At 70.7% G+C, this 53,994-nt stretch carries 63 protein-coding genes (1 of these 63 running past the window's edge); 26 read left to right on the plus strand and 37 right to left on the minus strand.

From position 1 onward, the window contains the following. The 3 genes from M8542_RS43580 to M8542_RS43590 form a co-directional block, all read left to right on the plus strand. Positions 1-381, plus strand: partial view of a hypothetical protein gene (locus M8542_RS43580; protein ID WP_257926270.1) — the 3' portion only. Its footprint begins 168 nt before the window's first position; the window shows 381 of its 549 coding nt (coding positions 169-549); its start codon lies off the left edge, out of view; the stop codon is at positions 379-381. 241 nt (positions 382-622) lie between these two features. Next, on the plus strand, positions 623-2,242 hold the full coding sequence (locus M8542_RS43585; protein ID WP_257926271.1) for a glycosyl hydrolase family 18 protein: 1,620 nt from the start codon (positions 623-625) through the stop codon (positions 2,240-2,242). Continuing rightward, the gene (locus M8542_RS43590; protein ID WP_257926272.1) at positions 2,239-3,588 is read left to right on the plus strand and encodes a cellulose binding domain-containing protein; all 1,350 of its coding nucleotides are present in this window, start codon (positions 2,239-2,241) and stop codon (positions 3,586-3,588) included. The genes M8542_RS43585 and M8542_RS43590 overlap by 4 nt, the downstream gene beginning before the upstream one ends. Positions 3,589-3,644: 56 nt before the next feature. On the opposite strand, the gene M8542_RS43595 is transcribed toward M8542_RS43590, so the two are convergent. Further along, a complete protein-coding gene (locus tag M8542_RS43595) occupies positions 3,645-4,946 on the minus strand; it encodes an aspartate aminotransferase family protein (protein ID WP_257926273.1) in 1,302 nt (433 codons plus the stop codon). An 87-nt stretch (positions 4,947-5,033) separates the two neighbouring features. Between M8542_RS43595 and M8542_RS43600 the strand changes: the two genes are divergently transcribed. Both M8542_RS43600 and hypF read left to right on the plus strand, forming a co-directional pair. Beyond that, positions 5,034-5,951, plus strand: a complete 918-nt coding sequence (locus tag M8542_RS43600; RefSeq protein WP_257926274.1) for a LysR family transcriptional regulator — start codon at positions 5,034-5,036, stop codon at positions 5,949-5,951. 4 nt (positions 5,952-5,955) lie between these two features. Further along, the gene (gene hypF, locus M8542_RS43605; RefSeq protein WP_257926275.1) at positions 5,956-8,115 is read left to right on the plus strand and encodes a carbamoyltransferase HypF; all 2,160 of its coding nucleotides are present in this window, start codon (positions 5,956-5,958) and stop codon (positions 8,113-8,115) included. Here hypF and hypB read toward each other — a convergent pair. From hypB to M8542_RS43685, 16 genes are all read right to left on the minus strand, one after another. Beyond that, on the minus strand, positions 8,054-8,749 hold the full coding sequence (gene hypB / locus M8542_RS43610) for a hydrogenase nickel incorporation protein HypB (protein WP_257926276.1): 696 nt from the start codon (positions 8,747-8,749) through the stop codon (positions 8,054-8,056). The genes hypF and hypB overlap by 62 nt on opposite strands. Continuing rightward, positions 8,742-9,077: a hydrogenase maturation nickel metallochaperone HypA/HybF gene (locus M8542_RS43615; RefSeq protein ID WP_257926277.1), complete on the minus strand. Its 336-nt coding sequence runs from the start codon at positions 9,075-9,077 to the stop codon at positions 8,742-8,744. Before M8542_RS43615 ends, hypB begins: the two co-directional genes overlap by 8 nt. A 57-nt stretch (positions 9,078-9,134) precedes the next feature. Next, entirely contained in the window at positions 9,135-10,211 is a 1,077-nt protein-coding gene (gene hypE / locus M8542_RS43620; RefSeq protein WP_257926278.1) for a hydrogenase expression/formation protein HypE, read from the minus strand. Then, a complete protein-coding gene (hypD, locus tag M8542_RS43625; protein ID WP_257926279.1) occupies positions 10,208-11,335 on the minus strand; it encodes a hydrogenase formation protein HypD in 1,128 nt (375 codons plus the stop codon). The genes hypE and hypD overlap by 4 nt, the downstream gene beginning before the upstream one ends. A gap of 8 nt (positions 11,336-11,343) precedes the next feature. Then, on the minus strand, positions 11,344-11,616 hold the full coding sequence (locus tag M8542_RS43630; RefSeq protein ID WP_257926280.1) for a HypC/HybG/HupF family hydrogenase formation chaperone: 273 nt from the start codon (positions 11,614-11,616) through the stop codon (positions 11,344-11,346). Between the two features lie 3 nt (positions 11,617-11,619). Continuing rightward, positions 11,620-12,105 carry a hydrogenase maturation protease gene (locus tag M8542_RS43635; RefSeq protein ID WP_257926281.1) on the minus strand — a complete coding sequence of 162 codons (486 nt, stop codon included), beginning with the start codon at positions 12,103-12,105 and terminating at the stop codon, positions 11,620-11,622. Continuing rightward, entirely contained in the window at positions 12,102-13,232 is a 1,131-nt protein-coding gene (locus M8542_RS43640; RefSeq protein ID WP_257926282.1) for a hypothetical protein, read from the minus strand. The genes M8542_RS43635 and M8542_RS43640 overlap by 4 nt, the downstream gene beginning before the upstream one ends. Further along, complete coding sequence (locus tag M8542_RS43645) at positions 13,229-13,858, minus strand: DUF6084 family protein (protein WP_257926283.1); 630 nt, start codon at positions 13,856-13,858, stop codon at positions 13,229-13,231. Before M8542_RS43645 ends, M8542_RS43640 begins: the two co-directional genes overlap by 4 nt. After that, positions 13,851-14,450, minus strand: a complete 600-nt coding sequence (locus tag M8542_RS43650) for a DUF5947 family protein (RefSeq protein WP_257926284.1) — start codon at positions 14,448-14,450, stop codon at positions 13,851-13,853. The genes M8542_RS43645 and M8542_RS43650 overlap by 8 nt, the downstream gene beginning before the upstream one ends. Further along, positions 14,447-14,956: a NifU family protein gene (locus M8542_RS43655; RefSeq protein WP_257926285.1), complete on the minus strand. Its 510-nt coding sequence runs from the start codon at positions 14,954-14,956 to the stop codon at positions 14,447-14,449. Before M8542_RS43655 ends, M8542_RS43650 begins: the two co-directional genes overlap by 4 nt. Further along, a complete protein-coding gene (locus M8542_RS43660; RefSeq protein ID WP_257926286.1) occupies positions 14,953-16,725 on the minus strand; it encodes a nickel-dependent hydrogenase large subunit in 1,773 nt (590 codons plus the stop codon). The genes M8542_RS43655 and M8542_RS43660 overlap by 4 nt, the downstream gene beginning before the upstream one ends. Then, entirely contained in the window at positions 16,722-17,780 is a 1,059-nt protein-coding gene (locus M8542_RS43665) for an NADH-quinone oxidoreductase subunit B family protein (RefSeq protein WP_257926287.1), read from the minus strand. Before M8542_RS43665 ends, M8542_RS43660 begins: the two co-directional genes overlap by 4 nt. After that, on the minus strand, positions 17,777-18,460 hold the full coding sequence (locus tag M8542_RS43670) for a D-sedoheptulose-7-phosphate isomerase (protein ID WP_257926288.1): 684 nt from the start codon (positions 18,458-18,460) through the stop codon (positions 17,777-17,779). The genes M8542_RS43665 and M8542_RS43670 overlap by 4 nt, the downstream gene beginning before the upstream one ends. A gap of 18 nt (positions 18,461-18,478) precedes the next feature. Further along, entirely contained in the window at positions 18,479-18,715 is a 237-nt protein-coding gene (locus M8542_RS43675; RefSeq protein ID WP_257926289.1) for a HypC/HybG/HupF family hydrogenase formation chaperone, read from the minus strand. After that, on the minus strand, positions 18,712-19,332 hold the full coding sequence (locus M8542_RS43680) for a D-sedoheptulose-7-phosphate isomerase (RefSeq protein WP_257926290.1): 621 nt from the start codon (positions 19,330-19,332) through the stop codon (positions 18,712-18,714). Before M8542_RS43680 ends, M8542_RS43675 begins: the two co-directional genes overlap by 4 nt. A 79-nt stretch (positions 19,333-19,411) precedes the next feature. After that, on the minus strand, positions 19,412-20,455 hold the full coding sequence (locus tag M8542_RS43685) for a tetratricopeptide repeat protein (RefSeq protein WP_257926291.1): 1,044 nt from the start codon (positions 20,453-20,455) through the stop codon (positions 19,412-19,414). Between the two features lie 178 nt (positions 20,456-20,633). Between M8542_RS43685 and M8542_RS43690 the strand changes: the two genes are divergently transcribed. From M8542_RS43690 to M8542_RS43705, 4 genes are all read left to right on the plus strand, one after another. Beyond that, positions 20,634-21,314 carry an HNH endonuclease family protein gene (locus tag M8542_RS43690; protein ID WP_257926292.1) on the plus strand — a complete coding sequence of 227 codons (681 nt, stop codon included), beginning with the start codon at positions 20,634-20,636 and terminating at the stop codon, positions 21,312-21,314. A gap of 10 nt (positions 21,315-21,324) precedes the next feature. Further along, positions 21,325-21,963, plus strand: coding sequence for an alpha/beta fold hydrolase (locus M8542_RS43695; protein ID WP_257926293.1), 639 nt, complete (start codon positions 21,325-21,327; stop codon positions 21,961-21,963). 240 nt (positions 21,964-22,203) lie between these two features. Continuing rightward, positions 22,204-22,947, plus strand: a complete 744-nt coding sequence (locus M8542_RS43700; RefSeq protein WP_257926294.1) for a 3D domain-containing protein — start codon at positions 22,204-22,206, stop codon at positions 22,945-22,947. Between the two features lie 10 nt (positions 22,948-22,957). Further along, on the plus strand, positions 22,958-24,283 hold the full coding sequence (locus tag M8542_RS43705) for a cellulose binding domain-containing protein (protein ID WP_257926295.1): 1,326 nt from the start codon (positions 22,958-22,960) through the stop codon (positions 24,281-24,283). Between the two features lie 70 nt (positions 24,284-24,353). On the opposite strand, the gene M8542_RS43710 is transcribed toward M8542_RS43705, so the two are convergent. From M8542_RS43710 to M8542_RS43720, 3 genes are read right to left on the minus strand one after another with little or no spacing between them, the layout of a single operon-like run. Next, positions 24,354-24,905: an SMI1/KNR4 family protein gene (locus M8542_RS43710; protein WP_257926296.1), complete on the minus strand. Its 552-nt coding sequence runs from the start codon at positions 24,903-24,905 to the stop codon at positions 24,354-24,356. Next, positions 24,899-25,537, minus strand: coding sequence for a nitroreductase family protein (locus M8542_RS43715; protein WP_257926297.1), 639 nt, complete (start codon positions 25,535-25,537; stop codon positions 24,899-24,901). The genes M8542_RS43710 and M8542_RS43715 overlap by 7 nt, the downstream gene beginning before the upstream one ends. 18 nt (positions 25,538-25,555) lie before the next feature. Further along, positions 25,556-26,530, minus strand: a complete 975-nt coding sequence (locus tag M8542_RS43720) for an aldo/keto reductase (RefSeq protein ID WP_257926298.1) — start codon at positions 26,528-26,530, stop codon at positions 25,556-25,558. A 33-nt stretch (positions 26,531-26,563) separates the two neighbouring features. Between M8542_RS43720 and M8542_RS43725 the strand changes: the two genes are divergently transcribed. Next, positions 26,564-27,055, plus strand: a complete 492-nt coding sequence (locus M8542_RS43725) for a MarR family winged helix-turn-helix transcriptional regulator (protein WP_257926299.1) — start codon at positions 26,564-26,566, stop codon at positions 27,053-27,055. On the opposite strand, the gene M8542_RS43730 is transcribed toward M8542_RS43725, so the two are convergent. From M8542_RS43730 to M8542_RS43740, 3 genes are all read right to left on the minus strand, one after another. After that, complete coding sequence (locus M8542_RS43730; RefSeq protein WP_257926300.1) at positions 27,056-27,469, minus strand: ATP-binding protein; 414 nt, start codon at positions 27,467-27,469, stop codon at positions 27,056-27,058. Positions 27,470-27,530: 61 nt separating this feature from the next. Beyond that, positions 27,531-28,310 (minus strand): SigB/SigF/SigG family RNA polymerase sigma factor, encoded by a 780-nt coding sequence (locus M8542_RS43735; protein ID WP_257926301.1) that lies wholly within the window; start codon positions 28,308-28,310, stop codon positions 27,531-27,533. After that, entirely contained in the window at positions 28,307-28,723 is a 417-nt protein-coding gene (locus M8542_RS43740; RefSeq protein WP_257926302.1) for an ATP-binding protein, read from the minus strand. Before M8542_RS43740 ends, M8542_RS43735 begins: the two co-directional genes overlap by 4 nt. A 162-nt stretch (positions 28,724-28,885) precedes the next feature. Between M8542_RS43740 and M8542_RS43745 the strand changes: the two genes are divergently transcribed. The 3 genes from M8542_RS43745 (at position 28,886) to M8542_RS43755 (ending at position 30,598) form a co-directional block, all read left to right on the plus strand. After that, a complete protein-coding gene (locus M8542_RS43745; protein ID WP_257926303.1) occupies positions 28,886-29,194 on the plus strand; it encodes a WhiB family transcriptional regulator in 309 nt (102 codons plus the stop codon). Between the two features lie 206 nt (positions 29,195-29,400). Further along, positions 29,401-29,754: an STAS domain-containing protein gene (locus M8542_RS43750; RefSeq protein WP_086862300.1), complete on the plus strand. Its 354-nt coding sequence runs from the start codon at positions 29,401-29,403 to the stop codon at positions 29,752-29,754. Positions 29,755-29,809: 55 nt separating this feature from the next. Next, positions 29,810-30,598 (plus strand): metal-dependent hydrolase, encoded by a 789-nt coding sequence (locus M8542_RS43755; RefSeq protein WP_257926305.1) that lies wholly within the window; start codon positions 29,810-29,812, stop codon positions 30,596-30,598. Here M8542_RS43755 and M8542_RS43760 read toward each other — a convergent pair. Beyond that, positions 30,561-31,322, minus strand: a complete 762-nt coding sequence (locus tag M8542_RS43760) for a nuclear transport factor 2 family protein (protein ID WP_257926306.1) — start codon at positions 31,320-31,322, stop codon at positions 30,561-30,563. The two genes, M8542_RS43755 and M8542_RS43760, sit on opposite strands and share 38 nt — an antisense overlap. A 97-nt stretch (positions 31,323-31,419) precedes the next feature. Between M8542_RS43760 and M8542_RS43765 the strand changes: the two genes are divergently transcribed. After that, positions 31,420-31,968 (plus strand): TetR/AcrR family transcriptional regulator, encoded by a 549-nt coding sequence (locus M8542_RS43765; RefSeq protein ID WP_257926307.1) that lies wholly within the window; start codon positions 31,420-31,422, stop codon positions 31,966-31,968. Here M8542_RS43765 and M8542_RS43770 read toward each other — a convergent pair. After that, positions 31,946-33,157 (minus strand): MFS transporter, encoded by a 1,212-nt coding sequence (locus tag M8542_RS43770; protein WP_257926308.1) that lies wholly within the window; start codon positions 33,155-33,157, stop codon positions 31,946-31,948. The two genes, M8542_RS43765 and M8542_RS43770, sit on opposite strands and share 23 nt — an antisense overlap. Before the next feature lie 126 nt (positions 33,158-33,283). Here M8542_RS43770 and M8542_RS43775 point away from each other — a divergent pair, with 126 nt between their 5' ends. Beyond that, positions 33,284-33,607, plus strand: coding sequence for a hypothetical protein (locus tag M8542_RS43775; RefSeq protein ID WP_257926309.1), 324 nt, complete (start codon positions 33,284-33,286; stop codon positions 33,605-33,607). A 39-nt stretch (positions 33,608-33,646) separates the two neighbouring features. Then, positions 33,647-34,048, plus strand: coding sequence for a hypothetical protein (locus M8542_RS43780; protein WP_257926310.1), 402 nt, complete (start codon positions 33,647-33,649; stop codon positions 34,046-34,048). An 8-nt stretch (positions 34,049-34,056) separates the two neighbouring features. Here the strand turns inward: M8542_RS43780 and M8542_RS43785 are convergent, their stop codons facing one another. Together M8542_RS43785 and M8542_RS43790 are read right to left on the minus strand one after the other, a co-directional pair. Next, positions 34,057-35,694 (minus strand): ABC transporter permease, encoded by a 1,638-nt coding sequence (locus M8542_RS43785; RefSeq protein ID WP_257926311.1) that lies wholly within the window; start codon positions 35,692-35,694, stop codon positions 34,057-34,059. After that, on the minus strand, positions 35,691-36,587 hold the full coding sequence (locus tag M8542_RS43790) for an ABC transporter ATP-binding protein (RefSeq protein WP_257926312.1): 897 nt from the start codon (positions 36,585-36,587) through the stop codon (positions 35,691-35,693). The genes M8542_RS43785 and M8542_RS43790 overlap by 4 nt, the downstream gene beginning before the upstream one ends. Positions 36,588-36,681: 94 nt before the next feature. Between M8542_RS43790 and M8542_RS43795 the strand changes: the two genes are divergently transcribed. Continuing rightward, entirely contained in the window at positions 36,682-37,170 is a 489-nt protein-coding gene (locus tag M8542_RS43795) for a GbsR/MarR family transcriptional regulator (RefSeq protein WP_257926313.1), read from the plus strand. On the opposite strand, the gene M8542_RS43800 is transcribed toward M8542_RS43795, so the two are convergent. Then, positions 37,167-37,730 (minus strand): TetR/AcrR family transcriptional regulator, encoded by a 564-nt coding sequence (locus M8542_RS43800; protein ID WP_257926314.1) that lies wholly within the window; start codon positions 37,728-37,730, stop codon positions 37,167-37,169. The genes M8542_RS43795 and M8542_RS43800 overlap by 4 nt on opposite strands. An 84-nt stretch (positions 37,731-37,814) precedes the next feature. On the opposite strand from M8542_RS43800, the gene M8542_RS43805 reads away from it, so the two are divergent. From M8542_RS43805 to M8542_RS43820, 4 genes are all read left to right on the plus strand, one after another. Next, complete coding sequence (locus M8542_RS43805; RefSeq protein WP_257926315.1) at positions 37,815-38,423, plus strand: NAD(P)-dependent oxidoreductase; 609 nt, start codon at positions 37,815-37,817, stop codon at positions 38,421-38,423. A gap of 10 nt (positions 38,424-38,433) precedes the next feature. Then, positions 38,434-39,105, plus strand: coding sequence for an SGNH/GDSL hydrolase family protein (locus M8542_RS43810; RefSeq protein WP_257926316.1), 672 nt, complete (start codon positions 38,434-38,436; stop codon positions 39,103-39,105). Positions 39,106-39,528: 423 nt separating this feature from the next. Continuing rightward, complete coding sequence (locus M8542_RS43815) at positions 39,529-40,134, plus strand: RNA polymerase sigma factor (RefSeq protein WP_257926317.1); 606 nt, start codon at positions 39,529-39,531, stop codon at positions 40,132-40,134. Next, positions 40,131-40,604: a carboxypeptidase regulatory-like domain-containing protein gene (locus tag M8542_RS43820; protein WP_257926318.1), complete on the plus strand. Its 474-nt coding sequence runs from the start codon at positions 40,131-40,133 to the stop codon at positions 40,602-40,604. The genes M8542_RS43815 and M8542_RS43820 overlap by 4 nt, the downstream gene beginning before the upstream one ends. On the opposite strand, the gene M8542_RS43825 is transcribed toward M8542_RS43820, so the two are convergent. Together M8542_RS43825 and M8542_RS43830 are read right to left on the minus strand one after the other, a co-directional pair. Next, a complete protein-coding gene (locus M8542_RS43825; protein ID WP_257926319.1) occupies positions 40,601-41,365 on the minus strand; it encodes a polysaccharide deacetylase family protein in 765 nt (254 codons plus the stop codon). The two genes, M8542_RS43820 and M8542_RS43825, sit on opposite strands and share 4 nt — an antisense overlap. A 91-nt stretch (positions 41,366-41,456) precedes the next feature. Next, positions 41,457-41,906, minus strand: a complete 450-nt coding sequence (locus M8542_RS43830) for an SRPBCC family protein (RefSeq protein ID WP_257926320.1) — start codon at positions 41,904-41,906, stop codon at positions 41,457-41,459. A gap of 68 nt (positions 41,907-41,974) precedes the next feature. Here M8542_RS43830 and M8542_RS43835 point away from each other — a divergent pair, with 68 nt between their 5' ends. Both M8542_RS43835 and M8542_RS43840 read left to right on the plus strand, forming a co-directional pair. Continuing rightward, entirely contained in the window at positions 41,975-43,942 is a 1,968-nt protein-coding gene (locus M8542_RS43835) for an FUSC family protein (protein ID WP_257926321.1), read from the plus strand. 24 nt (positions 43,943-43,966) lie between these two features. Next, a complete protein-coding gene (locus M8542_RS43840) occupies positions 43,967-44,176 on the plus strand; it encodes an antitoxin (RefSeq protein ID WP_257926322.1) in 210 nt (69 codons plus the stop codon). Here the strand turns inward: M8542_RS43840 and M8542_RS43845 are convergent, their stop codons facing one another. The 3 genes from M8542_RS43845 to M8542_RS43855 are packed head-to-tail and all read right to left on the minus strand — an operon-like array spanning position 44,177 to position 47,732. After that, on the minus strand, positions 44,177-45,130 hold the full coding sequence (locus M8542_RS43845; RefSeq protein ID WP_257926337.1) for a prephenate dehydrogenase: 954 nt from the start codon (positions 45,128-45,130) through the stop codon (positions 44,177-44,179). 50 nt (positions 45,131-45,180) lie between these two features. Then, a complete protein-coding gene (locus M8542_RS43850) occupies positions 45,181-47,190 on the minus strand; it encodes an NADPH-dependent 2,4-dienoyl-CoA reductase (RefSeq protein WP_257926323.1) in 2,010 nt (669 codons plus the stop codon). Then, positions 47,190-47,732, minus strand: coding sequence for a PadR family transcriptional regulator (locus M8542_RS43855; RefSeq protein ID WP_257926324.1), 543 nt, complete (start codon positions 47,730-47,732; stop codon positions 47,190-47,192). Before M8542_RS43855 ends, M8542_RS43850 begins: the two co-directional genes overlap by 1 nt. Before the next feature lie 104 nt (positions 47,733-47,836). Between M8542_RS43855 and M8542_RS43860 the strand changes: the two genes are divergently transcribed. Further along, positions 47,837-48,775, plus strand: coding sequence for a patatin-like phospholipase family protein (locus M8542_RS43860; protein WP_257926325.1), 939 nt, complete (start codon positions 47,837-47,839; stop codon positions 48,773-48,775). On the opposite strand, the gene M8542_RS43865 is transcribed toward M8542_RS43860, so the two are convergent. The 3 genes from M8542_RS43865 to M8542_RS43875 form a co-directional block, all read right to left on the minus strand. Further along, entirely contained in the window at positions 48,758-49,225 is a 468-nt protein-coding gene (locus tag M8542_RS43865) for a hypothetical protein (RefSeq protein WP_257926326.1), read from the minus strand. The genes M8542_RS43860 and M8542_RS43865 overlap by 18 nt on opposite strands. A gap of 90 nt (positions 49,226-49,315) precedes the next feature. Then, complete coding sequence (locus M8542_RS43870) at positions 49,316-50,158, minus strand: SAM-dependent methyltransferase (protein WP_257926327.1); 843 nt, start codon at positions 50,156-50,158, stop codon at positions 49,316-49,318. A 24-nt stretch (positions 50,159-50,182) separates the two neighbouring features. Then, complete coding sequence (locus M8542_RS43875; RefSeq protein WP_257926328.1) at positions 50,183-50,635, minus strand: MarR family winged helix-turn-helix transcriptional regulator; 453 nt, start codon at positions 50,633-50,635, stop codon at positions 50,183-50,185. Positions 50,636-50,786: 151 nt separating this feature from the next. Between M8542_RS43875 and M8542_RS43880 the strand changes: the two genes are divergently transcribed. Both M8542_RS43880 and M8542_RS43885 read left to right on the plus strand, forming a co-directional pair. Then, entirely contained in the window at positions 50,787-51,734 is a 948-nt protein-coding gene (locus M8542_RS43880; RefSeq protein ID WP_257926329.1) for an alpha/beta hydrolase, read from the plus strand. A gap of 144 nt (positions 51,735-51,878) precedes the next feature. Next, on the plus strand, positions 51,879-53,087 hold the full coding sequence (locus M8542_RS43885) for an alpha/beta hydrolase (RefSeq protein WP_257926330.1): 1,209 nt from the start codon (positions 51,879-51,881) through the stop codon (positions 53,085-53,087). 4 nt (positions 53,088-53,091) lie between these two features. On the opposite strand, the gene M8542_RS43890 is transcribed toward M8542_RS43885, so the two are convergent. Then, entirely contained in the window at positions 53,092-53,973 is an 882-nt protein-coding gene (locus M8542_RS43890; protein ID WP_257926331.1) for a serine hydrolase, read from the minus strand. Positions 53,974-53,994: the final 21 nt, after the last annotated feature.

Here is a 53,994-nt window from a genome sequence, read left to right on the forward strand (position 1 = left end):
AGCGTCGACGAACAGCGGAAGTCCGCCCAGGGCGGGAACTGGGTCGCGATCGGCGCCGGGGCGCTCATCGTGATCTTCGGGACCAAGAGCCTGATCACCGGGATCCGGCGGCGGGGCAAGCAGCCCGACGTCGCCGCGGCGCCGGCCTGGCAGGGTGCGGGCGCGGCTCCGCCGGTGCCGGGACAGCCGGCGGCCGGGCCGCAGGGCTGGAACCAGCCGCAGCAGGCCGGCTGGCAGCAGCCGCAGGCGTGGCAGCAGGCGCCGCCGGTGCCCGGGCAGCCCGTCCCGCCGGTGCCCGGGCAGCCCGTGCCGCCGCCGGTGCCGGGGCAGCCCGCTCCGCCGGGGTACCCGCAGCAGGGCTGGGGACCGCCCCGGCGCTGACCCGCGACACACCAAAACGCAGCCGAGCCCGGCCACCGGGCTCGGCTGCTTTGCGTAACTGGACTGGACCAGTGAACTCCCCATTGCCGCAACCGGTCCGGCGGCTTCGGCACTCTCCGTACTCGTGCTTCCCTAATTGGTCTGGACCACGTAACGTCTTCGCAAACGGCGCAAATCACCGCCCGGTCCCCGCTTGAGGTGGTGGGAGTCCGCCGTCCTGTACCTGGCTCAAGGGAGAGCAATGTCCAGAAAGAGATGGCACCTCCTCGGTCTGTTCACCGCGGTCGGCGCGCTCGCGGTCGGGCTCGTCACCGTGCCGGCGAGCGCCGCCGGCGGTGTCAGCGCCAGCTTCACCAAGGGGTCCGACTGGGGCTCCGGCTACGAAGGCAAGTACACGGTCAACAACGGCTCCGGCTCGACGCTGGCCGCCTGGACGGTCGAGTTCGACCTCCCGTCCGGCGCGAAGATCGCCTCCCTCTGGGACGGCAGCTACACCGCGGCCGGCCAGCACGTCACCGTCAAGAACACCTGGAACGGCAACGTCGGCAACGGCGCCAGCGTCAGCTTCGGCTTCAACGTCAGCTACTCGGGCACCTACTCGGCGCCGGCGAACTGCAAGCTGAACGGCGGCTCCTGCGACGCCGGCGGCGGCACCCCGACCACCACGCCGACCACCCCGACGCAGCCGACCACCACGCCGACCACGCCCACCACCCCGACGACGACCACGCCGCCCCCGCCGGGTGGCCTGAAGAACGTCGGCTACTTCGTGCAGTGGGGCGTCTACGGCCGCAACTACCACGTCAAGAACATCGAGACGTCGGGCTCGGCGAACAAGCTGACGCACATCAACTACGCGTTCGGCAACGTGAAGAACGGGCAGTGCACCGCGAACGACGACCCGTACGCCGACTACCAGAAGACCTACGACGCCGCGGGCAGTGTCGACGGCGTCGCCGACACCTGGGACCAGCCGGTCGCGGGCAACTTCAACCAGCTGCGCAAGCTGAAGAAGCTGCACCCGGGCCTCAAGGTGATCTGGTCGTTCGGCGGCTGGACCTACTCCGGCGGCTTCGGCCAGGCGTCGCAGAACGCGGCCGCCTTCGCGCAGTCCTGCTACAACCTGCTCAAGGACCCGCGCTGGGCGGACATCTGGGACGGCATCGACATCGACTGGGAGTACCCCAACGCGTGCGGCCTCTCCTGTGACACCAGCGGCGCCGCGGCCTACAAGAACCTGATGGGCGCGCTGCGGGCGAAGTTCGGCTCGTCGTTCCTGATCACCTCGGCGATCACCGCCGACGGCAGCAGCGGCGGCAAGCTCGACGTCGCCGACTACGGCGGCGCCGCGCAGTACGTCGACTGGTACAACGTGATGACCTACGACTACTTCGGCGCCTGGGCGCCGCAGGGTCCGACGGCCCCGCACTCGCCGCTGACCAACTTCACCGGCATCCCGACCCCGGGCTTCTACTCCGACGCGGCGATCCAGAAGCTGAAGAGCAAGGGCGTCCCGTCGAGCAAGCTGTTGCTGGGCATCGGCTTCTACGGCCGCGGCTGGACCGGCGTCACGCAGTCGACCCCGGGTGGCACCGCGACCGGCGCCGCGCCGGGCACGTACGAGGCGGGCATCGAGGACTACAAGGTCCTGAAGAACACCTGCCCGTCGACCGGCACGTTCGCCGGCACCGCGTACGCCAAGTGCGGCAGCAACTGGTGGAGCTACGACACCCCGGCCACCATCGGCGGGAAGATGTCCTACGCCAAGCAGCAGGGTCTCGGCGGCGCCTTCTTCTGGGAGCTGACCGGTGACACCACGGGCGGCGAGCTCATCACCGCGATGAAGAACGGCCTGTCGTGAGGCGCCGCTGGTTGCCCGCACTCGGGCTGGCGGCCGCGGCCGCCACGATCGGCGCGATGTTCGTGATCGCCCCGGCGAACGCGGCGGGCGGCGTGTCCGCGACATTCACGAAGGGGTCCGACTGGGGCACCGGGTACGAGGGCAAGTACGTGATCGCCAACGGTTCCGGCTCGACGCTGGCGGCGTGGACGGTCGAGTTCGACCTGCCTTCGGGCGCGAAGATCTCGTCGCTGTGGGACGGCAGCTACACGGCGTCCGGCCAGCACGTGACGGTGAAGAACTCGTGGAACGGCAACGTCGGCAACGGCGCTTCCGCGAGCTTCGGCTTCAACGTGACGTACTCGGGTTCGTACACGGCGCCGTCGAACTGCAAGCTGAACGGGGGTTCGTGCACCGCCGGGGGCGCACCCCCGACCACCACACCGCCGCCTACGACGACGCCCCCGCCCACGACCACCCCGCCGCCGGGCACCGGTGGCAAGGGCGCGCCGTACCTGTACATGGGCTGGGGCAGCCCGCCGAACCCGCAGACGGTGATGAACGCGACCGGCGTCAAGTGGTTCACCATGGCGTTCATCAACGCCTCCGGTGGCTGCAACCCGGCGTGGGACAGCAGCCGTCCGCTCTCGGGTAGCGCGGACGCGAACGCGATCGCCCAGATCAAGGCGGCGGGCGGCCAGGCCGTCCCGTCGTTCGGCGGCTGGAGCGGCAACAAGCTCGGCCCGAACTGCTCGACGTCCGCCGCACTGGCGGGCGCCTACCAGCAGGTGATCAACGCGTACGGGCTGAAGGCGATCGACATCGACATCGAGAACTCCGACGAGTTCGAGAACGAGGCGGTGCAGGACCGGATCCTGGGCGCGCTGAAGATCGTCAAGCAGAACAACCCGGGCGTGCAGACGATCCTGACGTTCGGCACGTCGACGACCGGCCCGAACTTCTACGGCAACCGGCTCATCGACCAGTCGAAGGCCCTCGGCGCGAACGTGGACGTCTACACGATCATGCCGTTCGACTTCGGCGGCGGCTCGAACATGTACCAGAGCACGGTGAACGCGGCGAACGGCTTGCGCGACAAGCTGAAGTCGACGTTCGGCTGGAACGACGCCACGGCGTACAGCCACCTGGGCATCTCGGGCATGAACGGGCTGTCGGACCAGCAGGAGCTGACGGATCTGTCGACGTGGACCCAGATCACGAACTGGGCCAAGTCGAACAAGATCGGCCGGCTGGCGTTCTGGTCGGTCAACCGCGACCGCGGCTGCCCGGGCGGCGGCGTCCAGGCGGCGTGCAGCGGGATCGCCCAGAACGACTGGGACTTCACCAAGGTGACGGCGGGCTTCTGACGTCGTCGTGAAACAGGCCTCCTTGCCGGCTCCCCGGGCCGGCAAGGAGGCCGTTCTCAGGCCAGCTTGACGGCGTCCCCGATCGCCTGGTCCAAAATGGACACCCCGAGCGTGATCTCCTCTTCGGACGCCGTCAGGGGCGGCGCGATCCGGAACACCCCGCCCATCCCGGGCAGCTGCACGATGTTCATGTGCAGCCCCAGTTCGAGGCAGCGCTGCGTGACCCGCGCGCCCAGCTCGTCGGAGCTGCGCTTGGTTTCCCGGTCCACCACCAGCTCCAGCCCGGCCAGCAGGCCGCGCCCACGGATGTCGCCGACGACCTCGTGCCGGGAAGCGATCTCCTCCAGGCCCCGGCGCAGCAATGCGCCCAGTTCGAGCGCTCGCGCGTCGAGGCGGTCGCGGGTCAGGACGTCCAGCACCGTGTTGCCGACCGCCGCCGGGAGCGGGTCCGACACGTGCGTCGTGAAGAACAGGAACCCGCGGTCGTGCGCTTCCTGCTCGATCTCCGCGCTGGTCAGCACCGCGGCGAGCGGCAGGCCCGCGCCGAGCGTCTTCGACAGCGTCAGGATGTCGGGGACGACGCCGTCGCGTTCGAACGCGTACCAGTTCCCGGTGCGGCACAACCCCGTCTGGGCTTCGTCGAGGATCAGCAGCATCCCGCGCTCGCGGCACTTTTCGGCCAGCGCGGCGAAGTAGCCGGGCGGCGGCTCGATGATCCCGCCGGAACTGAGGATCGGCTCGGCCAGGAACGCGGCCAGGCTGCCGACCGACTGCGCGTCGATCAGCTCGAACCCGAAGTCCAGCTGGCGGCGCCAGTCCAGCTCGCCGGCAGCGTCGGTGAAGTCCGGGCGGTACGCGTTCGGCGCCGGGATGGCGAAGTTGCCGGGCGCGGCCGGACCGTAGCCCTTGCGGCCCGCGCTGTAGGTCGCGCTCGCCGCCGCCTGCGTCATGCCGTGCCAGGACCGCGCGAACGAGACGATCTCGTGCTTGCCGGTGACCAGCTTGGCCATCCGGACGGCTGCCTCGTTCGACTCGGCGCCCGTGGTCAGCAGCAGCGCCTTCTCCAGCGGCGCCGGCAGCGTCTCGGCCAGCCGCCGCGCCAGGTCGACGACCGGGCGGCTGAGCATGCCACTGAAGAGGTGGTCGAGCCGGCCCACCTGCCGCCGGACGGTCTCGACGATTTCGGGGTGCGCGTGTCCGAGGATGGCGCTCATCTGGCCGGACGTGAAGTCCAGGATCCGGCGGCCGTCCTCGGTGAAGACGAAGCTGCCTTCGGCGTGGTCGATGATCTCGTGGGTGAAGGCGCCGCCGTACCGCACGAGGTGCCGGTCGACGTCGGCCCAGAAGGTGTCAGCCATGCCATCGACGGTAAGGCCGCACCGAGCGACACGTCCATCTCACAATTCTGACTGTCTTGTTCGGATCTTCCGTACAACAATGGGTGGATGTTGAACCCGTGGCGCCTGCGGCTCCTGAGCCGGCTCGACACGCTGGGCACGGTCCGCGCGGTGGCGCAGGACGCGAACCTGAGCGCGTCGAGCGTGTCGCAGCAGCTGGCGGTGCTCGAGGCGGAAACCCGCACCCAGCTGCTGGAACGCACCGGCCGCCGGGTCCGGCTGACGCCGGCGGGGCTGATGCTGGCCCGCCGGGCGCGGACGATCCTCGACCACATGGACGCGGTCGAGGCCGAGCTGAGGAGCCTCGGCGAGGAGCCGGTCGGCCAGGTGCGGCTGGGGGCGTTCCAGAGCGCGATCCACACGATGGCGGTCCCGGCGGTGACCCGGCTGGCCGGGGAGTACCCGCACCTGGAGATCGAGCTGCTGGAGCTGGAGCCCCACGAGAGCATCCCGGCCCTCCGCGGCGGCGACGCGGACGTGATCATCACGACGACGGACTTCGTCGAGCTGCCCCTGGGCGCCGACCTGGACATCGTCCCGCTGGCGACGGACCCGATCGTCCTGGTCTCGTCGGGCGAGGTCCCCCGGGGTCCGGCGGTGTTGTCGGCGTACGCGGACGCGCCGTGGGCGCTGGACGTTTCGCAGTCGTACATGGCGAACCTGACGCTGCGGCTGTGCCGCGAGTCGGGCTTCGAGCCGCGGGTGGTGTGCCGGTTCAGCAACTACTTGATGACCCTGCAGCACGTGGAGGCGGGACTGTCGATCGCGCTGCTGCCGGGCCTGGCGGTGGACCGCCGGTACCGGGTGACAACCCGGCCACTGGCAACACCGCTGACCCGCACGATCGCGGCGGTGGTGCGACGCGGGACGCCGTTGCGCGCGGGGGTGAACGTGGTGCTCGAAGCGTTGCGGCAGCAGCCGGACCTGCCCGCACTGGCCGAATGGTCCGGGGACGGCGCAGACTGATCGGGTGCGGGTGGCGATCAGGGTCACCGGGGTGGTTCAGGGCGTGGGGTTCCGGCCTTTCGTCCATCGGCTCGCGCGGGGGCTCGGGGGCTTCGTCGGCAACGACGGGCGCGGTGTGTTCATCGAGGTCGAGGGGACGAGCGCGCAGATCACCGCCTTCGTCGACGCGCTTAAGAAACCCCCGCCGCTGGCCGTGCTCGACGACGTCCGCGTCAGGGAGGTTCCCGAGCGCGGGGAGACCGGGTTCCGGATCCTCGAGAGTCCGCGCGACGGCGCCGCCGACACGCTGGTCTCCGCCGACTCCGCCACCTGCGATGACTGCCTCGCGGAACTCGGAGACCCCCAGGACCGGCGGTACCGGTACCCCTTCGTCAACTGCACCAACTGCGGGCCGCGGTTCACGATCGTCCGCGGGGTGCCTTACGACCGGCCGTTCACCACCATGGCCGGCTTCGCCATGTGCGCCGACTGCAAGCAGGAGTACGAAGACCCCGCTGACCGGCGGTTCCACGCCCAACCCGTCTGCTGTCCGGCCTGCGGGCCCACACTGCGGTTCGAACCCGGCGGTGGCGAGCCATTGGAAGCCGCGGCGAAAGCGCTGCGGGAAGGTGCGGTTGTCGCGGTGAAAGGGCTCGGTGGGTATCACCTCGCCGTCGGGGCGCGGCACGAAGCAGCTGCGAAGGCGTTGAGAGCCAGGAAACATCGTGAGGACAAGCCCTTCGCCGTGATGGTCGCCGATCTGGGGCAGGCGAGGGAACTTGCCGAGGTCGATGCGAAAGCCGAGGAAGTGCTCAGTGACCGGCGACGGCCCATCGTGCTACTGCCCTCCAGGAAGAACCTCGCGGAAGCCGTCGCGCCCGGGAACCGGCGGATCGGGGTCATGCTGCCCTACACCCCGCTCCACCACCTGCTCCTCGAACGCACCGGGCCCATCGTCCTGACCAGCGCCAACGTCTCCGACGAGCCCATCGTCCACCGCGACGAAGACCTGTACCGGCTCAAGGACATCGCCGACGCCTTCCTCACCCACGACCGGCCGATCCACACCAGGACCGATGACTCCGTGGTGCGCATGGACCGAGGGAAGGCGCAGCTCCAGCGGCGTTCACGCGGCTACGCGCCCGAGCCGGTCCGCCTCGAAACAACGCAGCACCTGCTCGGCTGCGGCGCCGAGCTCAAGAACACCTTCTGCCTCGCCAAAGGCCACCACGCCTTCCTCTCCCACCACATCGGCGACCTCGAAAACTACGAGACCTTCAAGGCCTTCACCGACGGCATCGAGCACTTCAAACGCCTCTTCGCCGTCGACCCCACGCTGATCGCGCACGACCTGCACCCCGAGTACCTCTCCACGAAGTACGCGCTCGAGCAGGACGTCGACCTCCTCGGCGTCCAGCACCACCACGCCCACATCGCCGCTTGCCTCGCCGACAACGACCACCACGAGCCCGTGCTCGGCGTGGCCTTCGACGGCACCGGCTTCGGTCCCGACGGCACCATCTGGGGTGGCGAGTTCCTGCTCGCCGACCTCGCGAGCTACCGGCGGCTCACCCACCTCAAAGAAGTGGCCATGCCTGGTGGCGCCCAAGCCATCCGGCAGCCCTGGCGAATGGCCGCGTCCTATCTGGACGAACTGGGGTGGCCCGCGCGGGAGGACATCGTCAAGCTCAAGCGCAGCGGCCTCAACTCACCCCTGACCTCCAGCGCCGGCCGCCTCTTCGACGCCGCCGCCGCGCTGCTCGGCGTCCGGGACACCGTCAACTACGAAGGGCAGGCCGCCATCGAGCTGGAACAGCTGGCCGACCCCGGCGAGAAGTCCGCCTACGAAGCGCGGATCGACACCGAAGTCCACGGAGAGGACCTCATCGCCGCCCTCCTGGACGACGACAGCGCCAATGCCAAGAGGGCCGCGCGGTTCCACAACGGGGTCGCCCGAGCAATCGTCGACACCTGTGACCGGCTGAGGGACCACAGCACCACCGTCGCGCTCTCCGGTGGCGTCTTCCAGAATGTCCTCCTGCTCGACCGGACCGTGGAAAACCTGGAACGAAGAGGCTTCCGCGTGCTGACGCACCGGCAGGTGCCCACCAACGACGGCGGGATCAGCTTCGGTCAGGTCGCCGTAGCCAGTCGCGCCACTCGGCCATCCCGTCACCTCTGGTAGCGCTGATCCGGAGCACGGCAGCCGACCGGTTCACCCGGCGGACGTCCCGCTCGAACTCCGCGACGTCGAAGTCGACGTACGGCAGCAGGTCGATCTTGTTCAGCAGCACCAGGTCCGTCGCGGCGAACATGTGCGGGTACTTCACCGGCTTCCCGGGTCCCTCGGTCACCGACAGGATCACCACGCGCGCCGCCTCGCCGAGGTCGAACAGCGCCGGGCAGACCAGGTTGCCGACGTTCTCGATGAACAACGTCGAGCCCTGCGTCAGCGACAGCGAATGGAGCGCCCGGTGCACCATCGACGCGTCCAGGTGGCAGCCGGCGCCGGTGTTGATCTGCACCACCGGTGCGCCGGTGGCCTTGATGCGCTCGGCATCGAGAAGCGTCTCCTGATCGCCCTCGATCACCGCGCACGGCGTGTCCGAAAAACCGATCGTCCGCTCCAGCAGTGTCGTCTTCCCAGCGCCGGGTGAACTCATCAGGTTGATCGCGAAGACACCGGAAGAACTCAAATGCGTCCGGTTGTGTGACGCCAGTTCGTCGTTCTTCGCCAGGATGTCCTGCTCCAGCACCACGGTGTGCGTTCGATCCGTGATCCGGACCGCCGAATCCGAGCAACCGCAGGTGTCACACATGGCTGACCTCCACCGAGGTGATGCGCAGTTCCCGCCCCGCCAGCACCGCGACGTCGGCGCTGCCGCACGGGCACAGCAGGATGAAGTCGTCGAGGGTGAACTCGTCGCCGCAGTCGCGGCACCGCGCCCGCCCGGACGGTTCGGCGATGTCCAGCCGGGCGCCTTCCAGGGACGTTCCGGCACACAGGACGTCGAAGCAGAACCGGACGCTGTCCGGCACCACGCCCGACAGCCGCCCGATCTCCAGCCGGACGCACGACACCGCCGCCTCGCCGAGGCGGGTGACGATCGCGTCGACGACCGACTGCGTGATGGCCATTTCGTGCACGTGGTCACCTCCTCGTGAGTGTTTAGGGCGGTTCTAACCGCCCTAAACACTCACGACCTAGCAGATCCTCGGCAGCGGGTCCCCGACCAGCAGGTCCACGATCCGGGTGCCGCCGAACGTCGTGTTCAGCAGGACGATGCCGGGCGGGTCGTCGGCGATCCGGCCGATCACCGCCGCGTCCGCGCCCAGTGGGTGCGCGCGCAACGCGGCCAGGGCGTCGGAAGCCTGTGCGCCGTCGACCACGACCACGATCCGGGCTTCGCAGGCGACGTACAGCGGGTCGATGCCCAGCAGCTCCGACGCGCCGCGGACCTCCTCCCGCACCGGGACGGCCTGCTCGTCGACGACCACGGCGACCTCGGCGGCCTTCGCGATCTCGTTGAGGATCGTCGCGACGCCGCCGCGGGTCGCGTCGCGCATCGCGCGCACGCCGGGGACCGCGGCGAGCAGCCCGGCGACCAGGTCGTGCACCGGCGCCGTGTCGGACGCGAGGTCGGCGTCGATGTCCAGCTCGCCGCGGGCCAGCATGATCGTGACGCCGTGGTCGCCGATCGGCCCGGAGACGAGGACGGCGTCTCCGGGCTTCACGGTGGCCACGCCGAGGCCCGTGCGGATGAGCACCCCGACCCCGGCCGTGTTGACGTACACGCCGTCGGCCTTGCCGCGTTGGACGACTTTCGTGTCGCCGGTGACGATCTGGACGCCCGCGGCGGCGGCCGCCGTCTTCATCGAGTCGACGATCTTCAGCAGGTCCTCGACGTGAAAGCCTTCTTCGAGGATGAACCCGGCGGTGAGGTACAACGGCCGCGCGCCGGACACGGCGAGGTCGTTGACCGTGCCGTTGATCGCCAGGTCGCCGATGTTCCCGCCGGGGAAGAACAGCGGCGAGACGACGTAGGAGTCCGTGGTCAACGCGAGCCGCGCGTCGCCGATCGTCAGCGAGGCCGCGTCTTCGAGCGGTTCGAGCAGCGGGTTGCGGAACGCGTCGAGGAACACCGCCTCGATCAGCGTGTGCGTCGACTTGCCGCCCGCGCCGTGCGACAGCGTGATGCGCTCTTCCCGCACCTTCGCACGCCGGCGCCGGGCGCGTTCGATGCGGTCGAGGACCTGCTGCTCGCGTTCGGTGGTGGTCATGCCCGGCTCGCCTCCCGGACGCGCTGCCGGCTGAACCGGCCGAAGTTGTAGTAGGCCGCGCAGGCGCCTTCGGGCGAGACCATGCACGTCCCGATCGGGGTCTCCGGGGTGCACGCGGTGCCGAACACCTTGCACTCCCACGGCTTCAGCACGCCCTTGAGCACTTCACCGCACTGGCACGCCTTCGGGTCGGCGACGCGCAGGCCCGGGATCTCGAAGATCCGCTCGGCGTCGAACGCGGCGTACTTCGGGCGGATCGCCATCGCCGAATGCGTGATGAACCCGAGGCCGCGCCACTCGAAGTACGGCCGCAGCTCCATGACCTCGTTGATCGCCTTCAAGGCCACGAGGTTGCCGTCCCAGGGGACCACGCGCGAGTACTGGTTCTCGACTTCGGACCGCCCCGAGGACAGCTGGAGCATCAGCAGGTAGATCGACTGCAGGATGTCCAGGGGTTCGAAGCCGGCGACGACCACGGGCTTGCCGTAGTCGCGCGCGATGAACTCGTACGGCCGGCAGCCGATCACCGTCGACACGTGCCCCGGGCCGATGAAGCCGTCGAGCCGCAGGTCGGGGGAGTCGAGGATGGCCTTGATCGCCGGGATGATCGTGACGTGGTTGCCGAACACCGAGAAGTTCTCGATGCCCTCGGCGGCCGCGCGCAGCAGCGTCATCGCGGTGGACGGCGTGGTCGTCTCGAACCCGATCGCCATGAACACGACCCGCAGGTCCGGGTTCTGCCGCGCGATCTTCAGCGAGTCCAGCGGCGAGTAGACCATCCGGATGTTGGTGCCCTCGGCGTTCGAGTCGAAGAAGTTCCCGCCGGAGCCGGGCACGCGCATCATGTCGCCGAACGACGTCATGAGCACGCCGGGCTGCCGGGCGATGTGGATGGCGTCGTCGATGCGGCCCATCGGGATCACGCACACCGGGCAGCCCGGCCCGTGCACCAGCGTGATGCTCTCGGGCAGGTAGTCCTCGAGGCCGTGCTTGTAGATGGTGTGCGTGTGCCCGCCGCAGACCTCCATGAACTTGTAGTGGCGGCCCGGCTCGCACAACGACGTGATCTTCGCGGACAGCGCCCGCGCCTTCTCCGCGTCGCGGAACTCGTCGACGAAACGCATGACGACTCCTATTCGATCCGGGATTCCAGTAACGCGGCCATTTCATCCTCGTACGCCTTCCCGATGCTCTCCAGGAAGTCGAGCGCGGCCGCGGCTTCTTCTTCGTCTATTTTGGACAGTGCGAAGCCGACGTGGATGAGGATCCAGTCGCCCGGCGCGGGCGGGTCGTCTTCGAGCAGCCCGATGTTGATGGTCCGCTTGACCCCGCTCACGGACACCTTCGCGAGGTCCGGTCGCTCCTCGCTGATTTCGATGATCTCGCCCGGGATCCCGAGGCACATGGCTCAGACCTCCGTGGGTTGCAGCCGCGGGCTGGTGCCCCAGGCCAGTTCGGTGACCGCGCGGACCGCGGCCGGAATCGCCGCCTTCACCTCGGGCGAGAGGCCCATCCCTTCGTCGAGGCACGCCGGTTCACAGCCGACGAGCAGCACGCGCCCGGCGTCCCCGCCGAGCAGCCGGAGCAGCCGGAACACCGCGTCGGGCTGCATGCCGTGGGCGTCGATCGACGACGTCGTGAGGTCTTCCGTGTCGGCTTCGATGAGCGAAAGCGTGCCGGGCGGGCGGCCGTGCGGGGTCGCGTCGAGCAGGATCGTCGTGTCGTAGCCGCCCATCAGGTCGTAGGCGAGGTGCATGCCGGCGATGCCGTAGTCGGCGATCTGCACCCACGGTGGCAGGTCGGTACCCTCCAGTTCCTTGATGACCTCCACGCCGAAACCGTCGTCGCTCAGGAAGATGTTGCCGATGCCGGCGACCAGGACTCGTGGCCTCATTCCGGAACCTCCAGGGGCTCGATCTCGTCGGGGGAGAAGTAGCGGTACCGGCCGTGCGCGTGCTGCAGGTCGGCGCCGGGTTCGTCGTCGAGGGTGACCGCGACGTGCGTGGCGCCGTCCACATCGGACAGCACGACGCGCACGGTGGCGGTCTTGCCGGTGAGGAACATGTCCTGCGCGTCGGCGCCCCGCAGGTTGGGGTGCAGCCGCACCTTCGAGCCGCTGGCGACGCGGACCCCCGCGACGACCACCGACGGCTCGACCGGCCGCACGGACCGCACCGCGCCGTGCAGCCGCTCCAGCAGCTCCGGCGGCATCGCGTCGACGCGGTCGACGATCGCGGCCGCACGCGGGTCGGTGGCCCGGGCCTCGCGCTTCTCGTCGTCGGTCAGCGCCATCGTGCGCAGCGTGAGGATCTCGTCGATCTCGGTGCCGTCGTACAGCTCGCCCGGGCTTTCCGCGGCGATCGACGGGTTGTCGTAGAGGATGATCGGCGACGCGAGCACCACGGTGCTGCGCGAGGTGTCGCCGATCAGCACCGGCCAGAGCCGCTCCTGCCGGCACGCTTCGACGGCCGGTTTCGCCCACTCCGGCGGGTCGAGCAGTGACAGGAAGTGCCCGGTGTCGACGCTGAGCACCAGGTGGGCGGCGAGCAGCGAGTGCCGGAGCGCGTGCTCGCGGACGCCGTCGGAGGGCCACGACGTCGTGTTGTGCACCTCGACGCGCAGCCGCGCGCCGCCGAACGGCCCGTCGAGCGGGTCGACCCGTGCGGTGAGGACGCCGGTCAGTTCGTGCACGTGGAAGGGCTTCTCGGCCGGGAGCTCCGAAAGCGGCAGCTCGAAGTCGAGCTCGTGCTCGACGCCTTCGTCCCACGTCTCGTGGCGGGGCTGGGCCCGCAGGAACCGCAGCTTGACGTGCAGGATCGTCCGTTCGAGGGGTTCCACCAGGCATTCGACGCCGGCCGACGCGTGCTCGCCGATCTCCGCCGACGCGTACGACGGCGGCACCAGCACACCCCACTGCCAGCGCACGCGGTTCTTCGGCGCCGACGCCCGGTACGGGTAGAGGAGGTAGCCCTCGTAGAGCACGGCGTCACCGACCGCGCGGGCCTGCTCGAGAACGTTCACGGCCCACCGGCCAGCAGCTGCTCGACGGCGGCTTCCCAGGTCGGGATCGCGTGCTGCGCCTTGTACTTGAGCAGCGCGTCGACGGTCTCGCGCGGCAGCTTGATCCACGCGACGTTCGGGAAGTACCGCGCCATCAGCTCGTCCCACACGGCCACCGGCATCCGGCACTCGGCCTGCGTGTGCCACGGCACCTGCTCGACCCAGAACCCCGGCCCGCCCTTGCCGAACACCGTGCCGCTGAACAGCAGCACCATCGGCACGACGCCCTCGGTCAGCGCGTGGAAGTACTTGCCGGCCGCGACTTCGAGGTCGTAGGTGCACGGGACCTCGGCGTCGACCTCGGTGGCGCCGGAGAACCCGGGCACCGTCACCGAAACCGTCGTGAACTGGAACGGCTTGAGCGTCTCGCCCCACCGCGACCGGTCGCCGAACAGGTGGGTGAGCAGCTCCGACTCGTCGTCGCTGTACCGCCGGCGCTGCGGCTCGATGCGGATCTGGACGCGCAGCACCATCGCGTGCACGGGCTGCCCGCTCAGCTCGGAGATCCGCAGCTTGAACGCCAGCGTCGGCGACGCGGCGTACTTCAGCGGCCGGACGTCGATGCAGTCAAAGGTCAGCTCAGCCATCCGCCACGACCTCACCGCGCTCCCGCAGCCGAGCGAAGAAGCCATCGATGGCCTCGTGCGCTTCGGTGCCGCCGTCGAAGCCGCGCCAGGTCGACCGGACGAGCCCGACCAGCTCGTAGCAGACGTCGATCGGCACCAGGAAGGCCTCGAAGCCGAGATCGAGCTGGTTCACCAGCAGCGCTTCGACGTCGTCGGCGACGTCGGCGAGCAGGTCGTCACCGGTGCCCAGCGGGAGCAGGGACTCCGTCGCCCCCGCCGGGCTCGGGTAGAACGCGACGACGCGGTCCTGCACCGAGTTCCGGAACAGGAACGCCGTCTTGACCGGGATCCCGGCGGACTCCCACAGCGCCGGGCCCGGGGCGAAGCGAGGGAAGTGCCGGACGCGGTCCGGCACCGCCCGGTGCCGCTTCCCGCCCGCCCCGCGGTGGGTGAAGAGCAGGTAGCAGCCTCGGCAGGCGCACAGGATCGTGCGGGATTCGAGGTCGATGACGTGCCCGTGCTCCGCGCCGATCGGCTCCGCGCACATCTCGCACTTCTCGCCCGGCGCGGCACGCGGGGCGGGCGTGCGGAACCTGCGCAGGCCGCCGGTCACGGCACCTCCACCGGGCACAGGGGCAGCAACGTGCGCCCACCCGGGCCGGTCTCCTCGACGACCCCTTCGACGACGACGTCCGAGATCTCGGGCGCCACCTCCCGGACCACGCGCTCGATGGCGTACTTCGCGGTGACGGTCGAGGACGGGCAGCCGTCGCAGCTGCCCTGGAGCCGCAGCCGCAGGACGCCGTCTTCGATCCCGACGAACTCGACGTCGCCGGCGTGCGAACCGAGGTAGGGCCGGACCTTGTCGAGCGCCTCGGCGACCCGCTCGTGCGTCGACCGCGGGTGCAGGTCGTGCAGCACGAGCAGGCCGCGGATGTGGTCGTCCGCGGCGAGCCGGTCCAGCAGCGGCCGGTCGACGGCGGCCACGATGCGGGCCAGGCCGGCGCCGTAGAACTCGAGCAGCGTGTGGACGAGCTCCTCGGCGAGTTCGGCGTCCGCGCCGGAGAACTCGCCCAGCAGCCGCTCGATGCGCTCGCCGACCCGGTCGACCTCGGTCATCCCAGCTCCCCGCCGAACGCGTGCGGGGTGTGCAGCCGCTCCAGGACCTTCCCGGAGCCGGTGTACATGTGGACGCCGCAGGGCAGGCACGGGTCGAAGCTGCGGACCGCGCGCATGATGTCGATGCCCTTGAAGTTCTCCTGGGTGTTCTCCTCGAAGATCGGTGTGTTCTGCACGGCATCTTCGTACGGCCCCGGCGTGCCGAAGCTGTCGCGGACGCTGCCGTTCCACGGTGTCGGCGGGTACGGGTGGTAGTTCGCGATCTTGCCGCCCTTGATCACCATGTGGTGCGAGAGCACGCCGCGGACCGCTTCGGTGAAGCCACAGCTCACGCCTTCGTCCGGGACCTTGAACGGCTCCCACGTCTTGGTGTGGCCTTGGCGGACCTCGGCCAGCGCCTGGTCGGCGAAGTGCAGGGCCAGCGCGGCGGAGTACGCCTGGAAGTACGTCCGGGCGCGGTTGCGCTCGAGCGCGTTGCTCCACTTCGGGATCTTCCACTCGAACTCGACCTCGGGCTTCGTCGCCGTGCGCGGCAAGGAGATCTTGACGCTGTGGCCGGTCGACTTGAGGTACGGCGTGTCGACGAGGCCGGCCAGCGCCGTCACCCACAGGCGGGCGATCGGGCCGCCGCCGGTGTCGAGGGCGAGGTGGTCCTTGCCGTCGAACCAGCGCGGCGACATCGTCCACGAGTACTTGCCGTCGAAGTCGCGCTTGGCCGGGCGCGGGATGGTGTGCTGGTTCCACGGGTGGCGCTGGTCGACCGGGTTGCCCAGCGGGTCCTGCGTGACGAACATCGGCTGGTCGGCCCAGTCCTCGTAGAACGAGCTGCCGAGCAGGATCCGGATGCCGAGGTTGATGTCGACCAGGCTGGTGGTGACGAGCTTGCCGTCGACGACCACGCCGGGCGTCACGAACATCTTGCGGCCCCAGGCCTCCATGTTCTCGTAGGTGAAGTCGCAGTGCTCGGGGTCGTTGAGGCTGCCCCAGCAGCCGAGCAGGACGCGCCGCCGGCCGACCTCTTCGTAGCCGGGGATGGCTTCGTAGAAGAAGTCGAAGAGGTCGTCGTGCATCGGCAGGCAGCGCTTCATGAACTCGACGTAGCGCATCAGCCGGGTCAGGTAGTCGGTGAACAGCTGCACGGTCGCCACCGTGCCGACGCCACCGGGGTACAAAGTGGACGGATGGACGTGCCGGCCTTCCATCAGGCAGAACATCTCGCGCGTGCTGCGGGAGACCTGCAGGGCCTCGCGGTAGAACTCGCCTTCGAGGGGGTTCAGCGAGCGCATGATGTCGCCGATGGTGCGGTAGCCGTGGTCGCCCGCGTGCGGTGCCTCGGTGCGGTTGGCCAGCTCCAGGACGCCGGGGTTGGTCTCGGCGACCATCTTCTCGCAGTAGTCGACCCCGACCAGGTTCTCCTGGAAGATGTTGTGGTCGAACATGTACTCGGCGGCCTCGCCGAGGTTGATGATCCACTCGCCGAGGTGCGGCGGGCGGACGCCGTAGGCCATGTTCTGGTTGTAGACCGAGCACGTCGCGTGGTTGTCGCCGCAGATCCCGCAGATCCGGCTGGTGATGAAGTGCGCGTCGCGCGGGTCCTTGCCCTTCATGAAGATGCTGTAGCCGCGGAAGACCGACGACGTGCTGTGGCACTCGACGACCTTCTTCTGCGCCCAGTCGATCTTCGTGTAGATGCCGAGGCTGCCGACGATCCGGGTGATCGGGTCCCACGCCATCTCGACGAGGTCGGTCTTGTCCTTCATCTCCGTCATCGCCGCGCCTCCGCCTGATAGCCGGTGTCGAGCTTGGTGCCCTTGTGCCGCCACTTCGGTTCTTTGTCGGCCTTGCGTTCGGTGATCTTCCGCAGCCGGCGGATCACGGACCCGTACGCGCCGCTGGCCAGCGACGACACGTTCGCGCCCGGCGGCTCGTCCATGAACGGCATGAACTTGTCCGGGAAGCCCGGCATGGTGCAGCCGATGCAGATGCCGCCGACGTTCGGGCAGCCGCCGACGCCGTTGATCCAGCCGCGCTTGGGCACGTTGCACTTCACGACCGGGCCCCAGCAGCCGAGCTTGACCAGGCACTTCGGGGAGCCGTACTCGGTCGCGAACTCACCTTGCTCGTAGTAGCCGCCGCGGTCACAGCCCTCGTGCACGGTCGCGCCGAAGAGCCATTGCGGGCGCAGGTGGTCGTCGAGCGGGATCATCGGCGCCTGCCCGGCGGCCTGGTAGAGCAGGTAGGTGATGGTCTCGGACAGGTTGTCCGGGTGGGTCGGGCAGCCGGGCACGCAGACGATCGGGATGCCGGCGCCGGACTTCCAGTCCCAGCCCAGGTAGTCGGGCACGCCCATGGCGCCGGTCGGGTTGCCCTCCATGGCGTGGATGCCGCCGTAGGTGGCGCACGTCCCGACGGCCATCACGGCCAACGCCTTGGGCGCCAGGCGGTCGAGCCACTCGCTGGTCGTCATCGGCTGGCCGGTCTCGGGGTTGTTCCCGAAGCCGCACCAGTAGCCTTCTTCCTTGATCGCCTCGTTCGGGATCGAGCCCTCGACGACCAGCACGAACGGCTCCAGCTCGCCGCGGTCGGCCTTGTAGAACCACTCGATGAACGTGTCGGCTCCCTTGTCCGGGCCGCATTCGAAGTCGATCAGCGGCCAGTGGACCGCGATCTTGGGCAAGCCGGGCAAAGCGCCGAGGACGATTTCCTCGATGCTCGGTTGCGTGGCCGCGGTCAGCGCGACGGAGTCGCCGTCGCACGAGAGGCCGGCGTTGATCCAGAGGATGTGGATGGGCTGCTCTTCGGTTTGTTCTGCGGCATGCGTCACGGCTGATCACCCTTGGCGAGGTCGTCGAGCGCGCCGAGGGTCAGCTCCCACAGCGCGTGGTAGAGGGTCGTCTGGGCTTCCTGGATGCGGTGCACGGACGGTGACGGGACGACGAAGAGGTGGTCGATGCTGTCCAGCTCGGCCATCTTTCCGCCGTCGTAGCCGGCGATGCCGACGGTCACCAGGCCGCGCCGGGCGGCTTCGTCGAAGGCGCGCAACAGGTTCGCGGAGTTCCCGCTGGTGGACAGGCCCACCGCGATGTCGCCGGGCCGTCCGAACGCGCCGATCTGGCGGGCGAACACGACGTCGAACCCGATGTCGTTGGAGAGCGCGGTCACCACCGCGATGTCGTTCGTCAGCCCGAAGGCGGGCAACGGTTTCGCGTCGCCCGCCGGGCTGAGGAACAGGCTGGCGAGGTCCTGGGCGTCGGTCGAGCTGCCGCCGTTGCCGAAGGCGAGCAGCCGGCCGCCACCGCGGAACGCGTGCGCTAGGTCCTGCGCGCACGTGAACAAGCGGTCGCGGTCGGCGGCGAGCACGTCGCCGCGAAGGGCGACGATCTCCCGCACCTTGTCCACAGTGGACTGCTCGACCTGGCGGAGGACGGCGTCGAGGTCGCTTTCACCCGAGTACAGGAACGGGTACAGCGCTTCGAGACCGTCGACCGGGTGTTCCCGGGTCATGCTGGTCAACTCCCGCGGCTAGCGGTTCTCCAGGCGTGCGATGGCTTCGCCGGCGTGCACGAGGATGTGGTCGCCGACGCCGGCCTCGACCAGCGCGACACTGACCTCTTCCCGCGTGGATCCGGTGTCCACGACAGCGAGCTCGTGTTCGAGGAGCTCGACCACGGTCACCTCGACCGCGGTGTCGGAGCAGGTGACGCACACCCCGTCGTGGCAGACGGGGCCGGCTGGTCTGTCGGCGTCACGGGCGTTCACGACGCCACCTCCGGAGTCAGCACGCCGGGTTGCTCGAAGAAGACGTGCACCAGCTCCCACAGCACGTGGTAGGTGGTCACGTGGACCTCCTTGACCACGCGCGGGTCGCGCGAGCGGGCGATCAGGACGTGGTCGAGCCCCGGCGTCGCGGCGATCGCGCCACCGTCGCCGCCGGTCAGGGCGACGGTGAGCAGGCCGAGGTCGCGTGCGGTTTCCAGGGCGCGGCGGACGTTCGCGCAGTGCCCGTCGGTGGAGATGCCGAGCGCGATGTCGGCCGGGTCGGCGATGATCCGCAGCTGGTGGGCGAAGACGTCCTCGACGCCCACCCGGGTGGCGATGCCGGTGACCGTGGCGACGTCGGCGGTCAGCGAGAGGGCCGGCAGCGCGCGCTTGCCGACGATCACCGGGTGGACGAACTCGACCGCCACGTGCTGGGCGTCGGTGCTGGGGCCGCCGTTGCCGAACACCACGAGCTTGCCGCCGCGGTGGAAGCGGCGGGCCATGCCGTGGCACGCCCGCGCCACCGTCCCGGCGTCTTCGGCCAGGGCGAGCACGGGTGCTTGGCGACGCTCGAACAGGGCGTCGACGGAGTCCGGGTGATTCGGTGACCACGACATCGCGGCACTTCCTCGGGGCAGCTGCTCGGTGGTGGGAGCGCACCCCAGGTTAGAGCTGTGAGTTGGATCACACAATAGGTCAGAAGTGGTGCTCTCGGTCGTCCTGCAGGTGCTCCGCACGGGCGAGCCACAGTTCGGCCTCATGGGCGGCTCCCCGCGACCGCAGCATCCGGGCCAGGCTGAGCATGCCCTGGACGTCGCCGGTGTCGGCGGCCCGGCGGAACCACTGCTCGGCCTCCCCGAAGTCCTCCCGGTGCTCGGCGAGGTGCCCGAGGTTCGTGAGCGCGGGGACGCTGCCGTGCTCGGCGGCCTTGCGGTACCAGGCCGCGGCCTCGCCCTCGTCCCCGCGGTTGCGGGCGAGCACGCCGAGGTTGGTCATCGCGGCCGGGTCGCCGCGCTCGGCGGCGTCGAGGTACCAGTTCTCGGCCTCCTCGAGGTCGCCGCGGCGGTGCAGCAGCAGCCCGAGCCGGACGATCGCTTCGACGTGCCCGCCGGTCGCGCCCTGGCGGTACCAGGCCTCGGCGTCGCCGGGCCGGCCCATCCGTTCGGCCTGGCGGCCGAGCTGGCAGGTGGCCGCGAAGTCGCCGGCGTGCACGGCCGAGCGCCACCAGCGGGACGCCTCGGCGGCCTGGCCGCGGTCCCGCAGCACGATGCCGAGGTCGATCATCGCGCCGGTGAACCCGGCGTCGGCGGCTTGCCGCAGCCACGACTCGGCCTCTTCGGTCCGGCCCTGCTCGCGGAGCAGGTGCCCGAGCGCGGCAATCGAGGGCAGGTCGCCGGTGCGCGCGGCCTCGCCGTACCAGTGCTGGGCGTCTTCACGCTTGCCCCGCCGCTCGTAGGACTTGGCGAGGTTCAGCATCCCGTGCGGCTCACCCGCGAGGGCGGCCTCGTGGTACCAGCGCTCCGCCTCTTCCTGCGCGCCGCGTTCGGCGAGCAGGTGCGCCAGCGACGTCATCGAGACGCGGTCGCCGCCCATCGCGGCCTGGCGGAACCACGTCTCGGCCTCGGCGAGGTTCCCCTGCTCGCGCATGGCGGAGCCCATCCTGGCCATGGCGACGACGTTGCCGCCCTCGGCGGCCTTGCGCTGGAAGAACTCGTCGAACTTCTTGAGCCGACCGGGCATCGGCTGCTCCCTCCGGATGGGTCCTGCTCCGGTAGTCGCAGTTGATCGGCTCGGTGTGACATCCCCGCCGTGGGTGGGCGAGATCACATTCGCGCCAGGTCGTCGTGTCGGCGCGGTTTTCCCAGGCCGGCAGGGGTGAGACTACGCCGCGCTCAGGTGAATTCGAGAGGAGAAAATCTTGGCGGCCCGCGGCTTTCGGCTCAGCGTGACGCAACGATCTCTGCTGGTAGTCGCGATCCTCGCGGTGGCCTTCTTCGGGTATTGGGCGACGAGCCGGAGCTCCGGCGCGACCCCGCCGCCGTCGTCGGCCTCGGCACCGGTTCCGGCCACCGCGGCCGACGCGCAGAAGCAGCTCGCCGAGCTGAAGATCGCCGACCGGACGGGCATGGACGGCTACTCGCGGGAGAAGTTCCCGCACTGGGACAGCCAGGGGTCAGGGTGTGACACCCGCGAAGTCGTGCTGAAGCGCGACGGCACCGACGTCAAGACCGTCAAGGACTGCAAGGCGACGTCCGGCACGTGGAAGAGCGTCTACGACGACGAAACCTGGACCAAGGCGACGGACCTCGACATCGACCACATGGTCCCGCTCGGGCAGGCCTGGGCCAGCGGCGCCAGGACGTGGACGACCGAGAAGCGCGAGCAGTTCGCCAACGACCTGACCCGGCCGCAGCTGTTCGCCGTCACCGACAACCTCAACCAGCAGAAGAGCGACAAGGCCCCCGACCAGTGGAAGCCGCCGCTCGTGGCGTTCTGGTGCACCTACGCGACCGACTGGATCGTGGTGAAGCACTACTACGGGCTGACCATCACGCAGGCGGAGAAAACCGCCTTGACGGACATGCTGCGGCGCTGCTGAGCTGACCGGCATGACGACCTTCGCGCTGATCCACGGGGGCGGCGGCAGCGGGTGGGACTTCCACCGGCTCGGCCCGGAACTGGAGGCGCGCGGCCACGCCTTCGTCGCGCCGGACCTGCCGATCACGGACCCGGCCGCGGGGATGTCCTCGTTCGTCGACACGGTCTTGGCGGCGTTGGGTGACGCTTCGGACGTCGCCGTCGTCGGGCATTCGTACGGCGGGTTCACGGCGTCGCTGGTCGCGGCGAAACTCCCGGCGCGGCTGCTGGTCTACCTGGCCGGGATGATCCCGGCGCCGGGGGAGCAGCCGGGGCAGTGGTGGGGCAACACGGGCTTCTCGTCGCCCGAGGGCCTGAGCGAGATCGAGCGGTTCTTCACCGGGGTCCCGCTCGAGCTGGCCGAGGCGGGCCTGGCGCACGGGCGCGAGCAGGTGAGCAAGGAGTGGGACGAGCCGTGGCCGCTGGCGGCCCACCCGGACGTCCCGACCCGCGTGGTCCTGTGCCGCGACGACCGGTTCTTCACGCCGGACTTCCAGCGTCGCGTCGCGCGCGAGCGGCTCGGCATCGAGCCCGACGAGGTCGACGGCCCGCACTGCGCGCCGCTGAGCCATCCCGTGCAGATCGCCGACCTCCTGGTGAGCTACCTGTAGGCCCCAAGCGCCCCAATGTGGCCTTCGGTGCGTCAGACGCACCGAAGGCCACATTGGGTGCGTCTGACGCAACCAAGGCCACATTGGGGCGCTTGCGCCGTTCGGGTGTCCGGGCAGGCTAAAGGTCTAGACCTATTGACTGTGTGGTCCAGGCCACTTAACGTCTTTTTCCAGCGGCGAACCCGCACCTCCCCACCTGCTTTACCTCCACCCCGGTCCCCACCATGGAGGTTCCCCGTCATGCGCTCGCTCAGGGTCCTCGCGCTGGTGGCCGTCGCGGCCGGCAGCGTTCTCGTCGCTCCCGCCGCTTCCGCGGCCACTTTGCCCGCCTGTCAGCACTTCTACCCCGGCCCGATCCCCGACCGCCCGGTCACCGGTGGCCGCGGGCCCGGCACGCTCGTCGGCGCCGTGGACGTGTCCGGCCGGCTGCCCGCGCCCGGTTCGGTCGCCGGCGGGCTGGGCGCCGACGGCAAGGTCACCTTCACCTTCGCCCGCGTCGCCGGCGCGAAGGCCTACCGCGCGTTCCGCAACGGCCAGGCCCTGCAGTGGATCAGCGACTGGGGCCAGCCGACGCTCACCGTCACCGACGCGAGCCCGTGCCAGAACGCGAACTACCAGCTCTACGCGATGACGGCCGAGGACAACTCGCCGGGATCGCTCGGCCAGATCTCCACGGCGTACCGCCTCGACGGCGCCAACCACCTCGCCGCCTACCGCGTCCCGGCCGGCACCACGCTCAACTACCGCGTGACGTCCTACAACGACGTCGCGCAGACCGCGTCGGGGTACAACGCCGGGCCGGGCTTCTGCGCGGTCGACGTGCGGAACATCCCGTGGGGCACCCGGTTTTCCGTCCCGGGCTACGGCGAGTGCTACGCGGCCGACATCGGCAGCTGGATCAAGGACGACATCGTCGACGTCTGGCTGCCCGGCTCGCAGGCCGACGCCTGGGGCATCCAGCGGCTCACCCTGACCGTGCGCTGAGAGGGACGCCATGAAAGCCAAGCTCGCGCTCGCCGCGACGATCCTCGCGGTGGCGACGGCGCTCGTCGTCTCGCCCGCGACCGCCGCCACCGCCCCCTCGGCGGCCTTCGCCAAGGATTCCGACTGGGGCTCCGGCTACCAGGCCAAGTACACGATCAGCGCGGGCACGTCGGCGCTGACGAGCTGGAAGCTGGAGTTCGACCTGCCTTCCGGCTCGACGCTCGGGTCCTATTGGGACGCGATCGACACCCCGAGCGGGTCGCACCACTCGTTCGCCAACCGGGAGTACAACGGCTCGGTCGCCGCCGGCGCGTCGGCGAGCTTCGGGTTCCTGGTCAGCGGCAGCGGGTTGCCCGCCAACTGCAAGCTCAACGGCCAGCCGTGCGCCGGCACCTCGGTGCCCACCACGACTCCCACGACCCCGACCACGCCGCCGACGACGACCACCACGCCTCCTCCTACCGGTGGCAGCGCGCGGGTGTCGCCGTACATCGACATCACGATGGCGACGCCGTCACTGGTGTCGGTGGCGAACGCGACCGGCCAGAAGAACTTCACGCTCGCCTTCGCACTCGGCAGCAGCCTCGGCTGCGACCCGCAGTGGGGCGGTACGGTCCCGCTGCTGGACTCGCGGATCATCAACGACGTCAACGCCTTGCGGGCGGCGGGCGGCGGGGTCACGGTGGCCTCGGGCGGCGCGCTGGGGCCGTACCTGGAGAACGTCTGCGGTTCGGTGGACGCGCTGTACAACGCGTACGTGAAGACCCTGGACGCGGTGGGCAGCAACAGCCTGGACGTCGACGTCGAGGCGTCGATCCCGACGGCGATGGTCAACCAGGCCCTGCTGCGGCTGCAGCAGCAGCGCGGCACGCACGTCAGCTACACGATGCGGATCCAGGGCCAGGACTACGGGATGGACCCGTTCTCGGTGTCGATCCTGCAGGACGCGGCGTCGCGCGGGCTGAACGTGGTGGTCAACCCGATGCTGATGGACTTCGGCTACAGCGGCTCGTGGGGCGACGCGCTGGTGTCGGCGGCCAACGCGACCTTGGGGCAGATGAAGACGATCTGGCCGGCGAAGTCCGACGCCGAGGTCAAGGGGCTGCTCGGCTTGACCCCGATGATCGGCCGCAACGACACGGGTTCGGTGACGGACCAGGCGGCCGCGCGCCAGCTGCTGTCGTACGCGCAGGCGAACCACGTGGCGAGCATCGGCTTCTGGTCGGCGGGCCGAGACAACGGCGGCTGCCCGGGCGGCGGCGCGGTGACGACGTGCTCGGGGATTTCCCAGTCGCTGTACGAGTTCACGAACATCTTCAAGGCGTACACGGGGTGAGCCACCGGACGGCCGACGGGCCGTGACGGGCCTCCTTGCCGACGTCCCCTATGCCTCGGCAAGGAGGCCTTCACGGCTGGTTCAGCCACTCCAGGTACCACTCGCGGAAGTGCAGGTCCGACGGCGAGATCCCGCCGTCGGACGCGCGGTCGTCGAACCAGACGCGCCCGCGTTCCGGCCCGGCGACCACGAGCCGGAAGTACGCGCCGCAGCCGAAGTGGGCGACGTTCAGCGAGCCGGTGATCCAGCGCTGGTCGAAGTAGCGGTCGTCGGGGATCTCGTTGTCGACCGGGTGGTGCTCGGCGCGGTTCCAGCCGCTCGTGTGCGGGAAGGGCGTCGAGAGAAAGCCGGCTCGCCACTCGTCTTCGTCCGGGCATTCCGGCGCGCCGAGCGAGTACAGGCCGTAGTACGGCCCGGCCCCGTGCCCGCCCACGGTGAGCAGGAAGTCACGGTAGTCCTCCGGCAGCGTCACCCCGTGCCGCGCCTCGAACTCGGCCAGCTCCGCTCGCGGTAGCGGCGGGCCGAGCCGGTACTCGTGCCGGTTCGCGCCGAACCGCTCGAAGCCCGGGTCGGCGGCGGCCAGTTCGGCCAGCCGCTCCCGGACGCCGTCCCAGCTCACCACCGGTCGAGGTGCAGCACCTCGTCCAGCGGCTGCCGCGCCGCCGGCTTGAACGACTCGCCCGTGTAGAACGCCGTCGGGATCAGCGCGGCCTGGTGGACGTTCTTCGGCAGCCCCAGCACCTCCGCCGCCTCCTGCTCGTACGCCAGGTGCAGCGTCGTCCACGCCGTGCCCAGGGTCACCGAGCGGGCCGCCAGCATGTAGCTCCACACCGCCGGCAGCAGCGACGCCCACAGCCCCGCCTGGTTGCCCTCCGGCAGCTCCGCCGACGGCGTCTCCAGGCACGGCACCACCAGCACCGGCACGTCACCCATCCGGTCGGCCAGGTACTCGACACTGCTGCCGACCCGCTGCTGCACCGCGGCGCGCGACGGGTCGTCCGCGAACAGCTTCCCGGCCGCGCGGTCCGAGGACAGGTACTCGCGGCACGCCCGGCCGTAGATGCTCCCCAGCGCCGCCCGCTGGCCGGCGTCGGTGACCACCAGCCACTGCCAGCGCTGGGTGTTCGAGCCGCTCGGGGCCTGCAGTGCGACCTGCACGCAGTGTTTCACCAGGTCGAGCGGCACGGGCCGGTCGAAGTCCAGTCGCTTGCGGACGGTCCTGGTGGTCGTCAGGAGCTCTTCGGGCGTCATCATCGGCCCATCATGCCGGGCCTACCAGCGATCGTGCACGAGCGGACGCACCAGCTCGTCGTACGTCTCGCGAACACCCGCCAGCGCCTCGTCGGACAGCGGCGGCAGCGCGGCCGCCGCCGTGTTCGCCGTCGCCTGAAGCGCGTTGCGCGCGCCCGGGATCACCGTGCTCACGCCCGGCTGGTCGATGATCCACCGCAGCGCGAACTGCGCCAGCGTCCGCTCGGCCGGCACCAGCCCGCGCAGCCGCTCGACCGCTGCCAGCCCGGCCTCGTACGGCACGCCCGAGAACGTCTCGCCGACGTCGAACGCCTCGCCGTGGCGGTTGAAGGTCCGGTGGTCGTTCGCGGCGAACGTCGTCGACGCCGTGTAGCGACCGGACAGCAGGCCCGAGGCCAGCGGCACCCGCGCGATGATCCCCGCGCCCGCCTCCGCCGCCGCGGGCAGCACGCGCTCCAGGGGCTTGAGGCGCAGGCAGTTCAGGATGATCTGGACGGAAGCCACGTTCGGCCGCGCCAACGCCGTCAGAGCCTCTTCGCACGTTTCGACGCTGACGCCGTACGCCTTGATGCGACCCTCGGAAACCATCTCGTCGAGCGCGTCGTACACCGCGTCGGCGGAGTACACCGGCGTCGGCGGGCAGTGCAGCTGGACCAGGTCGAGCGTGTCGACGCCGAGGTTGCGGCGCGACCGGTCGTTCCACTCGCGGAAGTTCGCGCGGACGTAGTTCTCCGGCACCTGCTCGACGCGCCGGCCCATCTTCGTCGCGACGAAGACGTCCCGGGCCGCCGCGAACCGGCCGACCAGGCGCTCGCTGCGGCCGTCGCCGTAGACGTCGGCGGTGTCGAAGAACGTCACTCCGGCGTCGGCCGCCGCGTGCAGCACCGCCAGGGCGTCGTTCTCGTCGACGTCGCCCCAGTCCGCGCCGAGCTGCCAGCAGCCGAGCCCGACGACGGACACCTCGCGGCCCAGCCGGGTGATCTTCCGGTTCTCCATGCCGCGATCCAAGCACACCTATGATCGGCGGTCATGGCCATGACATCGGGTCCGGACGGACTGGGGACCCGGATGCGGCACGTCCTCGAACTCTTCGAGAACGACGTCGCGGGGTTCCTCGCCGACATCGGCCTCGACGGCTACCGCCCGCGGTACTCGCCGGTGGTGCGGGCGCTGCTGGCCCGCGGCCCGCTGGCCATCCGCGACCTCGCCGCCGAGATCGGCGTGACGCACTCGGCGGCCAGCCAGACCGTCGCGCAGATGAGCCGGGCCGGGCTGGTCGGCCTCGAACCGGGCGCGGACGCCCGGCAGCGGATCGTGTCGCTCACCGCCAAGACCCGCGAGTTGCTGCCGCTGATCGAGGCGGAGTGGACGGCGACGACCGAGGCGTCGGAAGCGCTGGAGGCCGAGCTGCCGTACCCGCTGCGTGGCGTGCTGGAGGCGATCGTCGAAGCGCTGGAGCGCAAGCCGTTCCGGCAGCGGATCGGCGAGACCGAGGCCGCGCGGGAGCTGCTGGAGCGCTGATCAGGCGGGCGGGACGCGGAAGATCGCCCAGACGTACTTGCCGCCGGGGCAGCGTTCGAAGCCCCAGTCCTCCGACAGTGCCTGGACCAGGACGAGCCCGCGGCTGCGGGCCTGGGCCGGCGACGGCGCGCGCAGCTCGGGCAGCAGGCAGCCGGTGTCGTACACCCGCAGCGTCAGCAGGCCTTCGGCGTAACCGAGCTCCATCCGCTCGGGCTTCTCGCCGTGCTCGAAGGCGTTCGTGACCAGCTCCGAGGTCGCCAGCAGGACGTCGTCCAGCTGCGGCTCCCGCAGGCCGAACCCGAGCATCGCCCGGCGGACCTCGTGCCGCGCCAGCGCCGGAGCCGTGACGTCGGCCGGGAGGAGCACCGTCAGCGGCGCGCTCGTCGTCTGCTGAGGCATCTTCGACGTCGTCATCGGTCCCCCTCCCAGTGAGTTCCGTACCGTCCGCGAGGTACCCAGGCGGCCGAGCGGCTAATCAGGTGCCGTCGGCCAGCTCGGATTCGTCCAGGCCCGAACGCAGCTTCTTCAAGGTCGCAGCCAGCAACCGCGAGACCTGCATCTGGGAGACCCCGACGCGGCGCGCGATGTCCGACTGGCTCATCCCCGACCCGAACCGCAACGCGACGATCTTGCGCTCCCGGTCCGGCAGGCTCTCCAGCATCGGCCGCAGCGCCTCCCGCAGCTCGGCCTGGCCGAGCTCGGCGTCCGGGGCCCCGAACCGGGTGTGCGCCGCGTTCTCCAGCAGGTGGTCCAGCGACGCGCCGTACCGGCCCTGACCGGCGCGGAGACCCTCGTAGACGTCCTCGATGGGCACGCCGAGCCGGGCGGCGATCTCACTCGGCTTGGGCGCGCGCGAGAGCTGCACGGTGAGCTCCTCGCGCGCGGCCGAGATGTTCGCGTTCAGCTCCTTGAGCCGCCGCGGCACCCGCACCGACCAGCTGTTGTCCCGGAAGTGGTGCCGGAGCTCACCCGAAATGGTGGGCACGGCGAAGGCCAGGAAGTCGGTGCCCTGCTCCGGGTCGAACCGGTCGACGGCGTGGATGAGCCCGACCGTGGCGATCTGGACCAGGTCCTCCATCGCCTCGTCGCGGTTGCGGAACTTCCGGGCCAGGTTGCGGGTGAGTTCCAGGTGGGTGCGCACCAGCGTGTCCCGGATGCGCTCCCGTTCCGCGGAGTCCGCCGGCAGCGCGGCGAGTTGGGCGAACAGCGCGCCGACGTCGAGGTCGGCCCCGCTGCCCCCGGCGGGGTCGGTCACGAGTCCGCCGCCTGGCTCTCCCGGACGAGGTCGACCCGGGACAGGTAACGGCCGTCCTCGGGGGTCACGGTGCGCTGCGCCGACGTCGCGAGCGCCGTCAGGAGCTGCCACGAGAGCCCGGTGTCGTCCTCGTGGTCCGGAGTGTTCGAAAAGACCGAAACCGAAACCTCGATGCGCGGCCCGTTCCAGGAGAAGACACAGGTGAGCTTCCCGTCCGAGCTGGCGGGGAGCAGCAGCGAGCAGGCTTCGTCCACCGCCATCCGGAGGTCCTCGACGGCGTCGAGGTCGAAGTCCTGGCGCATGGCGATGTCCGCCACGATCGTGCGCAGCGTCGGCACGACGTGCGGGATCGCGGCCGTCCGCACCTCGATGACCTGCGCGCCTTCCGGGACGAGCGGGGCGTTGTCCTCCACGTTTGTTCCTTTCTCCGGCTCGCGCTCAGGGGTTCGGCGGTGTCCTCTTCACGCCCGGTCGCGAGATGCCCGTGGGGTGAGCAAACCAAACCCGGGTTTGATCCGCTCCACCGGCGGGCATGTAGCGATCGACATGCTCATCCTGGGAAAGGCAGGGACGACATGGCTGACGTCAGCCGGCTGCCCAACGTGGTTGCTGAAGAGTGGGAATGGCAGCTGCGCGGTTCGTGCCGGGGCGCGGACAGCAGCCTGTTCTTCCACACGGACAACGAGCGGGGTTCGGCGCGGGAGCGGCGCGAATCGCGGGCCAAGGCCATCTGCCAGACCTGTCCGGTCCTGGCCCAGTGCCGCACGCACGCGATGACGGTACAGGAGCCCTACGGCATCTGGGGTGGGCTCGGGGAGATCGAGCGGCGGCAGCTGTTCCTGCGCCAGCGCCGGGCGGCGCGCAAGGCGCTGACCGCGCACTGACCAGGCAGGATTCGATTGCACGTGAACAGTCCGCGCGAAAGGACGGCGGCCGTGGCGGGCACGACCGCTTCCTGGGTTAGGGTTGGCCCCGGAGTTGCCTTGACCGTGCCCCGGCGCGAGCTCGGGAAGGCACGGTGACACGGATGCCGCTTGAGACGCCAGGCGCGTACCCGGCGCAGGAGCAGCGCCTGACGAGGAGAAACTGCATGCCCGCAGCCGACCAGAACGCCACCCCGCCCGGGTTCGGCATCACGCTGGACACCGACGCGACGGAGCCCCGGGTGGTGGTCACCGGCGAGCTCGATCTGCTGACCAGTCCGCAGTTGCAGGAGGCCCTGGCCGGGCTGATCGCGGACAAGCGCGCGCAGCGGGTCGTGGCCGATCTGACCGGGGTGACCTTCTTCGATTCCTCCGCGCTGAACGTGGTGCTCCGCGCACAACGCCAGGCCGGCGAGCAGGACGTCGAGCTCGAGGTCGTCCCCAGCCCCGCGGTGAGCCGCGTGATCGAGCTCACCGGCGTGGCCGAACACCTGAGCGTGTCGGAAGACCCCCAAGCCTGACCGCCCGCTACGGTTCCGCGGACTGAATCCGCGGGACTTGGGGGGCGGCACGATGATGGGGCGCACGCATGCCCTGACCGGCTGGTGCGCGGGCCTGGCGCTGGCGCCCGCGGTCGGGGTGGGCTCGGTGCACCAGGCAGTGGTCTTCGCGGCCACGACGGCGGGGTTCGCCCTGCTGCCCGACCTGGATCACCCCGGCGCGAGCGCGTCCCGCCTGCTCGGCTGGCTGACCGGCGCGTTGTCGTGGCTGTTGCGCCGCGTCTCGGCGGCGTTCTACGCGCTGACCAAAGGCCCGCGCGACGAGAAGGTGACCGGCCAGCACCGGCACCTGTCCCACACCGTGCTGTTCGCCGCCGGCCTGGGCCTGCTCACCTCCTGGGGCACCGAAACCGGTGGTCCGTGGGCGGTCGTCGGCGTGGTGGTCTTCGGCCTGATGCTGGCGGAAGGCGCACTGGGCGACTGGCTCCTGCCGGTGAGCGGCGCCGCGGTGGCCTGGTGGTTCTTCACGGCGCCGCCCGACCGGGCGGGTGAGCTCGAGTCCATCACGGGCTGGCTGGGCATCGCGGTGGCGGCCGGCTGCCTGACGCACTGCCTGGGTGACGCGCTGACCGAGTCCGGCTGCCCGTTCCTCTTCCCGCTCCCGATCGCCGGCGAGACCTGGTACGAGCTGGGTCCGCCGAAGGCGTTGCGGTTCAAGACCGGCAAGAAGGTCGAGAAGCGGCTGGTCTTCCCGGTGTTCGTGGTGCTCGGCGTGCTGCTGGTCCCTGGCGTGTGGGACTGGTCGGTGAGCACGGTCGAGCGCTTGTTCATCCCGCCGGCGAGCCAGCAGGCGACCACGCCTTGATCCGCTCCGCCGTCGCGGCGGTGTCCGTGTAGTCGCGGGTGTGCGTGATCAAGCCGTCCTCGATCGTCAGCACCATCACGTACGTGGCCACGAAGCTCTCGCCCGCCATCTCCTGGTGCAGGTCGAACTCCGCGACGAGCACCGCCGGGTTCGCCGTCTCGTGGACGATCACGTTGGCCGCCTTCGTGATCCGGCGGCTCTCGCCCGCGCGGCGGAAGCGGCGGCGCAGTTCCTCGCGGCCGTGGGTGGTGCGGGGTGCGCCGGGGAGGGTGAAGGGCATTTCGAGGGTGACGTCTTCGGCGTAGCAGTCGGCGAGGTCGTCCCAGCGGTTCTCGACCGAGGCGGCGAGGAAGCGGTCGAAGACCTCGCGGGTGTGCCCGGATGCGGCGAAGACGTTCGGGTAGTCGCGGTAGGCGGTGATCCACCCGTCCGCCACCGTCACGATCCCGACCGACGACGGCCGGCCGAAGACCGCCAGTTCCAAGGTGAACCCCCTCTCCGTCATCGTCGCCGTGACCTGGGCTTCTCGCGCGCCGAGCGCCCGCGCTCGCGCGCCGCCGGCGTCGAGCGCGGCGACGATCGCCTCGCGTCCTTCGATCCGCCGGCCGTGGAAGGGCAGCTCGTAGACCGCGTCGGGAGCGAAGAGGCCGGCGAAGGGCGCGGTGTCCAGTGTGGACATCCCTTCGCGGACCGAGGCGGCGATTTCGGGCACGGTGCGTGGCATCGGAATTCTCCTGGAAGACTGGGCGTTGAATCGGAACGGTGCACCCGCTTACGACGATACGGAGCGCACGTTCCGTTTGTCAACGAGGAGAAGAACGATGGAGAAGATGCGCGCGGACGCCCGGCGCAACCGGGCCAAGGTCCTGGCCGCCGCCGAAGAGGCGTTCGCCGCCGACGGGCTCGCCGTGCCGCTCGACGACATCGCGCGGCTCGCCGGTGTCGGTGCGGGGACCGTCTACCGGCACTTCCCGAGCAAGGAAGCGCTGTTCCAGGCCGTCGTCCTCGAGCGCATCGAGCAGTTCGCCGACGAAGCCCGCAAGCTCGCCACCGCCGAGGACCCCGGCGCCGTCTTCGTCGACTACTTCGTCCGCGTCATCAAGCAAGCCTCGCTCAACCGGGCCATCTGCGACGCCCTCGCCGAGTCGAGCGGCCACGCGTTCAAGGCCGGGGCGGGCGACGAGTTCCGCGCGGCGCTCGCCGAACTGCTCGCCCGCGCCCAGGCGGTCGGCGCCGTCCGCCCGGACATCGACGGCGACGACCTGCGCGCGCTGATCGTCGGCTGCCTGGCCGTCGAGCGCTACGCGCCGGGCAGCCGGCACCTGGTCCGCATCGTGGTCGACGGGCTCAAGGCGACACCCGCGAGCTGAGGTCCCGGAGCCCGATCATGATCGCGGCCGACGCCAGCACGCCGGCCGCCGCGATGTGCAGGGTCGCCCGCATGCCGAACGCGCTCGCCAGCGCGCCGCCGAGGAGGCTGCCGAACGGGACGGCGCCGAGGATCAGCGTGTGCGTGACCGAGTTGACCCGGCCGAGCAGCTCCGGCGGCGCCACCACCTGCTGGTAGCTCATGGAGAACACGTTCAGCACGATGACGCCGAAGCTCGCGAAGAACCCGGCGACGACGTAGCAGGCGAGCGCCCAGCCGCGGCCGGTGAATGGGTAGAGCTGGTACGCGAGCCCGTACAGCAGCGCGGCGCCCTGGAGCGCTCGCGTCGGGCCGATCCGGTCGCCGATGCGCCGCGCGACGAGCCCCGCGGTGAGCGCGCCGGTGAGCGTCGAGGTGCCGAGCAAGCCGATCGCCCAGGCCGAAAGCCCGATGTCACGGGCGAGGAAGACGACCACGATCGCCAGGTGGACCGACTGGAAGAAGCTCGACACCGCGCCGTGTGCGCTGATCACCAGCAGGCCGCGGTCGCCGCGAACCGCGCGCAGGCCTTCGCCGATCTCGCGGAGCAGCCGTCGTGGCCCGGGCTCGGGGCGTACGTCCGGCGTCTCGATCCGGCGCAGCCACCACGCCGACCACAGGTAGCTGACGGCGTCGGCGGCCAGCGCCACCGCGTTGCCCAGCGCCTGGACGAGCAGGCCGGCCAGCCCCGGTCCGGCGACCGCCGCCATCGAGAGGTTCGTCTGCAGCCGGGCGTTCGCCTCGGCCAGCTGCCCGCGCCCCACCAGCCGCGGGACGTACGTCTGGTGCGCGACGTCGAAGAACACGCCGCACAGCCCGACCCCGAGCACGACGACCAGCAGCTGGGGCAGGCCGAGCACGCCGAACAGCGCGGCGACCGGGATCGACGCGAGCAGCGCGGCGCGGCCGAGGTCGGCGGCGATCAGCACCGGGCGGTGGCGCACCCGGTCGCACCACGCGCCGACCTGCAGGCCGAGCACCAGGTAGGGCAGGGTTTCCGCGGTCCGGAGCACCGAGACTTCGAAGACCGACGCGCTGAGCGCGGTCGCCGCGAGCAGGGGCACCGCGAGCACGTCGATCCGGCTGCCGAACTGGCTGACCAAGTCCGCGAGCCAGAGCCGGCGGAAGTCGTGGTTCCCCAGTGCCCCCATGACCGCAGCCTGGCACGCTCAACAAAGTTGAGTCAAGCAGACTCAAGCCGCACGGTCGGTAACAAGAGTTAAGATCAACGCGAGTTAGTCCTCGTACCTGCGCTGCGCGTGGCGAGGGGGTGACCGATGCACGGCCGACCTACCTGGGGTTCCGCCGCGGTGACCGGGATGGCGGGGTTCGCCGCCGGGTTGCTGGTGGCCGCGCTGCTCGTCGCCGGCCACCCCGCGCCGAAGCCCGCCGACGTCGTCACCCCGCCGACCAGCACCGTGCCCGCCGTGCCGGTCACCGTGACCGCGTCCGTGCCGCCGGCCACCGTCACCTCCGTCGAGACCTCGCCGCCGAGCACCACCACGAGCGTCGTCGAAGTGACCGTGACGTCCACCCCGACGTCGACCACGCCGACGTCGACGGCCCCGGTGCTGCCGCTGACCAGCGGGTGGCGTGACTGACCCGTGCAACCCCCGCGCGGCGAACTCCGTCTGCTCGGCATGAGAACGTGGCTCGCGGCTCTCCTGCTCCTCACCGCCGGCTGCTCGACGACGCCGGAGGTCGCCTGCCCGGCGATCGGGACCCGGGTCGGCATCGGGCTGACCGTCCCGCAACCGGCGGGCATCACCCGCGCGACGCTCGAAGCGTGCTGGGGCGACCAGTGCGTCACACGCCCTGCGGACCTGCGGCCCGATGACGCGACCGGCGGCCTCCAGGGCTTCGCCGACGTCCCGGGCCTGCAGGCCGAGCCGATCCGGGTCACCGTCCGCTTCGACGACGGCAAACCGCACACCACGGTCGTCACGCCCGCCTTCAGCGAGCCGGGCGGCCCCGCCTGTGGGCAGGCGGGGCCGCAGGCTCAGCTCGTGGCCGGGGCCGACCGGGAGGTCCGGCCGCGCTAGGCGGTGTCCTAGCCCACGTCCCGGCGCCGCCAGCCCACCAGGCCGGCGACCAGCGCGGCGGCCGCGACGACCAGCAGCCAGACCAGCGGTGTCGCGACGAGCTCCTGGCCGGGGAGCTTCGGCGGGTGCTGGAACGGCGAGACGTCCAGCACCGCCTGCGGCAGGTTCAGGATCGGGCCGAACAGGCTGAGCAGCAGCGCCAGCGAGCCGACCGCCCAAGCCGCCGCCGAGAAGCCCGGCAGCAGCCCGAAGATCGTCACCGCCAGCGCGATCACGACCCAGGCCGCGGGCAGCTGGACGAGCATCCCGGCGAGCGAGTCGCCGACCGAGCCGCCGACGTCGCCGGTGCGCAACCCGTTGGCCAGCCCCATGAACAGCCCGCCGGACAGCAGCAGCACCGCCGTGCCGAAGAACGCGAACACGAGGTGGCCCGCCGCCCAGCGCAGCTTGCCGACGCTGGTGGCCAGCACCGGCTCGAGCCGGATCGCGGTCTCCTCGCCGCGCATCCGCAGCACCGCCTGGATCCCGTACAGCGACGCGACCATCGCGAACATCCCGGCCATCGCGGCGAGGAACGCCTGCGTGAGTGCTTCGCTGCCGCCGAGGCGCGCCATGATCTCCTGCGCCTGCGGGCTGGAGCCGACCAGGCCGCCGATGCCGCTGGCGATCGAGCCGAACACCGCGCCGACGACCGCGGTGCCGATGGTCCAGCCGAGCAGCGGGCCGCGGTGCAGCCGCCAGGCGAGCGCGAACGGCGTCCGCAGGCTCGCCGCCGCCCGCGCCGGGCCCGGCCGCGGCGGCAGGATCCCGACGCCGACGTCGCGGCGGGGGAGCAGCCAGTACCCGAGCGCGCCGACGACCAGCGCGAGCGCCACCGGCAGGAGCAGCACCCACCAGCGTTCGACGGCGAACGGCCGCGCCTGCTGCACCCAGCCGATCGGCGAGAGCCACGACAGCCAGCGAGCGTCCACAGTGGAGTCTCCGGCGCCGCGCAGCAGGAAGGCCGCGCCGACGACGGCGGTGCCGATCCCGTTGGCCGTGCGCGAGTACTCGGCGAGCTGGACGGCGACCGCGGCGACCGCCGTGAACACCAAGCCCGCCAACGCTTCCGACGCGCCGAAGGCGAGCGAGCCGGCCGCGGGCAGCCCGGCGCCGACCATGCTGCCGTACTGGACCAGGCCGATCAGCACGCTCGCCCCGCCGGCCACCAGGATCGCCGACGTCAGCGCCGCGTACCGGCCGACGACCGCGGACGCGAGCAGCTCCGCGCGGCCGCTGTCCTCCTCGGCGCGGGTGTGCCGGGTGACGGTGAAGACCACCATCAGCCCGATGAGCAGCGCCAGGAACCCGCACATGCGCCAGGCGATGAACCCGCCGGCGGTGGTCAGGTCGAACGGCGGCCCGTAGAGCAGTGCGTACGACGGGTTGGTGTTCGCGCCGATCTGCAGGGCCTGCCGGTCGGCGACTGTCGGGTAGAACTGTTCGAACGTCTTGACCGTGCTGGCCGGGACCACGCTGAGCAGCACGATCCAGATCGGCAGGATGACGCGGTCGCGGCGCAGCGCGAGCCGGGTGAGGTGCCAGGTGCCGGCCAGTTCGTGCGCGGGCGCGACCTCGGCTTCGGCACGCGAGAGGGTCGGGGTCATTTCGCGCTCGCCTCGATCGTGTAGTGGCGCAGGAACAGCTCTTCCAGCGTCGGGGGCTGGCTGACCAGGCTGCGCACGCCGACCTGGGTCAGCTGCCGCAACGCTTCGTCGAGCGAGCGCGTCTCGACATCGAACCGGACGCGGTTGCCGTCGACCTTGAGGTCGTGGATGTTCTCGAGCTTCGCGAGGCCGTTCGGCGGCCCGGCCAGCTCGGCGGTGATCGACGTCCGGGTCAGGTGGCGCAGCTCGGCCAGCGTGCCGGACTCGACCGTCTTGCCGTTGCGGATGATGCTCACCTTGTCGCACAGGGCCTCGACCTCGGCGAGGATGTGGCTGGAGAGCAGCACGGTGCGGCCCTGCTCGCGCTCCTCCTGGATGGCGTACTGGAACGTCGCCTCCATCAGCGGGTCCAGGCCGGACGTCGGCTCGTCGAGGATCAGCAGGTCGACGCGCGAAGCCAGCGCCGCGACGATGGCGACCTTCTGCCGGTTCCCCTTCGAGTACGTCCGCCCCTTCTTCTTCGGGTCGAGGTCGAACCGCTCGATGAGGTCGGCGCGGCGCTTTTCGTCGAGCCCGCCGCGCAGGCGGCCGAGCAGGTCGATCACCTCGCCGCCGGAGAGGTTGGGCCAGAGGTTGACATCGCCGGGCACGTAGGCCAGGCGGCGGTGCAGGCTCGCGGCGTCCTTCCAGGGGTCGCCGCCGAGCAGCCGGACGTCCCCCGAGTCCGCGTGGAGCAAGCCGAGCAGGACCCGGACGGTGGTGGACTTCCCGGCGCCGTTCGGGCCCAGGAAACCGTGTACTTCCCCAGTAGGTACCTGCAGATCGAGGCCGTCCAAGGCCTTGGTCCGGCCGAACGACTTGTGGAGGCCGGAGATCGCGATGGCGTTTTCCATGCTTCGGAAGCTACACTGGTTTCACAAAGTTGTGAAGTTAAGAAAATGTCTAGATTGAGTGATCTTGCTGGGGGCGGTACGGGAGGATGGGTTGATGACGACGCCTGACACGAAGAGAGATGAAGACGCCGTCCGCCGGTACGTCGAGAGCCTCGCGCTCGTGCTCTCGCAGATCGGGATGCAGCGCATGTCCGCGCGGGTGTTCGCCGCGCTGATGACCACCGACGAAGGCCGCCTGACCGCGGCCGACCTCGCCTCGCAGCTGTCGGTCAGCCCCGCGGCCATCTCCGGCGCGGTGCGCTTCCTCGAGCAGATCGGCCTGGTCGCGAAGGAACGCGAGCCCGGCGAGCGCCGCGACCACTACCGCCTCTTCGACGACCTCTGGTACGCCACCTTCCTCAAGCGCGACCGCATGATCATCATGTGGCGCGACGCGGCCGAGAACGGCATCGACGCCCTCGGCGAGGACTCGCCGTCCGGCAAGCGGCTCGCCGAGATGCGCGACTTCCTGTCCTTCATGCTCGAAGAGCTCAACGGCATGTACGAGCGCTGGCACAAGATGCGCGCGGAGAAGAACGCCTAGAGCGCGGCGAGCAGGGTGTCCGCGAGCCGGTCGGCGAGGTCGGCCGGCTCGCGCTCGTCGAACGTCGCCAGGAACGCCTGCTGGAAGCACGCGCCCAGGAGCAGGGCCGCGGCCGCCTCGACGTCGGTGTCCGCCGCGAGCCGGCCCAGTGCGACCTCGGCCCGCAGGTAGTCTTCGACGCCCGCCAGCGGGATGCGCGGGCCGGCGCCGCCGACGCGGTCCCGGTGCGAACGCAGCAGGTCCCGCGAGGAGAACATCGAGATGGCGATCGGGAAGCTGTCGGCGTAGAAGGCCAGGGCGAGCCGGGCGACGCGGGCGAGATTGTCCCGCAGCGGCGCCTGCTCGGGGTCGGCAGTCAGCTCGGCCAGGGTCGCGCCCAGTGCCGGCAGTTCGTCGGCCAGCACGCTGAGGAACAGGTCGGTCTTGTCGCGGAAGTGCTTGTAGAGCATCGCCTCCGAGTAGCCCGCCGTCCGCGCGATGACCTTCGTCGTCGCGTGGGCGTAGCCCTGCTCGCGCATGACCTTCGCGGCCGCGGCGACGATCTCTTCGCGGCTTCCCATGGTGGCTCCCTGAGTGCGTTCTCAGCCTGGTTAGTGAACACTCACCCTACCTGGTGAGTGTTCACTAACCGAGGAGGAACCACCATGAGGATCACCGTGCTGGGCGCGACCGGCGGGGTCGGCGGCGAGGTCGTCAAGCAGGCGCTGGAGCGCGGCTGGGACGTCACGGCGGTCGTTCGCGACCCCGCGAAGCTGACTCACCCGGCCCACGTCGTCGTCGCCGGGCTCGGCGACGGGGCGAAGCTCGCGGCCGCGATCGAGGGCCGCGACGCGGTCATCTCGGCGCTGGGCTCCCGCGACCGCGGGCCGACGACCGTGTGCGCGGACGGCGCCCGCGCGGCGCTCGACGCCGGCGCGAAACGCCTGCTGGTGGTCAGCGCCAGCGGCATGCACACCGAAGGGGACGGTTTCTTCACCCGCACCCTCGTGAAGCCGCTGCTCAACACGTTCCTCAAGCACGGCTGGGCCGACATGCTCGCGATGGAGGACGTCGTCACGGCGTCCGGCGTGGACTGGACGGTGGTCCGCCCGCCGATGCTGCTGAACGGGCCGCGCACGGGCCAGGTCGCGAGCCGGCTCGACGGGAACGTCCGCACCTTCACCATCCGGCGCGCCGACGTCGCCGCGTTCCTGCTCGACGCCGTGGCGGAGCCCACGCTGGTCAGGGCGAAAGTCTCGATCGCGCACGGTTAGCTTCGAAGGCATGGTGCTCCTCGCTCAAGCTGTCTACGTCAAGCGCACGACCCCGCGGCTCCCGGGCGCCGCGGGCCCGACCGAAGGGCTCGTGCCGGGCGAGGGCGAGCCCTTCCGGCTGGCTGTCCTCGGCGAGTCCACAGTGGACGGCGTCGGCGCGGCGACCCACGAGGAGGCGCTCACCGGCTGCCTCGCCCGCGAGCTGGCCCGCGACGGCCGGGCGGTCCGCTGGCAGGCCGTCGGCCGGACCGGCGCCAACGCCCGGGTGGTCCGCGCCGAGCTGGTCCCGCTGGTCTCCCCGGCCGACCTGGTGGTGATCGCCCTCGGCGTCAACGACACCATCGAGCTGCGGAGCGCTCCGGCGTACCGCCGCGACCTGCTGGCCCTCGTCATCGCACTGCGGCGGCGGCTCGGGCCGGTCGACGTCCTGCTGGCCGGGGTGCCGCCGATGGCCCGCTTCCCGGCGCTGCCCCGGCCGCTGCGTGACGTCCTCTCGGCGCGCTCGAGGGCTCTCGACCGGGCGGCGGCCGCCCTCGCGGAGGTCCCCGGCGTCGCGCACCTGCCGATGGACCCGGGCCTGCTCGACCCGGCGGCGTTCGCGAGCGACCGCTTCCACCCGGGTCCGGCGGGCTACGCGCGCTGGGCGCAAACGCTTGCGGACGCACTCTTCGTGATCAGTTAGCAGCGTTGCGTCGATCTTCGGAAAAAGTCGCGAATTCGTGTATCTGGTGGCCCCGCCACTGCGTCCTGTGGAGCAGCCAAGCACGGAGATGGGAACGCGGCAGGGGGTGCCGAGTTCGGAAATGCGCGGCGACCGGGAGCCGAGGGGGCTACCGGACGCCGTAGGCCGGGTGCCTTTCGGGGGAGGGGTCATCCGGCGGGCCCGTTGGGGAGCGGGTCCTTGAGGGAGGGGAGTATCGGTCGGCGCGGGTCCACCCGCCCGCGTCGGCCGGTGCCTCCCCTAGTCGTCATTTGACCGGAAGCGCGACCGACGAAGTAAGTGACCTTGATGTATCCGAGATCCACCTGCACGCTCCTTCCCCCCGAAGGACCCGCGATACTGCCGAAGCCGACTCGAAGACTTTTCCGAAGAGGGGCAGATACGGTGACCGACGTGCAAACCGCAGAGGTAGATCCTCCCTGGGAGGGCCTGACCGGCGCCGAGCTGCATGCCGCCTGCATGCACGCGGCGAGAGCGGGTGACCGCCAGGCGATGTCCCGCCTGGTGGAGGAGCTGACCCCGCTCGTCTGGCACGTCGCCAGGGCCAACGGCCTCGACCGCTCGGTCGCCGAGGACGTGGTCCAGACCGTGTGGCTCGCCCTCTTCAGCCAGCTCGAGAAGCTCCGCGACCCCAAGGCGCTCGCGGCCTGGCTCATCACGACGACGCGCCGCGAAGCCACGCACCCGTTCGGCCGCCGGGTGCAACCGGTTCCGCTGAGCGACGAAGTCGCCGAAGCCATGCCGAGCACCCAACCGGCACCCGAAGACGAAGCCGTCCGCGCCGACCGCGACCGCCGGGTCTGGCGCGCCTTCGTCCGGCTGCCCCACCGCTGTCAGGAACTGCTCCGGCTGACCGTCCTCGCGGGCCGCGCGGAGTACCAGCTCGTCGCCGAGGCGCTGCGCATGCCACGCGGCAGCGTCGGCCCGACCAGGGGGCGCTGCCTCGACCAGATGCGCGATCTCCTCGCCAGTGAAGGGGGAAGCCGATGAACGACCTCGGAGCGCCGGGCGAGGCCTATTCCGACGACATGATCCTGGCCGACGTCGGCCGATTCCTCGATGAGCTGGACCCGCCACCGGACGACCTGGTGCAGCGGGTCCAGTTCGCGCTCGCCCTCGAAGACCTCGACGTCGAGGTCGCCCGCTGGGAGCGCCTCGACAACCTGGCCGGCGTGCGCGGCGGCGGCACCGGCACGATCACCTTCACCGTCAGCGACCTGACCGTGATGATCAACCTGACCAAGATCGGCAAGCTGCACCGCATCGACGGCTGGCTGGTCCCGGCGGGCCAGTACGGCGTCGAGGTGCGGGTGGCCGAGCACGGCACGTCGTCCACGACGGCCGACGAAGGCGGCCGGTTCGTGCTGGACAACGTGCCGCGCGGGACCACGCAGATCCTCGTGCACCTCGGCGACGTCTCGTGCCGCCGGACCGTGGTGACGCCGACGGTCGTGCTCTAGCCCAGGAAGTCGGCGAGGGGGACGGGTGTGAGTCCGTCCTTCTTCGCCTGCTCGACGAACGCCGTGTAGTCCTCCTTGAACGTCTTGCGGAAGTGCATCAGCACGACGTCGCCGGCCTTGAGCTTGTCGCCGGCCTGGAACTGGACGTGCCCGTCGTTGACCGCGGCCGTCCACAGCACCGCGGCGCGCATCCCGCACGCGGCGGCCGCGCGCAGCGTGTTCTGGTCGTAGTTGCCGAACGGCGGCCGGAACAGCGACGGCCGCACCCCCAGCTCGCGGGCGAAGTCGTCGGCGTCGTCGCAGATCTCCTTGCGCTGGAACTCGTACGGCTTGCCCTTGAGGTTCGGGTGGTCGACGGTGTGGTCGCCGAGCGTCGCGCCGGTGGCGTCGAGGATCTGCTTGAAGTAGGCCTCGTGGCCCTTCACGTACTTCTGGTTCAGGAACAGCACCGGGTGCGTCCCGTTCTGCTGCATCAGCTTCAGCGCGTCCGGGTCCTTGACCGCGCCGTCGTCCATGGTCAGGAAGACGTACGGCTTGTCGGTGGTGATCCGCTTGACCACCGGGACCTGGCCGTTCGCGATCGCCGGCGCCTTCTGCTGGACCGTCCCGAACGGGTACGGCGCCGACGTCGTCGTCCCGGGGCCGCCCCCGGGCGCCGGGTTCGGCTGGCTCGTGCCGAACTCACGCTGGTCCGGCTCGTTCGCCGAACACGCTGTCAACGCCAGTGCCGCCGCGACGACGACCGCTGCCACGCGCTTCATCCGCGCCCCTCTCGGTATTACCCGATCGGGTGACGTTGCGGGGGTGGGTGAAGTTGCGTCGGCTGATCTTGTGTGGCCGGGGCCACCCAGGTCAGCGCCCGGTTTCAGCCGCCTTGACGAGCTTACCCGAGAACAGCCTGATCACCCGTTCGAGGAGCGCGGCGAGGGCTGGGCCGCTCCCGCGGACCGGCTCGGTGAACGACCCGGTCCAGCGCAGGTGCGTGCCGCCGCCGTCGGTGGGCGTCACGACGACCTCGGCGCGGTAGTCCTTGATCGGGTTGGCGCCGAAGAACGTGTAGACGTGCCGGCGGCCGGGCTCGTACTCGACCGTCTCCTCGCGGATCAGCACCGGCCAGAGGCCGACCTCGCGGACGGCGCCGACGCCGGCCGGCTCGTCGGCGCCCTGGCGCTTCCAGCGGGCCTGGACGATGAGTGGCTTTCCCCACTCCGCCCAGCGCGGACCGTCGGCTTCGCGCTCGAGCAGTGCCTCCGGTGACGCACTGCTCGTGCGGTTGACCTCGAAGGAGAACTTGCGGCCCACCGGAACCTCCCACGTTGTTGACAGATTGATAATTAAGCGTCTCGCGGAGCGTAGGTCAAGATGGGGGCGTGAGCACGCCGCGTCCCGACATCGCCGCGCCGCACTGGCTGACCCAGCTCCTGCGCAGCAAGCCGGTCCCGGTGCCGTGGAACATGGTCGCCCGGGCCGTCATCGCGCTGGCCGTGCCGCTCGCGGTGGCGTACGCGGCGGGCGACATCGCCGTCGGCGCGCTGATCTCGACCGGCGCGCTGCCCGCCGTGCTGTCCGAGTCCGCCGGGCCCTACCGCTACCGCGCGCGCCGCCTCGGCGGGGCGACGCTGGCCGCGACGGCGGGGTACGTCGTCGGGCTGCTGACCGGCGGCACGCCCGCGTTGTCGGTGCCCGCGGTGATCCTGGTCGCGGCGGTGTCCGCGCTGATCAGCGCGGCCGGCAGCAACGCCTCGGTGGCCGGGCTGCAGATGTTCGTCTTCGCCGTGCTCGGCACCGGCCAGCACGCGACCGGCGTGCGCGTCGAGGTCCTGCTCGGCTTCTTCTGCATCGGCGCGATCTGGAGCCTTCTGGTAGCGCTCGCCAGCTGGACGTTCCGGGCGACCAGCCCCGAACGCTCCGCCGTCGCGCACGTCTACGTCGAGCTGGCCGCGATGCTCTCGGCGACCGACGAAGCCGTCTCACGGGTGGCCCGCCACCGGCTGACCACGGCCATGAACACCGCCTACGACCAGCTGCTCACCGCCCGCTCGTGGCTGTCCGGCCGCGACGCCGCCTACCGCCAGCTGCTCAACCTGCTTTCCGCGACGACACCCGCGGTCGAGGCGTCGGTGGCGATGGTCAACGCCGGGCGCCGCACGCCACCCGAGGTCATCGACCACTTCGTCGCGCTGTCGGCCACCGTCCTGGCCAGCCAGCCGCTGCCGGAGCCGCCGCCGATGCCGGACGAAAACGCCGACCCGGTGCTGACCGCGTTGTACGCGGGCCTGGTCCGGATCGGCAAGGGCGACGACCGCAAGCGCCGCGAGCCGACGCCGTGGTTCAAGCGGCTGCGCACCTGGGCCGGCTCGCTGGCTTCCGGCCCGCTGACCTGGATCGCCGCGCTGCGGCTGACGTTGTGCGTGGCGATCGCCGAGGTCGTCGGGCTGCTGGTGCCGTTCGAGCGGTCCTACTGGATCACCCTCACCGTCGGCATCGTGCTCAAGCCCGACTTCGGCTCGGTCTTCGGACGCGCGGTGCTGCGCGGGATCGGCACGGTCGTCGGTGTCGGCGTGGGCGCCGTCGTGCTCGGCGTCGGCGGGCACGGCTGGGTGCTCGTCGCCCTGATCACGATCTTCGCCGGCGGCGTCGCGGTGGGGAAGGTCCGCAACTACGGCATCCTCAGCGCGTTCGTGACGCCGTTGATCATCCTGCAGATGGACCTGGCGAACACCGGCAGCTGGAACGTCGTGGTGGCGCGGCTGGTCGACACCGTCCTGGGCTGTGCGATCGTGCTCGTCTTCGGCTACCTGCTCTGGCCGGGCAGCCGCCGGCCCCAGGTCGGCGGGCGGCTGGCCGACGGGCTCGACGCCGTCGCGAAGTACGTCTCGTGCGCGCTGGTCGAGGCGTCTTCCGGAGACGCGCGGCTGGCGCGGTCGCGGGCCCGCCGCGGCGCCTACCGGGCGCTGGCCGACCTGCGGACGGCGTTCCAGCAGGTCGTCGTCGAGCCGTCGGCGAACGGCCGCCAGGCGGTGGCGTGGTGGCCGGTGATCGCCGCGCAGGAACGCGTCGCGGACGCCGTCACCGAGGTCGGCGTGACGATCGGGCGCGGGGTGGCGCCGCCGGACCCGGCTGACATCGAGCTGCTCACCGCCGCACTGGACGAGCTGGCGTCGGCGATCCGCGAGCAGCGCGAGCCGCGGTCGATGCCGCTGCCGGACGGCGCGCAGCTGTCCGGGGTGGTCGACCAGCTGGGCTCGGCGTTCGACGCCGTCCGCGGCCCTGACCTGGTGGAACGATCCCCGCTGGGGCTCGTCCGGCGGTTCCTGCCGTACCACAGGCGCACCTGACGCGCGTGCTGTTCAATTACCGGCATGGGAATCGACTTCGATGCGTTGAAGGGCAAGGCCGAAGAGGCCCTGCGTGAGCACGGCGACAAGATCGAGGACGGCCTCGACAAGGCGGGTGACTTCGCCAAGTCGAAGTTCGCCGGCCACGACTCTCAGATCGACAGCGGGATCGAGAAGGCGAAGGAGTTCCTCGACAAGTTCGACACCAAGCCGGACACCCCGCCGGCTCAGTAGCTACTGGACTTCGCCGGTCGCGATCCCGTCCGAGAGGCCGGTGATCCGGCCGCCGCGTTCGCCGAGCGCGATGAGGCCCTGCCGGGCGTCCGGCGCCGAAAGGCTGATCCGGACGCCCGCGCGCTCGACGTCCAGGCTGGCGGCCAGCGCCTGCGCGCCTTCGTAGCCGGCGTTGATGGTGGCGGCCAGCCCGCCGGTCGAGGCGAGCGAGCCGCGGGCCGCGCCGAGGCGGCCGAGGGCTTCGTCGACGATCGGCAGCAACGCGTCTCGGTTGCCTTCGGTCATCGCGCGCACGAGCTGCGGGTTCGACGCGGCGACGCGCGTGCCGTCGCGGTAGGAGCCGGCGGCCAGCGACATGGCCAGCGGCCCGCCCTCGGCGCCGATCGTGGCCAGGATGGCCGCGAACAGGTGCGGCAGGTGCGAGATCCGCGCGACGGCTTCGTCGTGCGACTCCGCCGGCAGCGGGATCACGTGCGCGCCGACGTCCAGCACGAGCTCGGCGACCTCGGCCCAGGCTTCGAGGTCGGTGTCCTCCTCGACCGCGACCACCCAGGCCGCGCCCTGGAACAGCGTCGCGTTCCCGGCCAGCCAGCCGGAGTTCGACGTGCCGGCCATCGGGTGCCCGCCGACGTACCGCGTGTAGGGCACGCGACGGCGGACGGCGTCCAGCACCGGCGCTTTCACGCTGGTCACGTCGGTGAGCAGGCAGTGCGACGCGTGCTGGTTGACCAGGCGCAGCAGGTCTTCGACGGCGGTGAGCGGCGCGGCCAGCACCACCATCGCGTCGTCGGTTTCCGCGCGGTGCAAAGCCGCTTCGACGTCGGTGGTGACGTCGAAGCCTGCCCTGCTCGCCGCGTCGGCGTCCACTTCGGAGACCGCGGCGCCGAACGCCGTGCGGCCGCTGGCGGCCGCCGCGCGCAGCAGCGAACCGCCGATCAGCCCGAGCCCGATCACGCATACGTCTCGCACGGGCCCCATCCTGCCAGTGCCGGACGCATCTGGTGCTACAGCGCGGCGGCGAGCCTCGTTCCCTGGTCGATCGCGCGTTTCGCGTCGAGTTCCGCGGCGACGTCGGCCCCGCCGATCAGGTGCACCGGCAGGTCCGCGGGCAGTGCGTCGGCGAGGTCGCGCACGGGTTCCTGACCGGCGCAGACGACCACGGTGTCGACTTCGAGGAGCCGCGGCGCGCCTTCGACGGTGATGTGCAGGCCCGCGTCGTCGATGCGTTCGTAGGTCACGCCGGTGAGCTGCTCGACCTTCTTCGCCTTGAGCGCGGCTCGGTGCACCCAGCCCGACGTCTTGCCGAGCCCGGAACCGATCCCGGACTTCTTGCGCTGCAGCAGGTAGACCTGCCGCGGCGACGGCTCTGGCTTGCGTCCGGTGAGCCCACCGGCTGCCTTCTCCGGATCGGTGACACCCCACTCGGCCATCCACGCGTCGAGGTCGAGCGCCGGCGAGTCCGCGTGCGTGAGGAACTCGCTGACGTCGACGCCGATGCCGCCGGCCCCGATCACCGCGACCCGCTCGCCGACCGGCTTCCCGTGCCGGACGACATCGGCGTAGGACAGCACCTTCGGGTGGTCGATCCCGGGCAGCGCCGGCACGCGTGGTGCGACGCCGGTGGCCAGCACGACCTCGTCGAAGCCGGTGAGGTCCTCGGCGGTCACGCGGGTGCTCAGGTGCAGCTTCACCCCGGTGACCTCGAGCCGCCGCTGGTAGTAGCGGATGGTCTCGGCGAACTCCTCCTTGCCGGGGATCTTCCGGGCGATGCCGAACTGACCGCCGATCTCGTCGTCGGCTTCGAACAGTTCGACGCTGTGGCCGCGCTCGGCCAGCGCGGTCGCGGCCGAGAGCCCCGCGGGCCCGGCGCCGACGACGGCGACGTGCTTCGACCGCCGGGTCGGCGCGAGGGTCAGCTTGGTCTCGTGACCCGCGCGCGGGTTGACCATGCAGGAGACAAGCTTGCGCTTGAAGGCGTGGTCGAGGCAGGCCTGGTTGCAGGCGATGCAGGTGTTGATCTCGTCTTCGCGGCCGGTCTCGGCCTTGCGGACCCACTCGGGGTCGGCGAGGAACGGCCGCGCCATCGACACGAGGTCGGCGTCGCCGTCGGCCAGCGCCTGCTCCGCGACCTGCGGCATGTTGATCCGGTTCGAGGTCACGACCGGGATGCCCACGTGCGGCTTGAGCTTCCCGGTCACCCAGGTGAACGCGGCGCGCGGCACCGACGTCACGATCGTCGGCACGCGGGCTTCGTGCCAGCCGATGCCGGTGTTGATGATCGTCGCGCCGGCGGCCTCGACTTCGCGAGCGAGCGCGACGACGTCCTCCCAGCGCTGGCCGTCCTCGACGAGGTCGAGCATCGAGAGCCGGTAGACGATGATGAAGTCGTCGCCGACCTTTTCCCTGGTGCGCTTGACGATTTCGACGGCGAACCGGCGGCGCTTCTCGGGCGTGCCACCCCAGGCGTCGGTGCGCTTGTTGGTGCGCTCGGCCAGGAACTGGTTGATCAGGTAGCCCTCGGAGCCCATGATCTCGACCCCGTCGTAGCCCGCTTCGCGCGCGAGGGCGGCGCAGTTCGCGAAGGCGTTGATCTGCTGCCGCACGCCGTAGCCGGTCAGGCCGCGCGGCCGGAACGGGTTGATCGGCGCCTTGATGCTCGACGCCGACACGCTCAGCGGGTGGTAGGCGTACCGGCCCGCGTGCAGGACCTGCAGCGCGATCTTGCCGCCGGCGTCGTGCACCGGCGCGGTGAGCTGCCGGTGCTGCTTCGCCTCGGCCGACGTCGTCAGCTTGGAGGCGAGCGGCAGCAGCCAGCCGGTCTTGTTCGGCGCGAAGCCGCCGGTGACGATCAGGCCGACCCCGCCGCGAGCGCGTTCGGCGTAGTACTCGGCCAGCTCGGGGAAGTGCGCGGCCTTGTCCTCGAGGCCGGTGTGCATGGACCCCATCAGGACGCGGTTGCGCAGCGTCGTGAAGCCGAGGTCCAGCGGCGACAGCAAGTTCGGGTACGGGGTCATCAGGCGTCCTTGGTGTGGTGGAGGGCGGTGAGGACTTCGTCGAACCACTCGACCTGGCCTTCTTCGACGCGGATGCCGCCGCGCAGGACCAGGTACTGGTGCAGTTTTTGGCCGGTCAGCGCGGCGGGCGCGGGGAAGTCGCGCTTCTCGATCTGGCGGTAGACGTCGAGGCGTTCGGCGTGCGCCGAGCGGTGCCGGACGATCTCCTCGGCCACCTTCGCCGGGTCCCCGAAGGTCGCGCCGCGGATCTTCACGGCCAGTTCGACCGGACCCGCGTTCGGATCGGGCTCGGCCAGCCAGCGGACCAGTTCGGCGCGCCCGCCGTCGCCGACCGTGTAAACCTTCTTGTCCGGCCGGCCCGACTGCGCGACGACGTCGACGGCCACCCAGCCCGCCTCTTCCATCCGCTTCAGCACGCGGTAGATCTGCTGGTGGGTGGCGCTCCAGAAGAGCCCGATCGACTTCTCGAACCGGCGCGTCAGCTCGTAGCCCGAGCCGGCGCGCTCGGACAGCGAGACGAGGATCGCGTGCTCCAGTGCCATGGCCCGAGGGTCCTATGCAACGAGTTGCAGTGCAACGAGGCGCGCATCACTTCACCCACCCGGGTCGGATAAATCGGGTCGACTTCATGAACGAAAAGACCAGGATGGGAAGAGTGCACCCGGTACTCGAACTGATCTCCGAACGGATGGCGACGGGCAGTGTCCCGGGCGAACGCACCGACGGCCGGCGGCTCGCGCTCGCCGTCGAAGGCGGCAGCAGCCGCGGCACGTACTCGAGCGGCATGGCCCTGGCGCTCGACGAACTGGGCGCCGTCCCGGTGTTCGACGCCGTCTACGGCTCGTCGGCCGGCGCGCTGAACGGCGCCTGGCTGCTCAGCGGCTGCTCGTCGACCGGCGTCCGCACCTGGTGGAACCCGGTCGTGATGCGCCGGATCATCAACCCGCTGCACACCCTGCGCGGCCGCGCGGTGATCGACCTCGAATACCTCGTCCACCAGGTGTACTCGGTGCTGGAGCCGATGGACTTCCCGGCGATCCTGGCCAACCCGGTGACGTTCCACCCGCTGGCCACGGACGCGGACACGGGGGAGTCGACCGACCTGCACCCCTTTCTCGACGACGTCGACGCGATCAAGGTGTCGCTCGCCGCGTCGTCGTGCATGCCGGTGCTGGCCGGGCCGCCGATCCCGATGGCCGGCCGCCGGTTCGTCGACGCGGGGGTCGCCGAGCCGATCCCGTACCGGACGGCGCTGGCCCAGGGCGCGACCGACGTGCTGGTCCTGCGCACCCGCCGCGCCGACGAGCTGCCGCTGCCGCCCCCGCGCGCCTACGACGTCGTGGTGCCGCGGTTCCTGCGCCGCCAGGCCCCGGGCGCGATCCCGGCGTGGCGCGACACCTTCCGCCGCGACGTCGAGGACGAGGAGGTTCTGGCTTCGGACCCGCGGATCCTGAGCATCCGCCCGCCGGCCGGATCGCCGGACGTGGCGGTGCTGGAGCGTGACCCCGACGTGCTGCGCAAGGCCGTGGACCTGGGCAAGAGCGCGGTCCTCGACGTGCTGGAAGGGCTACGCGAAGCTTCCTAGCCGGTTCGCCCGCGAGAGCACGACGAACCGCTGCACCCCGAGTGACACGGCCAGGTACAGCAGGATCGACCCGGTGCCGAGACCCTTCGCGGCGCCGTCGAACAGCAGGTCCAGTCCGATGTGGACACCGACGGCGACCAGCCACAGCGCGACGGTCAGCCAGCCGCCCTGGCGCCACAGCTGCCCGTCCTGCCGCCACACCCGCACGCTCAGCGCCCGGACGAAACCGAAGCCCGCGGCGAGCACCAGGCTGGCCACGACGAGCACGATCACCGTCGCCGACACCGGGACCAGCTTCAGGTAGGTGGCGAGCTGGAACACCCCCAGCACCAGCAGGACCAGCAGCACGACCGGCCGGCGGTCCTCGCGCACCAGCCGCCGCTGCGTCTGCCGCAGCACCAGCCACGCCAGCACGGCGAGCCCGATGAGGATGTTGGCCGAGCTGCTCACGAGCGTTCCCTTCCGCGGTGACCTTCGAGGTCACCACGGTGCCCGCGGGCGCGCGTCAGGACGTCAACCCGGGGGTTGAAGCCAGGTGGATCAGGGTTTGCGCGCGATGCCGCCGATCACCCGCGACTCCGACGGCGAGGAGGCGAACACCGTCCGCTCGTCCGGGTGCCACGCCGGCGCGTAGACGAGCCCCGGTTCGAGCATCGGCCAGCCGCCGAAGAAGCGTTCGAACTCGGCCATCGGCCGCAGGAACCCCGGGTTCGTCGTGGTCTCGTAGTACTCCAGCAGGTCGATCAGCGCCTGCCGTTCGTCTTCGTTGACCGGGTTCTCGTTCGTCATCTGCGACAGCACCAGCAGCGAGCCCGGGGCCAGCCGCTCCCGGTAGAACCCGAGCAGCTCGTCGGGGTTCTCGTCGTCCTTGATGAAGTGCATGACGGCGTTGATCACCAGCGCGATCGGCTCGCGCACGTCGATGATGTCCGAGCTCGCGACGCGGTCCCAGAGGTCCTCGGGCTGCAGGAAGTCCGCGGCGATCGCGTGGTGGCGCTCGGGGTCGGCGGTGTCGGCCAGCAACAGCGTCGAGTGCGCGAGGGCGATCGGCTCGTTGTCGATGTAGAGCACGCGCGTGTCGGGCTCTTCGCTCTCTTCGTCGGCGACCTCGTGGACGTTGCCCGCGGTCGGCAGGCCGGACCCGATGTCGACGAACTGCCGGATGCCGGCGCGCACGCACGCACGGATCGCGCGGCCGAGGAACTGGCGGCTCGTCAGGCAGTAGTCGCCCATGAGCGGCAGCCGGTCGCGGACCTTCTCGGCGAACTCGCGGTCGATCGCGTAGTGCGTGTTCCCGCCGATGAAGTAGTCGTAGATCCGGGCGGCCGAGGGCCGGTCGAGGCTGCTCTCGACGGCCTTGAGCGCGTCGTCGTGGTTGATCATCGTCGCCCCCTTCGCCCGGCCATGTTAGCCAGCCGGGGAGAACGCTTCCCGGTAGGCGTTCACGGACTCCGTCAACCGGTCCAGCTCGGCGCGCATCCGGGCGATCCCGGCTTCGTCCAGCGCCATCGCGGTGCCGATCACGTCCGGGATCCCCTTGGCCTTCGCGCGCAGGGCTTCCCCGGCTTCGGTGAGGCTGATCCGGACCGAGCGCTCGTCGTCGGCCTGCCGGACGCGCTCGACGACGCCGGCGGACTCCAGGCGCTTGAGCAGCGGCGACAGTGTGCCCGAGTCCAGGTTCAGCTCGGTGCCGAGCTCCTTGACCAGGCGGTGGTCCCGCTCCCAGAGCGCCAGCATCACCAGGTACTGGGGGTAGGTCAGGTCGAGGTCCTCCAGGACGACCCGGTACAGGGACGTCACCGCGCGCGATGCCGAGTACAGCCCGAAGCAGAGCTGGTCGTCCAGCCGCAGCGATGCCATGGCGGCCTCCTCTCTCGTAACTCTCCATGGTCCCGGAGGTGGTCGTGCACCGCAACTCAAGTGCCCTTCATCTCATTGAGTCCAACTAAGTTGTGTCCAACTGAGTTGCGAGCTACCTTCAATGCATCAGCTCGCCACCGAGGAGGACGACATGACCGCCAACCCGCACAACCTCGCCCTGGAACCGGCCGCGCAGGCGTTCGCCGAGGCCACCGACCAGCCGCCGTACCTCTTCCAGCTGCCGCCGGCCGAGGGGCGCAAGGCCGTCGACGGCGTCCAGGACGGCGAGGTCGCGATGCCCGCCGCGTCGATCGAGGTGCTGACCATCGAGGACGTCGAGACCCGGATCGTCCGGCCCGAAGGCGTCGAGGGACCGCTGCCGGTGATCGTCTACATCCACGGCGCCGGCTGGGTGTTCGGCGACTTCCACACCCACGAGCGCCTGGTGCGCGAGCTGGCCGTGGGGGTCGGCGCGGCCGTCGTGTTCCCCGAGTACAGCCGCTCGCCCGAGGCGCGCTACCCGATCGCCATCGAGGAGAACTACGCGGTGGCGAAGTGGGTTGCCGCGCACGGCGCGTCGAAGGGGCTGGACACCTCGCGCATCGCGATCGCCGGCGACTCCGTCGGCGGGAACATGACGGCGGCGCTGACGCTGCTGGCCAAGCAGCGCGGCGACGTCACCTTCCGCCAGCAGGTGCTCTTCTACCCGGTGACCGACGCGAACTTCGACACCGAGTCCTACGCGAAGTTCGCCGAGGGCTACTTCCTCGGCCGCGAAGGCATGAAGTGGTTCTGGGACCAGTACACGACCGACGCCGCCCAGCGCGCCGAGATCACGGCGTCGCCGCTGCGTGCTTCGCTCGACGAGCTCGCCGGGCTGCCGCCGGCCCTGGTGATCACCGGCGAGGCGGACGTGCTCCGCGACGAAGGTGAGGCGTACGCGGCGAAGCTGCGTCAGGCCGGCGTGCCCGTCACGGCCGTCCGCTACCAGGGGATCATCCACGACTTCGTGATGGTCAACGCGCTGCGCGAGACCCACGCCGCGGAGGCCGCGATCACCCAGGCCATCACCGTCCTGACGCGTGCTTTGGCGGCATAGCTGAGAAAACGCTGAGTTCGCCGCACGTTGCGGCCCTATGGCGCAAGTCACAGCGCCGCAACGTGCGTGCCCGCTCAAACGTGATATATACGCGACTCCCGATCGATCCGGGCGCGCACCTGCCCGCCTGGAAGGACCGATCCCATGCACCTGAGCAGCATCCGGCTCGACTCGCCGGTCAACATGATCGTGGTGGTCGTGCTGACGCTGCTCGCGGTCGTCGCCGTCCCGTGGTTCTGGGACCGCTGGAAGCGCAAGCGGTTGTGGCGCAGCGCCACGATCCTGCTCGCGGTCGTGCTCGTGGTCGTCTCCACGGCCATGGGCGGCAACATGATCGGCGGCTTCTTCCCGACGGTCGGCTCGCTGCTGGGAACGGGCGCCTACGCCGGCCAGGGCACCGACGCCGAGGCGTCGCAGAACGGCGAAGACCTCGAGAAGCTGCGCGACACAGGGGTGGCGCACGCGCGCGAGGGCAAGGGCACCGTCGTCCACATGAAGGTGACGGGCCGGCGCACGAAGCTCACCCGCGACGTCACGGTGTACCTGCCGCCGCAGTACTTCGACGCGGCGTTCAAGGAGCTGAAGTTCCCGGCGATCGAGTGGATCCCGAACTACCCGTCGGGCCCCGAGGTCTTCACGAGCGGCTACCACATGCCGGAGCAGCTGGACGCGGCGATCGCCCGCCGCGCGCTCCCGCCGTCGGTGGTGATCGTCCCGGACCCGACGGGCGTCCCGAAGGTCGGCCACGACACGGAATGCGTCGACGAGGTCAACGGAACGGCGAACGACACCTACCTGACGGCGGACCTGCGCGACTGGGCGCTGCAGAAGCTGGGCGTGACCCCGAGCCGGCGCGGCTGGACGATCGCGGGCTGGTCCTCGGGCGGGTTCTGCGCGATGAACCTGGTGACGCGCCACCCGCAGTGGTACGGCCAGGCGGTCAGCGTCAGCGGCTACGACAAGGCCCAGATCGACGCGGAGACCGAGGACCTGTTCCACGGCCGCCAGGACATCAACGACGCCAACAACGTCCGGGTCAACGTCCGCCTCCACCCGTCCCCGGTCGACATCCTGGCGATTTCGGGGGACAAGGAAAGCTACGAGAGCTTCGCGATCGGCCAGATCCGTGCGGCCGCGCGGCCACCGCTGCAGTTTTCGTCGTGGGTGGTCAAGGACGCGGGCCACAACATGAACACCTTCAAGTCGCAGATACCGGACGTGCTGTCGTGGATCGGCGCCCACGCGACGGGCCCGTCGCCGGCCGGCCGGCCGGTCGAGACCACCGGCGGGGTGCTGCCGTGGCCGCTGCCGCGGTCGGGCGCGCACGGGGCGCTGGCCGACACGGACCAGTAGCGCCTCAGCCGAGCATGGCCTGGACCACTGCCGTCACCCGCTTCGAGCCGGTCGCGTAGTCCACCGACTGCGGGTCCTCGGTCAGCACCACCACGATGTAGCGGCCGTCCTCGCCGACCACGCCGGAGGTGTGCAGCATCCGCGTCGGCCGGCAGCACGACCAGCCCTGCTTGACCGCCCACGGCCGCCCGCCCGCGGCGTCCGGGATGCCGAAGTACTGCCGGAACCCGTCGGAGCCCCGTTCGGTCGCGGCGCGCAGCGCGCTGAGGATCGCGCCCGGCGCGTGGGCGAGCACGTACTGGTAGATCCGCACGACGTCCGCCGCCGTGATCCGCGTGTCGCCCCACCGGCCCGGGTCCGCGGGCGGGCGCGTCCCGGTGAGGCCGATCTTCGCGGCCCAGCGCGTGACGATCGACGGCCCGCCGTACGCCGTCCAGAACCGGCTCGCGAGGTCGTCGTCGCTGCGCGAAAGCATCCGCTGCACCTCCGGCGCGGGCCCGCCGCCGTCGAGCACGGCGAGCGCGATGAGCAGCTTCACCAGCGACGCCGACGTGTACCCGCGCTCCGCCCGCACCGAGACGGTCGCCGCGCCGCGCTGCCGGTCGAACAGCACGGCGCTGACGGTGCCGCCGGGCACCAGCCGGTCCAGCGCGGCAGCGTCCACTTTGGCCGGCTGCTTCGGCGTGGTGCCGGGACTCAGACTGGGGCTCGGCTTCGGCGCCGGGCTCGAACTGGGGGTCGCCGGCAATTCCGACATCGTTGTCACCACTTCGGAGGCCGCGACCGGCTGAGGTGTCGCGGCGGTGCTGTGACTCGCCGTGACAGCCACCGCGCCGATCGCCCCCAGACACAGCCCCACCAGGAAGATGCCGCTCAGCTTGCGCATGATCCGGATTGCCGGGACGAC

The organism is Amycolatopsis iheyensis, assembly GCF_024703995.1.
In the GTDB taxonomy this organism is placed as follows: domain Bacteria; phylum Actinomycetota; class Actinomycetes; order Mycobacteriales; family Pseudonocardiaceae; genus Amycolatopsis; species Amycolatopsis iheyensis.

What these genes read in the sequence shown, in the direction of transcription:
- M8542_RS43680 (WP_257926290.1), bottom strand. Translation starts at nt 19,332, where the DNA reads ATGTCGTGGTCACCGAATCACCCGGACTCCGTCGACGCCCTGTTCGAG.
- M8542_RS43885 (WP_257926330.1), top strand. Translation starts at nt 51,879, where the DNA reads ATGCACCTGAGCAGCATCCGGCTCGACTCGCCGGTCAACATGATCGTG.
- M8542_RS43750 (WP_086862300.1), top strand. Translation starts at nt 29,401, where the DNA reads ATGCCCGCAGCCGACCAGAACGCCACCCCGCCCGGGTTCGGCATCACG.
- M8542_RS43840 (WP_257926322.1), top strand. Translation starts at nt 43,967, where the DNA reads ATGGGAATCGACTTCGATGCGTTGAAGGGCAAGGCCGAAGAGGCCCTG.
- M8542_RS43860 (WP_257926325.1), top strand. Translation starts at nt 47,837, where the DNA reads ATGGGAAGAGTGCACCCGGTACTCGAACTGATCTCCGAACGGATGGCG.
- hypE (WP_257926278.1), bottom strand. Translation starts at nt 10,211, where the DNA reads ATGACCACCACCGAACGCGAGCAGCAGGTCCTCGACCGCATCGAACGC.
- M8542_RS43745 (WP_257926303.1), top strand. Translation starts at nt 28,886, where the DNA reads ATGGCTGACGTCAGCCGGCTGCCCAACGTGGTTGCTGAAGAGTGGGAA.
- M8542_RS43755 (WP_257926305.1), top strand. Translation starts at nt 29,810, where the DNA reads ATGGGGCGCACGCATGCCCTGACCGGCTGGTGCGCGGGCCTGGCGCTG.
- M8542_RS43875 (WP_257926328.1), bottom strand. Translation starts at nt 50,635, where the DNA reads ATGGCATCGCTGCGGCTGGACGACCAGCTCTGCTTCGGGCTGTACTCG.
- M8542_RS43785 (WP_257926311.1), bottom strand. Translation starts at nt 35,694, where the DNA reads ATGACCCCGACCCTCTCGCGTGCCGAAGCCGAGGTCGCGCCCGCGCAC.
- M8542_RS43850 (WP_257926323.1), bottom strand. Translation starts at nt 47,190, where the DNA reads ATGACCCCGTACCCGAACTTGCTGTCGCCGCTGGACCTCGGCTTCACG.
- M8542_RS43790 (WP_257926312.1), bottom strand. Translation starts at nt 36,587, where the DNA reads ATGGAAAACGCCATCGCGATCTCCGGCCTCCACAAGTCGTTCGGCCGG.
- M8542_RS43800 (WP_257926314.1), bottom strand. Translation starts at nt 37,730, where the DNA reads ATGGGAAGCCGCGAAGAGATCGTCGCCGCGGCCGCGAAGGTCATGCGC.
- M8542_RS43720 (WP_257926298.1), bottom strand. Translation starts at nt 26,530, where the DNA reads ATGGAGAACCGGAAGATCACCCGGCTGGGCCGCGAGGTGTCCGTCGTC.
- M8542_RS43595 (WP_257926273.1), bottom strand. Translation starts at nt 4,946, where the DNA reads ATGGCTGACACCTTCTGGGCCGACGTCGACCGGCACCTCGTGCGGTAC.
- M8542_RS43795 (WP_257926313.1), top strand. Translation starts at nt 36,682, where the DNA reads ATGACGACGCCTGACACGAAGAGAGATGAAGACGCCGTCCGCCGGTAC.
- M8542_RS43780 (WP_257926310.1), top strand. Translation starts at nt 33,647, where the DNA reads ATGAGAACGTGGCTCGCGGCTCTCCTGCTCCTCACCGCCGGCTGCTCG.
- M8542_RS43725 (WP_257926299.1), top strand. Translation starts at nt 26,564, where the DNA reads ATGGCCATGACATCGGGTCCGGACGGACTGGGGACCCGGATGCGGCAC.
- M8542_RS43635 (WP_257926281.1), bottom strand. Translation starts at nt 12,105, where the DNA reads ATGAGGCCACGAGTCCTGGTCGCCGGCATCGGCAACATCTTCCTGAGC.
- M8542_RS43660 (WP_257926286.1), bottom strand. Translation starts at nt 16,725, where the DNA reads ATGACGGAGATGAAGGACAAGACCGACCTCGTCGAGATGGCGTGGGAC.
- M8542_RS43730 (WP_257926300.1), bottom strand. Translation starts at nt 27,469, where the DNA reads ATGACGACGTCGAAGATGCCTCAGCAGACGACGAGCGCGCCGCTGACG.
- M8542_RS43600 (WP_257926274.1), top strand. Translation starts at nt 5,034, where the DNA reads ATGTTGAACCCGTGGCGCCTGCGGCTCCTGAGCCGGCTCGACACGCTG.
- M8542_RS43700 (WP_257926294.1), top strand. Translation starts at nt 22,204, where the DNA reads ATGCGCTCGCTCAGGGTCCTCGCGCTGGTGGCCGTCGCGGCCGGCAGC.
- M8542_RS43695 (WP_257926293.1), top strand. Translation starts at nt 21,325, where the DNA reads ATGACGACCTTCGCGCTGATCCACGGGGGCGGCGGCAGCGGGTGGGAC.
- M8542_RS43825 (WP_257926319.1), bottom strand. Translation starts at nt 41,365, where the DNA reads ATGAAGCGCGTGGCAGCGGTCGTCGTCGCGGCGGCACTGGCGTTGACA.
- M8542_RS43810 (WP_257926316.1), top strand. Translation starts at nt 38,434, where the DNA reads ATGGTGCTCCTCGCTCAAGCTGTCTACGTCAAGCGCACGACCCCGCGG.
- M8542_RS43685 (WP_257926291.1), bottom strand. Translation starts at nt 20,455, where the DNA reads ATGCCCGGTCGGCTCAAGAAGTTCGACGAGTTCTTCCAGCGCAAGGCC.
- M8542_RS43890 (WP_257926331.1), bottom strand. Translation starts at nt 53,973, where the DNA reads ATGCGCAAGCTGAGCGGCATCTTCCTGGTGGGGCTGTGTCTGGGGGCG.
- hypB (WP_257926276.1), bottom strand. Translation starts at nt 8,749, where the DNA reads ATGTGTGACACCTGCGGTTGCTCGGATTCGGCGGTCCGGATCACGGAT.
- M8542_RS43820 (WP_257926318.1), top strand. Translation starts at nt 40,131, where the DNA reads ATGAACGACCTCGGAGCGCCGGGCGAGGCCTATTCCGACGACATGATC.
- M8542_RS43585 (WP_257926271.1), top strand. Translation starts at nt 623, where the DNA reads ATGTCCAGAAAGAGATGGCACCTCCTCGGTCTGTTCACCGCGGTCGGC.
- M8542_RS43655 (WP_257926285.1), bottom strand. Translation starts at nt 14,956, where the DNA reads ATGACCGAGGTCGACCGGGTCGGCGAGCGCATCGAGCGGCTGCTGGGC.
- M8542_RS43805 (WP_257926315.1), top strand. Translation starts at nt 37,815, where the DNA reads ATGAGGATCACCGTGCTGGGCGCGACCGGCGGGGTCGGCGGCGAGGTC.
- M8542_RS43760 (WP_257926306.1), bottom strand. Translation starts at nt 31,322, where the DNA reads ATGCCACGCACCGTGCCCGAAATCGCCGCCTCGGTCCGCGAAGGGATG.
- M8542_RS43670 (WP_257926288.1), bottom strand. Translation starts at nt 18,460, where the DNA reads ATGACCCGGGAACACCCGGTCGACGGTCTCGAAGCGCTGTACCCGTTC.
- M8542_RS43705 (WP_257926295.1), top strand. Translation starts at nt 22,958, where the DNA reads ATGAAAGCCAAGCTCGCGCTCGCCGCGACGATCCTCGCGGTGGCGACG.
- M8542_RS43880 (WP_257926329.1), top strand. Translation starts at nt 50,787, where the DNA reads ATGACCGCCAACCCGCACAACCTCGCCCTGGAACCGGCCGCGCAGGCG.
- M8542_RS43765 (WP_257926307.1), top strand. Translation starts at nt 31,420, where the DNA reads ATGGAGAAGATGCGCGCGGACGCCCGGCGCAACCGGGCCAAGGTCCTG.
- M8542_RS43770 (WP_257926308.1), bottom strand. Translation starts at nt 33,157, where the DNA reads ATGGGGGCACTGGGGAACCACGACTTCCGCCGGCTCTGGCTCGCGGAC.
- M8542_RS43775 (WP_257926309.1), top strand. Translation starts at nt 33,284, where the DNA reads ATGCACGGCCGACCTACCTGGGGTTCCGCCGCGGTGACCGGGATGGCG.
- M8542_RS43715 (WP_257926297.1), bottom strand. Translation starts at nt 25,537, where the DNA reads ATGATGACGCCCGAAGAGCTCCTGACGACCACCAGGACCGTCCGCAAG.
- M8542_RS43645 (WP_257926283.1), bottom strand. Translation starts at nt 13,858, where the DNA reads ATGGCTGAGCTGACCTTTGACTGCATCGACGTCCGGCCGCTGAAGTAC.
- hypD (WP_257926279.1), bottom strand. Translation starts at nt 11,335, where the DNA reads ATGCGTTTCGTCGACGAGTTCCGCGACGCGGAGAAGGCGCGGGCGCTG.
- M8542_RS43855 (WP_257926324.1), bottom strand. Translation starts at nt 47,732, where the DNA reads ATGGCACTGGAGCACGCGATCCTCGTCTCGCTGTCCGAGCGCGCCGGC.
- M8542_RS43630 (WP_257926280.1), bottom strand. Translation starts at nt 11,616, where the DNA reads ATGTGCCTCGGGATCCCGGGCGAGATCATCGAAATCAGCGAGGAGCGA.
- M8542_RS43870 (WP_257926327.1), bottom strand. Translation starts at nt 50,158, where the DNA reads ATGATCAACCACGACGACGCGCTCAAGGCCGTCGAGAGCAGCCTCGAC.